The sequence below is a fragment of the Caballeronia udeis genome (assembly GCF_001544555.2).
GTDB lineage: Bacteria > Pseudomonadota > Gammaproteobacteria > Burkholderiales > Burkholderiaceae > Caballeronia > Caballeronia udeis.
In genome coordinates, this window is sequence record NZ_FCOK02000013.1 from 55,648 (window position 1) to 113,318 (window position 57,671).

Annotated in this window: 48 protein-coding genes and 1 pseudogene (1 of these 49 running past the window's edge); 33 read left to right on the forward strand and 16 right to left on the reverse strand. The window is 61.5% G+C overall.

Translation table 11 applies throughout. The features are described 5' to 3' along the window. Positions 1–19: 19 nt before the first annotated feature. A complete protein-coding gene (locus AWB69_RS12160; RefSeq protein WP_062085151.1) occupies positions 20–868 on the forward strand; it encodes a helix-turn-helix transcriptional regulator in 849 nt (282 codons plus the stop codon). 65 nt (positions 869–933) lie between these two features. After that, positions 934–1,734, forward strand: coding sequence for a methyltransferase domain-containing protein (locus tag AWB69_RS12165; RefSeq protein ID WP_062085152.1), 801 nt, complete (start codon positions 934–936; stop codon positions 1,732–1,734). A 63-nt stretch (positions 1,735–1,797) separates the two neighbouring features. Here AWB69_RS12165 and AWB69_RS12170 read toward each other — a convergent pair whose 3' ends face one another. The 3 genes from AWB69_RS12170 to AWB69_RS12180 all read right to left on the reverse strand — a co-directional run bounded on the left by AWB69_RS12170 (position 1,798) and on the right by AWB69_RS12180 (position 3,588). After that, positions 1,798–2,160, reverse strand: coding sequence for a copper resistance CopC family protein (locus AWB69_RS12170; RefSeq protein ID WP_082913365.1), 363 nt, complete (start codon positions 2,158–2,160; stop codon positions 1,798–1,800). Positions 2,161–2,171: 11 nt separating this feature from the next. Beyond that, a complete protein-coding gene (locus AWB69_RS12175) occupies positions 2,172–3,095 on the reverse strand; it encodes a hypothetical protein (RefSeq protein ID WP_062085154.1) in 924 nt (307 codons plus the stop codon). Positions 3,096–3,207: 112 nt separating this feature from the next. Continuing rightward, the gene (locus AWB69_RS12180; protein ID WP_062085155.1) at positions 3,208–3,588 is read right to left on the reverse strand and encodes a DUF2946 domain-containing protein; all 381 of its coding nucleotides are present in this window, start codon (positions 3,586–3,588) and stop codon (positions 3,208–3,210) included. 705 nt (positions 3,589–4,293) lie between these two features. Here AWB69_RS12180 and AWB69_RS12185 point away from each other — a divergent pair. The 18 genes from AWB69_RS12185 to AWB69_RS12270 all read left to right on the forward strand — a co-directional run bounded on the left by AWB69_RS12185 (position 4,294) and on the right by AWB69_RS12270 (position 25,035). Beyond that, positions 4,294–4,389 carry a potassium-transporting ATPase subunit F gene (locus AWB69_RS12185; protein ID WP_035566418.1) on the forward strand — a complete coding sequence of 32 codons (96 nt, stop codon included), beginning with the start codon at positions 4,294–4,296 and terminating at the stop codon, positions 4,387–4,389. Next, positions 4,386–6,194, forward strand: coding sequence for a potassium-transporting ATPase subunit KdpA (gene kdpA / locus AWB69_RS12190; protein ID WP_062085156.1), 1,809 nt, complete (start codon positions 4,386–4,388; stop codon positions 6,192–6,194). The genes AWB69_RS12185 and kdpA overlap by 4 nt, the downstream gene beginning before the upstream one ends. Positions 6,195–6,314: 120 nt before the next feature. Next, on the forward strand, positions 6,315–8,372 hold the full coding sequence (kdpB, locus tag AWB69_RS12195; protein ID WP_062085221.1) for a potassium-transporting ATPase subunit KdpB: 2,058 nt from the start codon (positions 6,315–6,317) through the stop codon (positions 8,370–8,372). A gap of 96 nt (positions 8,373–8,468) precedes the next feature. Then, complete coding sequence (gene kdpC / locus AWB69_RS12200) at positions 8,469–9,050, forward strand: potassium-transporting ATPase subunit KdpC (protein ID WP_062085157.1); 582 nt, start codon at positions 8,469–8,471, stop codon at positions 9,048–9,050. Further along, entirely contained in the window at positions 9,050–11,842 is a 2,793-nt protein-coding gene (locus AWB69_RS12205; protein WP_062085158.1) for a sensor histidine kinase, read from the forward strand. Before kdpC ends, AWB69_RS12205 begins: the two co-directional genes overlap by 1 nt. Then, entirely contained in the window at positions 11,839–12,537 is a 699-nt protein-coding gene (kdpE, locus tag AWB69_RS12210; protein WP_062085159.1) for a two-component system response regulator KdpE, read from the forward strand. Before AWB69_RS12205 ends, kdpE begins: the two co-directional genes overlap by 4 nt. 578 nt (positions 12,538–13,115) lie before the next feature. Beyond that, positions 13,116–13,667, forward strand: a complete 552-nt coding sequence (locus AWB69_RS12215) for a lytic transglycosylase domain-containing protein (RefSeq protein ID WP_156528821.1) — start codon at positions 13,116–13,118, stop codon at positions 13,665–13,667. A 70-nt stretch (positions 13,668–13,737) separates the two neighbouring features. Beyond that, positions 13,738–14,178, forward strand: coding sequence for a universal stress protein (locus AWB69_RS12220; RefSeq protein WP_407923032.1), 441 nt, complete (start codon positions 13,738–13,740; stop codon positions 14,176–14,178). Between the two features lie 58 nt (positions 14,179–14,236). Beyond that, positions 14,237–14,581, forward strand: coding sequence for a hypothetical protein (locus AWB69_RS12225; RefSeq protein ID WP_231937072.1), 345 nt, complete (start codon positions 14,237–14,239; stop codon positions 14,579–14,581). A gap of 357 nt (positions 14,582–14,938) precedes the next feature. Further along, positions 14,939–15,583 carry a GntR family transcriptional regulator gene (locus AWB69_RS12230; RefSeq protein ID WP_062085222.1) on the forward strand — a complete coding sequence of 215 codons (645 nt, stop codon included), beginning with the start codon at positions 14,939–14,941 and terminating at the stop codon, positions 15,581–15,583. 58 nt (positions 15,584–15,641) lie between these two features. Further along, on the forward strand, positions 15,642–16,448 hold the full coding sequence (locus AWB69_RS12235) for an SDR family oxidoreductase (protein WP_062085163.1): 807 nt from the start codon (positions 15,642–15,644) through the stop codon (positions 16,446–16,448). A gap of 31 nt (positions 16,449–16,479) precedes the next feature. Continuing rightward, the gene (locus AWB69_RS12240) at positions 16,480–17,421 is read left to right on the forward strand and encodes a BKACE family enzyme (RefSeq protein WP_062085164.1); all 942 of its coding nucleotides are present in this window, start codon (positions 16,480–16,482) and stop codon (positions 17,419–17,421) included. A gap of 80 nt (positions 17,422–17,501) precedes the next feature. Further along, positions 17,502–18,248 carry an N-acyl homoserine lactonase family protein gene (locus tag AWB69_RS12245; RefSeq protein WP_062085223.1) on the forward strand — a complete coding sequence of 249 codons (747 nt, stop codon included), beginning with the start codon at positions 17,502–17,504 and terminating at the stop codon, positions 18,246–18,248. Positions 18,249–18,306: 58 nt separating this feature from the next. Further along, a complete protein-coding gene (locus AWB69_RS12250) occupies positions 18,307–19,434 on the forward strand; it encodes a sugar ABC transporter substrate-binding protein (protein ID WP_062085165.1) in 1,128 nt (375 codons plus the stop codon). Between the two features lie 17 nt (positions 19,435–19,451). Further along, positions 19,452–21,008, forward strand: a complete 1,557-nt coding sequence (locus tag AWB69_RS12255) for a sugar ABC transporter ATP-binding protein (RefSeq protein ID WP_082913367.1) — start codon at positions 19,452–19,454, stop codon at positions 21,006–21,008. Positions 21,009–21,047: 39 nt separating this feature from the next. Further along, positions 21,048–23,147, forward strand: a complete 2,100-nt coding sequence (locus tag AWB69_RS12260; RefSeq protein WP_062085166.1) for an ABC transporter permease subunit — start codon at positions 21,048–21,050, stop codon at positions 23,145–23,147. Positions 23,148–23,166: 19 nt separating this feature from the next. Continuing rightward, complete coding sequence (locus AWB69_RS12265; protein ID WP_062085167.1) at positions 23,167–24,117, forward strand: 3-hydroxyacyl-CoA dehydrogenase; 951 nt, start codon at positions 23,167–23,169, stop codon at positions 24,115–24,117. Between the two features lie 15 nt (positions 24,118–24,132). Beyond that, positions 24,133–25,035 carry an SMP-30/gluconolactonase/LRE family protein gene (locus AWB69_RS12270; protein WP_062085168.1) on the forward strand — a complete coding sequence of 301 codons (903 nt, stop codon included), beginning with the start codon at positions 24,133–24,135 and terminating at the stop codon, positions 25,033–25,035. Positions 25,036–25,083: 48 nt separating this feature from the next. Here the strand turns inward: AWB69_RS12270 and AWB69_RS45685 are convergent, their stop codons facing one another. The 7 genes from AWB69_RS45685 to AWB69_RS12300 all read right to left on the reverse strand — a co-directional run bounded on the left by AWB69_RS45685 (position 25,084) and on the right by AWB69_RS12300 (position 30,087). Continuing rightward, the gene (locus AWB69_RS45685) at positions 25,084–25,284 is read right to left on the reverse strand and encodes a YXWGXW repeat-containing protein (protein ID WP_407923033.1); all 201 of its coding nucleotides are present in this window, start codon (positions 25,282–25,284) and stop codon (positions 25,084–25,086) included. Between the two features lie 56 nt (positions 25,285–25,340). Further along, positions 25,341–26,489: a DUF1501 domain-containing protein gene (locus tag AWB69_RS12275; RefSeq protein ID WP_062085169.1), complete on the reverse strand. Its 1,149-nt coding sequence runs from the start codon at positions 26,487–26,489 to the stop codon at positions 25,341–25,343. Positions 26,490–26,493: 4 nt separating this feature from the next. After that, entirely contained in the window at positions 26,494–27,930 is a 1,437-nt protein-coding gene (locus AWB69_RS12280; RefSeq protein WP_062085170.1) for a DUF1800 domain-containing protein, read from the reverse strand. 74 nt (positions 27,931–28,004) lie between these two features. After that, the gene (locus tag AWB69_RS12285; RefSeq protein ID WP_156528822.1) at positions 28,005–28,478 is read right to left on the reverse strand and encodes a periplasmic heavy metal sensor; all 474 of its coding nucleotides are present in this window, start codon (positions 28,476–28,478) and stop codon (positions 28,005–28,007) included. Beyond that, a complete protein-coding gene (locus AWB69_RS12290) occupies positions 28,475–28,918 on the reverse strand; it encodes a hypothetical protein (protein WP_062085171.1) in 444 nt (147 codons plus the stop codon). The genes AWB69_RS12285 and AWB69_RS12290 overlap by 4 nt, the downstream gene beginning before the upstream one ends. Next, entirely contained in the window at positions 28,915–29,490 is a 576-nt protein-coding gene (locus AWB69_RS12295) for an RNA polymerase sigma factor (RefSeq protein WP_062085172.1), read from the reverse strand. Before AWB69_RS12295 ends, AWB69_RS12290 begins: the two co-directional genes overlap by 4 nt. 264 nt (positions 29,491–29,754) lie before the next feature. After that, positions 29,755–30,087, reverse strand: a complete 333-nt coding sequence (locus AWB69_RS12300) for a YXWGXW repeat-containing protein (RefSeq protein WP_062085173.1) — start codon at positions 30,085–30,087, stop codon at positions 29,755–29,757. Positions 30,088–30,332: 245 nt separating this feature from the next. Here AWB69_RS12300 and fliD point away from each other — a divergent pair, with 245 nt between their 5' ends. Beyond that, positions 30,333–31,478 carry a flagellar filament capping protein FliD gene (gene fliD, locus AWB69_RS12305; protein ID WP_062085174.1) on the forward strand — a complete coding sequence of 382 codons (1,146 nt, stop codon included), beginning with the start codon at positions 30,333–30,335 and terminating at the stop codon, positions 31,476–31,478. Positions 31,479–31,590: 112 nt separating this feature from the next. On the opposite strand, the gene AWB69_RS12310 is transcribed toward fliD, so the two are convergent. Further along, positions 31,591–32,781, reverse strand: a complete 1,191-nt coding sequence (locus AWB69_RS12310) for an SDR family oxidoreductase (RefSeq protein WP_062085175.1) — start codon at positions 32,779–32,781, stop codon at positions 31,591–31,593. 100 nt (positions 32,782–32,881) lie between these two features. Then, positions 32,882–33,598 (reverse strand): MipA/OmpV family protein, encoded by a 717-nt coding sequence (locus AWB69_RS12315; protein WP_062085176.1) that lies wholly within the window; start codon positions 33,596–33,598, stop codon positions 32,882–32,884. A 240-nt stretch (positions 33,599–33,838) separates the two neighbouring features. On the opposite strand from AWB69_RS12315, the gene AWB69_RS12320 reads away from it, so the two are divergent. Further along, entirely contained in the window at positions 33,839–34,567 is a 729-nt protein-coding gene (locus tag AWB69_RS12320; protein ID WP_062085177.1) for a response regulator transcription factor, read from the forward strand. Further along, the gene (locus tag AWB69_RS12325) at positions 34,568–35,935 is read left to right on the forward strand and encodes an ATP-binding protein (RefSeq protein WP_082913368.1); all 1,368 of its coding nucleotides are present in this window, start codon (positions 34,568–34,570) and stop codon (positions 35,933–35,935) included. Between the two features lie 416 nt (positions 35,936–36,351). Here AWB69_RS12325 and AWB69_RS12330 read toward each other — a convergent pair whose 3' ends face one another. From AWB69_RS12330 to AWB69_RS12340, 3 genes are all read right to left on the reverse strand, one after another. Then, positions 36,352–37,257 carry a LysR family transcriptional regulator gene (locus AWB69_RS12330; RefSeq protein ID WP_062085178.1) on the reverse strand — a complete coding sequence of 302 codons (906 nt, stop codon included), beginning with the start codon at positions 37,255–37,257 and terminating at the stop codon, positions 36,352–36,354. A 237-nt stretch (positions 37,258–37,494) separates the two neighbouring features. Continuing rightward, positions 37,495–38,784, reverse strand: a complete 1,290-nt coding sequence (locus tag AWB69_RS12335) for an MFS transporter (RefSeq protein WP_082913369.1) — start codon at positions 38,782–38,784, stop codon at positions 37,495–37,497. Between the two features lie 260 nt (positions 38,785–39,044). Beyond that, entirely contained in the window at positions 39,045–39,476 is a 432-nt protein-coding gene (locus tag AWB69_RS12340) for a MarR family winged helix-turn-helix transcriptional regulator (RefSeq protein ID WP_197500217.1), read from the reverse strand. Positions 39,477–39,839: 363 nt separating this feature from the next. On the opposite strand from AWB69_RS12340, the gene AWB69_RS12345 reads away from it, so the two are divergent. From AWB69_RS12345 to AWB69_RS12360, 4 genes are all read left to right on the forward strand, one after another. Continuing rightward, entirely contained in the window at positions 39,840–41,405 is a 1,566-nt protein-coding gene (locus tag AWB69_RS12345; RefSeq protein ID WP_082913374.1) for an efflux transporter outer membrane subunit, read from the forward strand. Between the two features lie 194 nt (positions 41,406–41,599). Continuing rightward, positions 41,600–42,802 (forward strand): efflux RND transporter periplasmic adaptor subunit, encoded by a 1,203-nt coding sequence (locus AWB69_RS12350; RefSeq protein WP_062085179.1) that lies wholly within the window; start codon positions 41,600–41,602, stop codon positions 42,800–42,802. 12 nt (positions 42,803–42,814) lie between these two features. Then, positions 42,815–46,075 (forward strand): efflux RND transporter permease subunit, encoded by a 3,261-nt coding sequence (locus AWB69_RS12355; protein ID WP_062085180.1) that lies wholly within the window; start codon positions 42,815–42,817, stop codon positions 46,073–46,075. Positions 46,076–46,093: 18 nt separating this feature from the next. Then, entirely contained in the window at positions 46,094–46,345 is a 252-nt protein-coding gene (locus tag AWB69_RS12360) for a cytochrome C oxidase subunit IV family protein (RefSeq protein WP_062085181.1), read from the forward strand. A 20-nt stretch (positions 46,346–46,365) separates the two neighbouring features. Here the strand turns inward: AWB69_RS12360 and AWB69_RS12365 are convergent. Beyond that, positions 46,366–46,554: pseudogene (locus AWB69_RS12365) on the reverse strand (type II toxin-antitoxin system RelE/ParE family toxin); the annotation flags it as partial. A gap of 568 nt (positions 46,555–47,122) precedes the next feature. On the opposite strand from AWB69_RS12365, the gene AWB69_RS12370 reads away from it, so the two are divergent. From AWB69_RS12370 to AWB69_RS12395, 6 genes are all read left to right on the forward strand, one after another. Continuing rightward, complete coding sequence (locus AWB69_RS12370; protein WP_082913372.1) at positions 47,123–49,150, forward strand: TonB-dependent receptor plug domain-containing protein; 2,028 nt, start codon at positions 47,123–47,125, stop codon at positions 49,148–49,150. 97 nt (positions 49,151–49,247) lie between these two features. Next, positions 49,248–49,667, forward strand: a complete 420-nt coding sequence (locus tag AWB69_RS12375; protein WP_197500218.1) for a YfiR family protein — start codon at positions 49,248–49,250, stop codon at positions 49,665–49,667. Next, a complete protein-coding gene (locus tag AWB69_RS12380) occupies positions 49,664–51,634 on the forward strand; it encodes a putative bifunctional diguanylate cyclase/phosphodiesterase (protein WP_062085185.1) in 1,971 nt (656 codons plus the stop codon). Before AWB69_RS12375 ends, AWB69_RS12380 begins: the two co-directional genes overlap by 4 nt. Positions 51,635–51,842: 208 nt before the next feature. Then, entirely contained in the window at positions 51,843–53,309 is a 1,467-nt protein-coding gene (locus AWB69_RS12385) for an alkaline phosphatase family protein (protein ID WP_062085186.1), read from the forward strand. Positions 53,310–54,015: 706 nt separating this feature from the next. After that, on the forward strand, positions 54,016–55,149 hold the full coding sequence (locus tag AWB69_RS12390) for a substrate-binding domain-containing protein (RefSeq protein WP_062085187.1): 1,134 nt from the start codon (positions 54,016–54,018) through the stop codon (positions 55,147–55,149). Next, positions 55,146–57,671, forward strand: partial view of an ATP-binding protein gene (locus AWB69_RS12395; protein ID WP_062085188.1) — the 5' portion only. 297 nt of this gene lie beyond the right edge of the window; only the first 2,526 of its 2,823 coding nucleotides appear in the window; the start codon lies at positions 55,146–55,148; its stop codon lies beyond the right edge, outside the window. The genes AWB69_RS12390 and AWB69_RS12395 overlap by 4 nt, the downstream gene beginning before the upstream one ends.

Genomic DNA, 57,671 nt, shown 5'->3' on the forward strand with positions numbered 1-57,671 from the left:
TTGCGATAGTCTTTTGGACATGAAGACAACTCCGGATCACTGCTGTCGGGTTTTCGGTTCGCCCTGGGCGGATGTCTATTGCACGGACATTGAGAGTGCTCGCCATTACGGCAAACACTGGCACGCAACCTTCGGTCTCGGGTTGCTGGAAAGCGGCGCGCAAAGCTCCGCTAGCGGACTGGGGCAGGTCGAGGCTTACGCGGGCAACCTGATTACGACCAACCCAGGTGAAGTGCATGACGGCCGCCCGTTAGGCGGCGCGTCGCGTCGCTGGCGCATGGTGTACCTGGAGCCTCGCGTAATAGCTTCCATGCAGGGCGACCCTCAGTCTTGCGCGGCCCCGGATGTAGCGCTTACCCGCCCTGTCATAGAAGACGAGAGGCTTCGTGCTGCGCTGCAGGAATTGTTTCGTCGCGTCGAATGCAGTAGCCCCGGACAGCAGCCGACGCGCACCCATATTCTTGCCTGTGAAGAATCCCTGGTCCAGACCTGTGCGCTTCTATTGAATGTCCATTCCACCACGCCAACCGCCCGCGAGATTGGGGGCGATATAAGGCGAGTTCGCGAGCGGCTTGGCGATGACCTGCTTGATCCGCCAACGCTCACCGAACTGGCCGTCATGTCCGGCCTGAGTAAATACCAGGTGCTGCGCCGCTTCGAAAAGACTTATGGCGTGCCGCCGCATGCGTGGTTGTTGCAACAACGCGCCGAGCACGCGCGAGGTTTGATTCGCAAGGGGCTCAGCCTCGCGCAAGCGGCCGCGTCTTGCGGTTTCGCGGATCAGAGCCACATGACGCGGCTTTTTATCCGTTACTTTGGATTCACGCCCGGTGCGTGGCAGAAAGCTACCGCGCGTGCGCTGCAATAACGTTCAAGACGCACCCTGGGTTCAATCGTGACACTGGACCACCTACTTGAAGGAGGTCTGGATTCATGGATGCATATGTACACGGTTATCACCCGGACGAGAACGAGCGCCTGAAAAACCAGGCGCAAACGCTAACCGGGTTGCTGCACTTCGACACGGTTTATCCTGCCGGGCACACGGTGCTGGAGGCGGGATGTGGCGTTGGCGCGCAGACAGTGGCGCTGGCTGCGCGCAGTCCGGACGCACGATTTACCTCCATCGACATCCGTTCGGAGTCCATTGACGCCGCGCGGCAAAGGACCCGCGCGGCGGGACTGACGAATGTCACGTTCGAGCAAGCCGATATTTTTTCGCTACCGTTCGAAGCCGAGTCTTTCGATCACGTTTTTGTCTGTTTCGTGCTGGAACATCTCGAGCAGCCAATGGAAGCGCTTGAGCGGCTTAAACGCTTGCTCAAGCCGGGCGGCACCATCACGATCATAGAAGGGGACCACGGCTCGACGTATTTTCATCCGGACAGCCCGGCGGCTCGTGCGGCCATTCAGTGCCAAATCACATTGCAAGAGCAGGCGGGCGGCAATGCGCTTATTGGCAGGCAGTTATATCCGCTGATGAACGCGGCCGGTTTTAGCCAGGTTCGCGTGTCGCCGCGCATGGTGTACGCGGACTCGAGCCGGCCCGATCTGGTGGATGGATTCACACGGAAAACCTTCACCGCAATGATCGAGGGCGTGCGCGCACCAGCGGTATCTGCCGGCCTGATCGAACCGGACGATTTCGATAAGGGCATCATGGATCTTCATCGGACCACGCTGGACGATGGCGTGTTTTGCTACACGTTCTTTAAGGGCGTGGGGAAGAGGTGAAATCGGTTGGGGGCAATGCAAGGCTGCCACCGGGTTTGGTGCTTCGATGGCCGCCTGGATTACCTACTTGACCGTGAAGCTGTAATGCCCCTGGGTGCGGTGCCCGTCGTCGGCGACTGCAATCCAGGCAACCGAATAAACGCCGGGCGTCAATGCATTCAGTGTGACCGACATGTGTTTCTTGTCCGCTGGATCGACCACGGACTTGGCGCTGGTGACCGGTTTGCCCTGGGCATCGGTGACCGTGATCGAACTGAACGCGGGCTCGAGTCCATCGTCGAATTCAATCGCCACTTCCTTTTGCGAAGTCGATACGGTGGCTCCCGCGCCCGGCTCCTGGTGTTGTGGATACGCATGCGCGTGAGCAAGGGGCGCACTTGCAAGAGCGGCGGCAGCGATCAACGTGCGCACGATGATGGAGTTCATAAGAGTGATTTTCATGGATTGAAGAGCGGCTTGCCGACAGAGTCAGGGAAGATATCGTCGAAATACAGATGTGCTTGAAGCAGGATGCCGACGTGGTTGCCGGTCGCTCGATTGACCGGAATCTGCGCTTCTATACCTAGCTGGCCATAGCGGTTGAGCCAGATGAAACCGGGATTGATGGTTCCCGTTGTATGGCCGGAGCACGGACCGGCGGTGCACGTATTCATCGGGAATTCGACCACCGGAATCAGGTTGGCGAATGGCTGCGGCAAGCCAAGGTCTTTCACTTGCTGCTGCAGATACGGAATGCTGTACTGGATCGTCGTGCCCCAGTCGAGCGAGTTCGGTGACGATCGCGACGTTGTCAGGTTCGGTCCGATTTCACCCGTGATCGCGAATGGTTTCAGGAAACCGAGACTGGCGGGAAGGTCGCCGAACCCCTTGCCGAAATAGACCGTCGGCGTGATGGTGGAAGACGAATCGCCAATCGCGCGGGCACCCGTTCCACCCAGGTCCGCGAGCACGCCTACCGAGGCCATGAACTCATGGCGAGGGTTCGAGTACGCCAGATACTTCAGGCCAAGCGTGACGTTGTCGAAGCCCTTTGCCGAGCCGCCGTTGGGCGCGTTCTGCGTCACGTAGGCACTGGCAATGCTGAACGCCAGGTTCGATGTAATCAGCTTGTCCCATTCGAACGAGGCCGTGTTGACGTTCATGTTGTCGCCGTCGTCGGTCGGGCTTTTGATGTGGCCGTACTGGAAGTCGAATTCATCGCCGACACCGGGATCGTCTACGGCCATCGTCGCCGGGAAGACCCGGTCGCCGACAACCGCGTGCGCCCAGGCGCCGGATGAACCCGCAAGGCAGGCGGCGCCGGCCGCCCACATAAGAGCGGCGCGTGCAGGCGCCACGTGCCGCTTGAGAAGCGTACGCATCGTGTTTTTCCTTTGTCATGGTCATTGTGAGCGCGCTATTGAACGCCGTCGCGTTGGGTACGCGACGGCGTCGTGCCGCTGTCTGCGGCACGAGCGATAGGCACGAAATGGCTCAGGAAACGACAGGAGGCGCGCGAGGCTGGGCGGCAATGAAAAGCGGCAACGCGCGAACGGCTGCGCGTACCACGGGAAGCGGAGCAGCAGTCACCGACACGGCGGCGGCAAAGGCCACCGTCGAACCGGTCAGGACAGGAAAGTGAGCGAGCAGGCCGCAATAAGCGCAAGCCTGCCAGTGCAGCGCACCGGAATGCGAGGAAGAGTCGCTGTTGCCCGCTTCACTGAAGGCCGGGTCAGCGGAGCAATACGTGCTGAGCGCCTGGCCCAGCCGGTCATGCGAGGCTAGCGCATGCGAGACCGTCGGCGCGATCGAAGTCATCAGGATTGCAAGCAATCCCAGGATACTTCCGATCTTCAGTAAGCGACGGCGGAACATGCTGTGATGAGCACCGGACGGTCGATGATATTGGGCCGATTATGCCACGCGTCATGGCTGCAACTTCGGTGTTTTTCTGGCCTGGCTGGATGGCCGGTTAAGCCGTCTGCGAACAACTGAAACTCCTGGGCGAAGTATCAACGCCGCTGAAAAGCAGCGGTCATGTTAACGGCTAAGGGAGCGTCGAAACTGCCAGCAATTTTTACTTTTTCCTTTCGAACTTTCGACATGACACGGATTCCGGTCAAGCAGGAAAGATGCGTCCTGGGCGTCGTGAATATTGACGCTTTGCATATTTCCTTTTGACGGACTGGCGCCTTGGTAATTCGCCGCCCTCCGCGCGTTAGCTACCACACCAGTCTTATTCCTCTGTTGCGGCTTACCCGCTAACGCCTCGCCTGACGAGGCGGCACAACAGGCCGGCTGCCCAGCTCGGCTCCCCGCACGGATAAATCCGCAAGCCTTCCGAACACCCCCGCGCCCCGCCTGGCTTTCCTCGCGTCTTTACGCTTTATTTATATCCTCGCCAGCTCTCTTGTCCGGCCGTTTACGCGCGATCAACTAACCTTCAGCACGTCCAAATCCGCTACGGGAGATCAAAACAATGGACCTGCTATATATCGCCGGCATCATCGCCTTCTGGGCATTGTGCGCGGCCCTGACCATCGGTTGCGACAAATTGCGTCGCGCTCCGGGAGGTCGCCCATGACCACCTGGATGCTGTTACTGGCAGGTGCTTCGACTCTGCTCTTGTTCGTGTACCTCGTGTATGCACTATTGCGTGCGGAGGATCTGGAATGAACGCCAATACCACATTTCAAATGGGTTTTTATATCGTCGTGCTGATCGCGCTTGCGATTCCGCTCGGCCGATACATGACCTCCGTGCTCGACGGCTCGTCAGTCGTTGTCCGACGCATCGGCCGCCCGGTCGAAGCGCTGCTGTACAAGCTTGCAGGCGTGGACGAAAAGTCCGAAATGTCGTGGAAGCACTACGCATTCGCCGTGCTGGCGTTCAACGCACTCGGCGTGCTCGTCGTGTTCGGATTCATGCGCTTGCAACAGTGGCTGCCGTCCAACCCGCAGGCTTTCGGTCCCATGACCCCGGACGCCGCGTTCAACACGGCAGTCAGCTTCGTGACCAACACGAACTGGCAAGACTACACGCCTGAGTCCACTGCAAGCTACCTGTCGCAGATGGTCGGCCTGACCGTGCAGAACTTCTTCTCGGCCGCGACCGGCATTGCTGTTGTCGTCGCGCTGATCCGCGGCTTCGCACGTCATACCGCAACGACCATCGGCAACTTCTGGGTCGACATCACGCGCATCACGCTGTACATCCTTGCGCCGATTGCGACGGTCATCGCGCTGGTGTTCGTGAGCCAGGGTGCGATCCAGAACTTCGAGTCGTACCAGGATGTCGCCACGCTGCAAGTGACGACTTACCAAACGCCGAAGACCGACGCGCAGGGCAATGCGGTCAAGGATGCCAAGGGCAATCCGGTGATGGTGGACAACAAGGCCGACAAGCAGACGATCGCCATGGGCCCGGTTGCCTCGCAGGAAGCCATCAAGATGCTCGGCACGAATGGAGGCGGATTCTTTAACGCCAACTCCGCGCATCCGTACGAAAACCCGACGCCGTTCTCCAACTTCGTCCAGATGATCGTGATGCTCGTCATTCCGGCGGCGTTGTGCGTGGTGTTCGGACGCATGGTGGGCGACAAGCGGCAGGGCTACGCAATCCTCGCTGCAATGACGATTGCATTCGGTATCGCGTGTTGGGGTGAGATCTCGTTCGAGCAGGCCGGCAATCCGCTGTTCACGTCGCTGCATGTCGATCAAAGCGCATCCGCAATGCAGTCAGGCGGCAACACCGAAGGCAAGGAAACACGCTTTGGTATTGCGCAGTCGGGCATCTTCACGGTCGCCACCACGGCTGCATCGTGCGGTGCCGTGAACAACGCGCATGACTCGCTGACGCCTATGGGCGGCTTCGTACCGCTGTTGTTGATCCAGCTGGGTGAAGTGATCTTCGGCGGCGTAGGGTCCGGCTTATACGGGATGCTCGTCTTCGCCATGCTCGCGGTGTTCGTCGCCGGCCTGATGATCGGCCGCACGCCTGAATACATCGGCAAGAAGATCGAGTCGTACGAGATGAAGATGGTGGCGATCGTCGTGTTGCTGACGCCGTTCCTGGTCCTGCTCGGTGCGTCGATTGGCGTGCTGACGACCGCGGGCACAGCGGGCATAGCCAACCCCGGGCCGCACGGATTCTCCGAGATTCTCTACGCCTATAGCTCTGCTGCCAACAACAACGGCAGCGCCTTCGCGGGCCTCACGGTCAGCACGCCGTTCTACAACATCACGACCGGCATTGCCATGTGGTTTGGCCGCTTTGGTTCGATTATCCCGGTGCTGGCCATTGCCGGTGCGCTTGCCGCTAAAAAGCGTATTGCCACCACGGCCGGCAGCTTGCCGACCCACGGTCCGCTGTTCGTCGTGTTGCTGCTCGGCACAGTCGTGCTGGTGGGCGCACTGACGTATGTACCCGCGCTTGCGCTGGGTCCCGTGGTCGAGCATCTGATGATGCTCTCGGGCAAATAAGCGGTCACTGATACAGAGGAAAGTATGAACACAATTGTCAAACCGCCAGTGAAAACGCCGAACAAGACACCGGAGAAAACGCCGGAGCCGAGTGGCCATTCACGCTCGGCAGCCCGTTCGATGTTCGACCCCGCCATCGTCGTACCGGCGATTGCGGACTCGTTCAGGAAACTGAGCCCGCGTACGCAACTGCGTAACCCGGTGATGTTCTGCGTCTACATCGGCAGTATCCTGACCACGGTGTTGTGGGTCGCGGCACTCTCGGGGCAGGCTGAAGCCCCGGCAGGCTTTATTCTCGCGGTCTCGCTGTGGCTGTGGTTCACGGTGCTGTTCGCGAACTTCGCTGAAGCACTGGCCGAGGGTCGCTCGAAAGCGCAGGCAGCGTCGCTGCGCAGCGCCAAGCGCGACGTGATGGCGAAGAAGCTGGAGTCGGCGAACCCGAAGTCGGCGCTGCGCATCACGACGGCAACGGAGCTGCGCAAGGGCGATATCGTCCTCGTGGAAACGGGCGACGTGATCCCGGCGGACGGTGAAGTAGTCGATGGCGTAGCGTCAGTCGACGAGTCCGCGATCACAGGTGAATCCGCACCGGTGATCCGCGAATCAGGCGGTGACTTTACCGCGGTGACCGGCGGTACCCGTGTGCTGTCGGACTGGATCGTGGTGCGGGTGACGGTCAATCCGGGCGAGGCGTTTCTCGACCGCATGATCGCGATGGTGGAAGGCGCCAAGCGTCAAAAAACGCCTAACGAAATCGCGTTGACCATCTTGCTCGTGGCACTGAGCCTGGTGCTGTTGTTCGCGACTGCCACGCTGCTGCCGTTCTCCATCTTCTCGGTCGCCGCAGTGAAGGCCGGCCACGTGGTGACGATCACCGCGCTGGCCGCCCTGCTGGTCTGCCTGATCCCGACCACTATCGGCGGACTGTTGTCTGCCATCGGTGTGGCCGGTATGAGCCGGATGATGCAGGCGAACGTGATTGCGACTTCCGGCCGTGCAGTGGAAGCCGCGGGTGACGTCGACGTGCTGTTGCTCGACAAGACCGGCACGATCACGCTGGGCAATCGTCAGGCATCCAGCTTCGTACCGGCTCCGGGTCTCTCGGAGCAGGACCTGGCCGACGCTGCGCAGCTCGCGTCCCTCGCGGACGAAACGCCTGAAGGGCGCAGTATTGTCGTGCTCGCGAAGCAGCGCTTCAATATTCGCCAGCGCGAGATGGCTTCGCTCCATGCGACCTTCCTGAGCTTCACGGCACAGACGCGCATGAGCGGCGTCGACTTGCCCGATCGCGAGATTCGCAAGGGTGCGGCGGACGCGGTCAAGACGTACGTTGAACGTCATGGCGGCCGTTATCCGCAGGAAGTATCCAATGCGGTCGATGAAATCGCGCGTCGCGGCAGCACGCCGCTGGTGGTGGCCGACCGGCGCGAAGAAGGTGCGCGCGTGCTGGGCGTGATCGAGTTGAAGGACATCGTCAAGGGCGGCATCAAGGAGCGTTTCGCCGAGCTGCGCAAGATGGGTATCAAGACCGTGATGGTGACGGGCGACAACCGCCTGACCGCTGCGGCGATTGCGGCTGAAGCCGGGGTTGACGACTTCCTCGCGGAAGCCACGCCTGAAGCGAAGCTCGCGACCATCCGCTCGTATCAGGCGGAAGGCAGGCTGGTCGCGATGACCGGCGACGGTACCAACGACGCACCGGCGCTGGCGCAGGCCGACGTCGCGGTGGCGATGAACACCGGCACGCAGGCGGCGAAGGAAGCCGGCAACATGGTCGACCTCGATTCGAACCCGACCAAGCTGATCGAGATTGTCGAGATCGGCAAGCAGATGCTGATGACGCGCGGCTCGCTGACGACGTTCTCGATCGCCAACGACGTGGCCAAGTACTTCGCCATCATCCCGGCCGCGTTTGCATCGACGTACCCGCAATTGCGCGTGCTCGACATCATGCACCTGACGTCGCCGTCGTCCGCCATCTTGTCCGCCGTGATCTTCAACGCGTTGATCATTGTGGTGCTGATCCCGCTGGCGCTGAAGGGCGTGAAGTACCGGCCGCTCGGCGCCGCTGCATTGCTGCGCCGCAATCTGCTGGTGTACGGCCTCGGCGGGATCTTGCTGCCGTTCCCGTTCATCAAGCTGATCGACATGATTCTGACGGCGTTTGGCTGGGCCTGAACGTCAGCCGGCGTGAGCCGGGTGTGGTGCTGAACACCACGCCCGGCAACTGCTGACACCCTGGCTCTTATCACAATCTAATTGGGTTGAATCATCATGAAAAACATCCTTCGTCCTGCGCTCGTGCTGTTCGCGGCATTGACCGTGGTGACCGGGCTGGTGTATCCGATCGTGGTCACCGCGGTCGCGCATGCCGCCTTTCCGAGCCAGGCAAACGGCAGCCTGATCGAGAAGAACGGCAAGCCGGTCGGCTCGGAGCTGCTCGGCCAGCAATTCGATGCACCGGGCTATTTCTGGGGCCGCTTGTCGGCCACGTCGCCGAATCCGTATAACCCGCAAGGCTCGAGCGCTTCGAATCTTGGCCCGACGAATCCGGCGCTGGCGGATGAAGTGAAAGGACGCATCAGTGCGTTGCACGACGCGGACCCGACGAATACCGCGCCGATCCCGGTCGACCTCGTGACGTCGTCAGGCAGCGGACTGGACCCCGAGATCAGCCCGGCTGCTGCTGCGTACCAGATCGATCGCGTTGCCAAGGCACGCAAGCTGTCGCACAACGACGTCGATGCGCTGGTTCAACGCGCAACGAAGGGCCGTCAGTTCGGCATTCTTGGCGAAGCGCGCGTGAACGTGCTGGAGCTGAACCTGGCGCTTGACGAACTCAAGCCCGCAAGCTGATGGACCGTCCCGATCCCGACGAGCTGCTCGACAAGATCCAGCGTGACGAAGAGAAAAAGCAGCGTGGCAAGCTGAAGATTTTCTTCGGCGCATCGGCTGGTGTCGGGAAGACCTATGCCATGTTGCAAGCCGGGCACCGTCGCCGTGAGGAGGGTGTCGACACGGTTGTCGGGATTGTCGAGACCCATGGCCGCAAGGAGACGCTTGCGCTGCTCGAGGGGCTGGACTCCATACCGCTGACGCTTTACGAATACCGTAACCGCAAGCTGCCCGAGTTCGATCTCGACGCCGCGCTTGCGCGCAAGCCGCAACTGATTCTCGTCGACGAACTGGCGCACTCGAATGTGCAGGGCGCCCGTCACCTGAAACGGTGGCAGGACGTGTACGAACTGCTCGACGCCGGGATTGACGTGTACACCACCGTCAACGTTCAGCATCTCGAGAGCCTGAACGATATCGTCGGGCAGATCACGGGTATCCGCATATGGGAGACCGTACCGGACCGCGTGTTCGATCTCGCCGATGAAGTCACGCTCGTGGACCTGCCGGCCGAAGAATTGCTCGACCGGTTGAGGGACGGAAAAGTTTATATGCCGCAGCAAGCGGCGAATGCGGTCAAGAATTTTTTCCGCAAGGGCAACCTGATTGCGTTGCGCGAACTCGCGCTGCGTCGAACGGCCGACCGCGTGGATGCGCAGATGCGCGAGTATCGCGCCGATCAGTCGATCAGCAGGATCTGGCAAGCCCGTGAGCGGCTGATCGCGTGTATTGGGCCGGGGCCCGAAAGCGCCACGCTGGTTCGTTCGGCCGCGCGACTTGCTGCCAGCCTAAAGGCGGATTGGCTGGCGGTCTATGTTGAAACGCCGAAGCTGCAGCGTCTGCCCGACGCATGGCGCAAGCGCACGCTGGATGCGCTCAAGCTGGCGTCCGAGCTGGGCGCCGAGACCGTGACGCTTGACGGCGCGGATGCCGCCGCCACGCTGGTCGCGTACGCGCGCATGCGCAATGTGTCCAAGATCGTGGCGGGGGCGTCGGATGCCCCCGGCTGGCGGCGCCTCTTTGACCGGTCCGTCGCCGAAGCACTGGTGCACCATTCACACGATATCGATGTGACGCTGGTGGGCGTTAGAGCGGCAAAGGAAGGCCGGGAGCGCGATGCAAGCAACCCGGTGTTCGCCGCTGTCCGCAACGAAGCACGCTCCTCGCCCAACGCCTACTTTTACGCGACTGCAATTGGCGTCGCGATCACGGCGCTGGCGAGCCTGCTGTCGCGCCATATTGATCTCACGAATCTCGTGATGCTGTATCTGCTGGGCGTGGTCTTTGCCGCGGTTCGACTCGGACGCGGTCCCGGCGTACTGCTTTCGTTCGTGAGCGTCGCGGCGTTTGATTTCTTCTTTGTTCCGCCACAACTTTCCTTTTCCGTTTCGGACACGCAGTACCTGCTGACTTTCTTCGTGATGCTGCTGACCTCGCTCACGATCAGTCACCTGACATCGAACCTTCGGCGTCAGGCACAGGTAGCCTCGTTGCGCGAGCGGCGCACGGGCGCCATGTACGCGATGACGCGCGAACTGGGCGGCGCGCTGATGACCGAACAGATCATCGAAATCGGCACGCGCCATGTAGGTGAGATCTTTCAGTCGAAGGTCGCCATCCTGCTGCCCGACAGTGGTGAGAAGATCCGGCAGAAAGTCGACGATCCCAACCCGCAGTTCACGCTCGATGCCACCGATCTAGACCTCGATATCGCGCAATGGGTGTACGACCAGCAAAAACCTGCGGGGCGTGGCACGGACACACTGCCGGCCAGCAACGCGCTGTATCTGCCGCTCAAGGCGCCCATGCGCACACGTGGTGTCCTGGCGCTCATCACGGCTCACGCAGCCGAGCTGGCGATCCCGGAACAGCAGCGCATGATCGACACGTTTGCTTCACAGATCGCGCTCGCGCTTGAGCGGGTCCACTACGTCGAGATTGCGCAGGATGCGTTGGTCAACATGGAGTCGGAGCGCATGCGCAACTCGCTCCTCTCGGCCATCTCGCACGACTTGCGCACGCCGTTGACATCTATTGTCGGATTCGCTTCGGTGCTGGAAGAGCAGCAGCGTGTTCACAACGGCACGACCGACAGCGCCCGAGAGCTGATTCACGCGATCCACGAGGAAGCACTGCGCATGAGCGGGCTTGTGACGAATCTGCTCGACATGGCCCGGCTCCAGGCGGGCAGCATCCGCCTGAACCGGCAATGGCTGATGCTGGAGGAAGTGGTCGGCGCGGCGCTGGCCGTCTGCCGCCGAACACTTGCAGGGCACACGGTGCAGGTCCGGGTTCCACCCGATCTGCCGCTGATACAACTCGACGCAGTACTAATGGAACGACTGCTCGCCAACCTGTTCGAGAACGCGGCCAAATACACACCGCGCGATTCGACGCTGTCCATTCACGCAGCGGTTGAACAGCAGTCGGGCGAACGCTACGTGAGGGTCTGTGTGGACGATAACGGCCCAGGCCTCGCGCCGGGAATACAACAAACGCTCTTCGATAAATTCACGCGTGGGGAGAAGGAGTCCGCCAAGCCGGGGATCGGCCTTGGGCTGGCGATCTGCCGGGCGATCGTGGAGGCGCATGGCGGGAAGATTGGCGCCGAGAACCGGGTGGACGGTCAGGGAAAGGTGCTGGGTGCGAGGTTCTGGTTCACGTTGCCGGCCGATCAGTCGCCGCCTTTCGAGGCGCTTCCCGACGAGAATGGCGACGGACCGGACGCTGCCGCGCATACGGATACGCCATGAGCGAGCCTACGTTGACCATTGTCGTCATAGAAGACGACAAGCAGATCCGCCGTTTTGTACGAAGCACGCTGGAAGCGCAGGGCATGACCGTGTTCGAAGCGGAAACCGGGCAGCAGGGTCTGCGTGAAGCGGCGTTTCGCCTGCCCGATCTCATTGTCATTGACCTTGGCTTGCCGGACACCGACGGTATCGATGTGATTCGTGAACTGCGTACCTGGACCGAACAACCCTTGATCGTGCTTTCGGCGCGTACTCACGAAGATGCCAAGGTTGCAGCGCTGGATGCAGGGGCGGACGACTATCTGACGAAGCCCTTTGGTGTGTCGGAGTTGCTCGCGCGCATTCGTGCGCAGCTACGGCGGCGCAACCGCGGCGGGCAGCAGGAAACACCGCAGGTACGGTTTGGCCCGGTCTCGGTGGATCTGTCGGAGAGGCGCGTGACCCGTGACGGTGAGGTGATTCATCTCACGCCCATCGAATACAGGCTGCTGACAACGCTGGTGCGCCACGCCGGGCGAGTCATCACGCATCAGCAATTGCTGCGCGAGGTCTGGGGGCCGGCTTATGTGGAGAACCAGCATTACCTGCGGGTTTATATGGGTCACCTTCGGCACAAGCTGGAACTTGATCCGGCTCAGCCGGTGCATATCCTGACCGAGACCGGAGTGGGGTACAGGCTTGTGGGTACGCAGTAGCCCTGGGTTCTATGGGTTGTTACCGTGAGCGTCTGATGGCAAGCGATGTAAATACCGCTTAAGGGAACAGCGCAAAGGGCAGTGTAGCCGCGATATAAACCGCGAGGCCAGTCCTAGGCAGACCTAACGTTATTGCGACTGCGGCAATCACGGTCCCGCCCAGCGATAACGCCAGCAGCGTTCGATGACGTGCCTGCCGTCCGGCAATGCTCGGGCGGGTGCTTTCGTGGTCCGGCTCATTTTGTCTGGGAGTGCGCTTCCAGAACGTCAGGGCGTGCATGTTTTCGACTCTCTTTATATAGACCTGAAGTGTCGTTCGTATCGCGCAACAACGGCGTTTAAATAGCCCGGGAGCGCGTATAGCTTTCATCAATTCGACGCTGGACGCTCACGTCTTGACGGGTTCTTGATACGCCACGGCCGGCTTTTATCCCGATCGATACGCCGGGCGGCGTAGCCTTCCAGGACGCTAACAACAAAGGACCGTGATGCATGAGAATCAGGCACCGACGGCAGGCTCACCCGGTCAATTCAGATGGCGGTCGTGCGCGAAACTCGCTGTCTGCGTATTGTCTTTCATGGCGGCAAATGCAGCCTATGCGACCGACGACGCCTCCGCGCCCAATGGTCGGCTAACCGCGGTCATCCAGTCTGCATCCGGCGAATCACCCGAGGTGGCGAACGTAGCGGCAGTGTTGTGGCAGCAGTTTCGAGTGGCTCGCTGGGAGGCAACGTTGATCGCGCAAGCAGTAATCAGCGCGGCTAACGAATATGCGATGTCACCCGCGCTGTTGCTCGCGGTGATTGCGACTGAGTCAGGGTTTGACCGGCAGGCGGTCAGTGTTGCCGGCGCGCAGGGGCTGATGCAGATCCTCCCGGCTGCGCATCCGCAGGTGATTGCATCGGGCAACGACCTGACTGAGCCCGCTGAGAACGTGCGCATAGGGTCTTCGATCCTGCGCGAGTATCTCGATGCGTCGGGTGGCGACCTGGGTGTCGCGCTCAAACGATACAGCGGCGGCGGCAAGGGATACGCCCAACGTGTGGCGTTTCGCATGCGGCAGTTCTCGGCCAGCCTGCACACGCCGCCGGACGATACGGTCAAGCCCGCGCTGGTCAGGGCGCCTTGACACAATTTTTACGCGGCGGGCTTGAAACTCTGCGCGCGTTTGACACGGCGTCTGCTGTAATGAAATGGTAGTGAATACTGAAACGGGGACGCTCATGTTACGGGTACTCATACCGGTGATAAACAAGGAAGGCGCGCTTCAGGCCGCACGGCATGCCGCATTTCTTTATGCGGAGAACTGCGTGTCGGAAGTCGAGCTGATGGAAGTGCTCGAACCTCCGGACCAGGGAAGGGCCAGTGCGTTTCATTCCCGCGGCACGCTGCGCTTGCAGGAAAAACGTGCCATGCTGAGTGCGCTTGTTCAGACCCGGGCCATCCTGGACGATGCGGGAGTTCCGTATCACTGGTCGCGGGTGTACGGGCCCGTTGCCGGAACCATTGCAGCGCGCGCGGCTGAAAAACGCTCTGACGTTGTTCTGGTCGATGCCAGTCACCTGGGCTTTCTTACCCGATGGTGGGTGATGAACAGGTTGTGGCGAAGCATGCAAACACCGGTGACGATGGTTCACTAGATAAGCACGGCAATCAACGAGCTAACATTTACCAGCGTTCAGTCAAGAGTACACAATCGTGTTAAAGCTTCATACGGCCATGCGGATCAGGGGCGTGGCAAAGGTGGTGTGCGTCGCCATCGTGGCGAACCAGGTGCTTACTACTGCGTTTGCTTATGCGGTGCAGCAGCTGGACCCAGGCGCGCCAGGCATTATCACGACTATCTTCAGTTTCCTCACATGCGGTCTGGTGAGCATCTGGCTGCAGTCAGATGCGCGGCGGGCGTATTTGCTGGCGCGTGAGAAGGGCTGCATTACCCCCGTGGACAAGACCAACCCCGCGCTCAAGATTGCGCCCGATTGCCCGAAGTTGTGGCTGGTGGTTTTGCACATCGAGATGAATCCGGCCGCGGTGGGGCTTTAAGCGGCTTGCCTAACAGAACCTGCTCCGGGCAAGCGCAAATCATCTTCCAGGCGGCAACTCGAATCCGACCTTGACCCGCGACATGACGAGTCGTCCGCGCAGACCTGAACCGGTCATTGACTCCTGGCGCGCTTGGCAAAATAGCTTGCCGGCGAGTCGCCCAATACGCTCGCCCGGACTCCCTTCAGACAGTCGCGTTTTCCCCTAGTACTTGAAGGTTGACTAAGAACCGCGAGGGCACCAAACTTCTTCTTATTGTGTGATCACAGGTCACATATATCGTAAGGAGTTGTTTAATTGACGACACGTGAAACAAGCGCGGATGCGCTGCCGCTCGAGCTGGTGGCGCGCGAGACCATGGCGGGCCGCGTCTACGCCCAGTTGCGCGAGGCGATCATGACGGGGCGTTTTGCGCCCGGGCAGGCGCTGAGTTTGCGCGGGGTGGCCGAAGCAGTGGGTTCATCGACCATGCCGGTGCGCGCTGCGCTGACAAGGCTGCAGGCCGAGGGTGCGTTGATCGACGGGCCGGGCCGCGCGCTGATGGTGCCGCCCATGACGCTGGACCTGCTCGAAGAACTGCGCGACGTGCGAATCGCGCTTGAAGGCTGCGTCGCGAAACGGGCGGCCTCGCGGATGACGAAGGACCACTTGAACGCGCTGCAAGCTGTGTTCGACACCATGGATGCCCACGTGGAAGCCGGCGATGTACCCGCGTACCTGCGCAGTAATTTCGAATTCCACATAGCAATCTACACGCATGGCGCGAGCGACCTGACGCTCGCCACGATCCAGAATCTGTGGATGCGCATTGGTCCGTTCCTGAACCTCGTGGCGCCGGACATCCCGCATATGAGGTTGTCCATGGCGGCGCATCGAAAGATTGTCGATGCTCTCTGGAAGGGAGACGGTGAAGGCGCGCGGGCGGGCATTGAGGAGGATATCGGCGGCGCCGCTGCGGACCTGCGCGAACGCTTGCAGAGCAGGGAAGCGGCCAGGGCCTGAGCTTGACCTGGATCCTGTAAGCCGCACCAGCCGCACCAGAAAAACGATGGAGACAAGCATGGCCGTTCTGCAGATGTTGAAACCGCGCGCGGGGTTGCGTGTGCTGGTCACGGGGGGCGCGTCGGGTATTGGTCTGGTAATCGCGCGCGCTTTCGTGGACGCCGGGTCGCGCGTGCATGTCTGCGACTCGAGTCAGCAAGCCATCGACGCGCTCAACGAAGCCGAGCAAAGCGCCGAGATGAACGCGATCACCTCGACGCTCGCGGACGTGTCGGACCGCGCGGCGGTCGACCGCGTTTTCGTCGATGTGAACGAGCAGCTTGGCGGCCTCGACGTGTTGATCAATAACGCGGGCATCGCGGGTCCGACGGGTGGTATCGACGAAATGGAGACGGGTGACTGGGAACAGACCATTGATGTGAATCTCAATGCTCAGTTCTACTTCGCACGTCGTGCGGTGCCGCTGCTGCGCCAGGCGCGCGACGGCGGGTCGATCATTGCGTTGTCATCGGTGGCGGGGCGGCTTGGATACGCGTACCGCACGCCGTATTCAGCTACCAAATGGGCGGTTGTTGGCCTGACGAAGAGCCTCGCCATTGAGCTGGGACCGGACAACATTCGCGTCAATGCGATCCAGCCGGGGATTGTGAAGGGGCCGCGGATTGAACGGGTGATTGCCGCCCGCGCGGAACAGTTGGGTCTTTCCTACGAGCAGATGGAGAAAGAGTATCTCTCGAAAATTTCTCTGCGGCACATGACCACGCCGGAAGAAGTCGCGGCGACCGCGCTGTTCCTGTGCTCGCCGGGAGGCAGCGGCATCTCGGGGCAGGCGATCTCGGTGTGCGGCAATGTGGAAGTGCTCTGAACGCTTTTCTTTCCCGACGAGGGCTTGAAGCATGGCAACCAGTCGTAACAAACGTAAAGTCATTATTACCTGTGCACCGACCGGTGCGATCCATACTCCGTCGATGTCGCCGTATCTGCCGGTCACGCCGCAGGAGATAGGCGACGCGGCGCTTGCCGCCGCCCGGGAAGGCGCGGCAATCCTGCACCTCCATGCACGTGATCCCAACGACGGCCGGCCCACGCAAGACCCCGCCGTGTTCCAGCAATTCCTGCCGCGTATCAAGGCGGAAACCGATGCGGTGATCAACATCACGACCGGCGGCAGTCCGCACATGACGGTGGAGGAGCGGTTAAAGCCCGCTCACCATTTCAAGCCGGAAGTGGCGTCGCTGAACATGGGCTCCATGAATTTCGGCCTTTATCCCATGCTCGACCGCTTCAAGGAGTTCAAGCACGACTGGGAGCGCCAGCATCTGGCGAACAGCCGCGACTTGATCTTCAAGAACACGTTCAAGGACATTGAATACATCCTCACGTCATGCGGCGCGAACGGTACGCGTTTCGAGTATGAGTGTTATGACATTTCGCACTTATACAACCTGGCGCATTTCGTTGACCGCGGACTCGCGAAACCGCCGTTCTTCGTGCAAAGCGTGTTCGGCCTGCTTGGAGGCATCGGGCCGCATCCGGAAGACCTGATGCACATGCGCCGTACCGCCGACCGCCTGTTCGGAAGCGACTATGTCTGGTCGATCCTTGGGGCCGGGCGCAACCAGATTCCGCTCGCGACGCTTGGCGTGGCGCAGGGATCGAACGCGCGGGTCGGGCTGGAGGATTCACTGTGGATCGAAGCGGGCAAGCTGGCTGAATCGAGCGCTGCTCAGGTCGTGAAGATTCGCCAGGTAATAGAAGGCCTTTCGCTCGATATTGCGACCCCGGACGAAGCGCGCGCCCTGCTCGGACTCAAGGGTGCGGCCAACACGAACTTTTAATACCGCTGCCTCGGGCGCACGTTCTTCAACTCTTGACGATGGAGACTATCGTGGCTGTGTCGAAACTCAAAGTCGTCGCGATGCCTACAGGCTGGCTGACCGTTGACCGTTCATCGCAGGTCTATGGCCGCTACTACGGCCAGCAGATCAAGGTCCCGGTGTGGTCCACGGCGATCGTAGGCGGTGACAAGAAGATTGTGGTGGATACCGGGATTCACGATCCGGGCTGGGTGTCGAGCTTCGTCTGCCCCTGTGAGCAGGCACCGGAAGAGCGGCTGGAACGTGCGCTGAAAGAGTATGTGGGCTGGAATGCGGACGACGTGGATATTGTCATCAACACCCACTTGCACTACGACCATTCCGGCGGCAACACGCTCTTCAAGAACGCGCGGTTTGTGGTCCAGGCAAGCGAGTGGGAATACGCCGGCCGGCCCTTGCCTACGCAGTCCACGTTTTATCAGGAGTTTCTGATCGGCCGGGAACCGCTGGCGTATTTTCGCTGGCAATTCGTGCATGGCGTAGCCGACATAGCGCCCGGCGTGCGGGTGGTGCCAACACCGGGACATACGCCCGGGCATCAATCGGTTGCGGTCGATACAGCCGACGGCGTGGTCCTGATTGCCGGCGACTGCGCAAGCTGCATGGAGAACATTGTGGATCTGGTGCCGGTCGGCATTGTCCATGAGACGGCTGCCGAGCTGGCTTCGCTCAGGCGTGTCCGGCAGATCGCGGACTTCGTGATTCCCGGTCACGACCCGAATGTCGTGGCCGGTTCAGCCGGCATTCAGTTGCCCGCCAGTGCACGACTGAAGCACGTTGAAGATTAGTACTACGAGTGTTTGAACGAAGCAAATCAAATAACCATACGCAGGATCGGAGGAAGACATGAACGCACTGACGAACACCATCCGTCGGGGGGCTCGGCTCGCGCTGGGCACCGCGCTTCTCGCGACGCTGGCCGTCTCGGGACAGGCCTCGGCGGCGGGCAAATACAAGATTTTCCTGTCGATGAGTTATGTCGGCAACGACTGGCAAACAGAAGCTGCCAACATGGTCAAGGCCATGGCCGCTACGCCGGGACTCAAGGACAAGGTCGACCTGGAAGTACAGGTCGCCGGCACCGACGCGCAGAAACAGATCCAGCAGATCAACTCGATGGTCCAGGCCGGCGCCAAGGCGATCGTGATCTATCCCATCTCGCCGACCGCATTGAATCGCGCCATCAAGAACGCCTGTTCGAAGGGCGTGGTGGTCGCGGCGTATGACGGCGAGGTGACCGAGCCGTGCGCCCATAACGTGACGATCGACCAGAAGCAGGCGGGTACTGTCACCGCCGAATGGCTCGCGAAGACCATTAACGGCAAGGGCAACATCGTGCTGATCAACGGCGTGCCCGGCACCTCGGTGGATCGCGCGCGCACCGAGGCCGCGAAGGCCGTGTTCGCCAAGTATCCGGGGATCAAGATCGTGGCGGAAGGCACGGGCATGTGGAGCCAGGCGACGGCCAAGACGGAATTGTCGAAGATCCTGGCCACCAATAGCTGGGACAAGATCGACGGCCTGTGGATGCAGGTGGGCTGCTTCACGGCGGCGTCCATGCAGCTCGAAGCCGGCATAGCGGACGACAAGATCAAGCCGTGCGCGGGTGAATCGTCGAACGGTCACCGCGTGCAGATGTTGCCGCCCGGCACGGTGAAGGGCGACGGTGGCTATCGCTCGATCGGCTACCGGTCCATCTCGTATGGCTCGCCGCCGTACTCCGGTGCACTCGCGCTGAAGCTGGCCGTGGACAAGCTCGACGGCAAGGACTTCCCGGCGCATGTGACGCTCAAACTGCCGCTTGTGGAGACATCGCAATCGAAGCTGTGCACGACCGGTTCCATCGATGAACTGAAGGGCGGATGCACCGCGTTCATGCCGGACAAGGTGCCGCCGGGCTGGTTTGCGGATATCTATTCGGCAGAGACCAGTGAGGTCGGTTTCAACGCGGCGCTGACCGGCAAGCCGGACTAAAGGTAGAGGAGTACGCCATGTCGAGTGCAGGGACAGACGCAGGGGCAGACGCTGGTATCACGGGCAGCGGCAATGAATGGGCGCTTGATCTGTCGAAGGTCACCAAGCGGTTCGGCGCTACTGTCGCGCTCGACAACGCGTCGTTCCGCGTCAAACGCGGCGCCGTTCATGCGCTGCTCGGCGAGAACGGCGCGGGCAAGTCAACCACCGTCAAGTTGTTGTCCGGCCTCATGCAGCCGGACGCGGGCAGCATCTCCATCATGGGCCGCAACGTGAGCATGCGCGGTCCGAAGGACGCGCATCGAGCGGGCGTGCAGACAGCGTTCCAGGAGATGACGCTGGTGCGGGACTTGACTGTCGCTCAGAACCTGCTGATGGCGTATGAACCGACCGGCTGGTTCGGCCGCATCAGGAAGCGGGAATCACAGAAGCAGGCGGCGCAATGGCTGGAACGCCTTGAACTGGGCGATATACGCCCGGGCGCTTATATCCGCGATCTCGCGTTACCGGTGCGCCAGAAGATCGAGATTGCGAAGGCGCTGGTCCGCCAGCCTGAAGTGCTGCTGCTCGATGAACCCACATCCGCGCTGTCCGGGCGCGACGTTGCGTGGTTGGCGCGACGGATCGAGGAGTTGAAGGCTCGCGGCGTGACCTTCGTGTTCATCACGCACCGCATGCAGGAGGTACGTGAGTTCTGCGACAGCCTCACCGTGTATAGAAACGGCCGTGACGTAGGCGCTTTCGATACCGATTCAATCTCGGACGACGAAGTCATTCGTCTGGTGATCGGCCGTGCGATGGACGCCAAATATCCGCCGAAGGTAGCCACGCCGGCAACGCTTCAAACCCCGGCGATGGAAGCACGCGGCATCAAGGTGGACGGCGTGGTCAACGACTTCGACCTGACACTCAAGGCGGGTGAAGTGCACGGCATCGCGGCGCTGCAGGGCATGGGGCAGCGTGAGATCTTCGAAGCATTGTTCGGTGCCGAGTTTATCGACGCGGGCCAGATCCTGATTGATGGAAAACCGGTCACGCTGACCTCGACTGCTGATTCGCTGAAGGCCGGGGTATCAACGAGTTTTCTACCCGAAGACCGCAAGACCGAGGGTTTGTTCCTGCGTCTGCCGGGTGGGGAGAACGTCTCGCTGCCTATCATCAAGCGCTTCTCGCGCTTCGGCCTGATCGACAGGAAACGCGAGCAGGCCGCGATCAAACGCGCGCTCGCACAAATGGAAGTCAATCCGCGGGCAGTCTACAAGCCGTGCCTTTCTTTCTCGGGCGGCAATCAGCAAAAGATAGCCATGGCGAAATGGTTGCTGACGCAAAGCCGGGTGTGGCTGATGTTCGACCCCACGCGCGGGATTGACGTGGGGACCAAGCACCAGATCTTCGTGCTGATGCGCGCGTTCGCGGCGGCGGGTGGTTCCGTGCTGTTCTATTCCACCGACGTACCGGAACTGGTCAATGTATGCGACCGGGTGTCGGTGGTGTATCGCGGGCGCAATGTCGCCGAGCTGGCCGGCGAGGCGCTCACCGAAGAGAACGTGATGCGCAAGATGCTTTCAAGTTGACGGGCTCTTGAAGCCCGCTCAGGCAATAAGAGGACGATCATGAAAATTGCAATTGCGTCGCCCGACAGCGAGGTCGTACGGCCTGGTGCGCACGTCGGTTTGTGGGCGCGCGTGGATCACTACCGTGGCTTGATCATCGCGATCGGCGCGCTGCTCGCGATGATGATCGCGTGGGTGTCGCTGTCCGCCACGCCGGTCGGACTCTACGACGTCGGCTCCGTGATCTCCAGCAGCGCGACGCTCGCGCTCGCCGCGATCGGGCAGACCATCGTTGTTTTGAGCGGGGGTTTCGACCTGTCGGCATCCGCCGTGGTGTCGTTGTCCAACGTGCTTGCGGTGCGCTTCGTGCAGGGCACGCCGATCGAACAATGGGGGGGCGTCGCGCTGATTCTTGCGATTGGCGGGGGCATTGGACTCATCAACGGTGCGTTGATTGCGTGGTTCCGGCTCCAGTCGATCGTGGTCACGCTCGCCACCATGTTCATGGTGCAGGGCTTGACGCTGTTGATCCAGAACAAACCGGGCGGTAGCATCGGCGATCAGTTTGGCGCGTTCATCACCTCTGATCTCGTGCCCGATAAAGTCCCCATGTCGGCGGCCGTGCTGGTTGTCGCGCTGCTCGTGTGGGCCTTCGTCAAGCGGACACGCTTTGGCGTGGGCCTGTATGCGCTTGGCAGCGATCCCGACGGCGCGTATGCGAACGGTATGCCTGTCCGAGGTTATCGAATTGCTACCTATGCGCTTGCCGGCATGTTCTACGCTGCAGCGGGCTTGTACGTATCGGCACAGACCGGGTCCGCCGATCCGCTGGTAGGCCGGCCGTTGCTGCTCTCCATGTTCACGGCGGTCGTGCTGGGCGGCACGTGGTTAGGCGGTGGCCGAGGTGGTTGTGTGGGCACGGTGTTCGCCGCGATGACCCTGATGATCACGGTCAATATCCTGCTGGTGCTCAACGTGTCCGCGTTCTTTACGACTATTGCCGAAGCCGTGATCCTGATCCTGGCGGTGCTCGGGTCGTCAGTAGGCAAGCAGTCGGCGGCGCATCATTGCGCGCGCTACGCCGGACGATGGTTCACCGCGTGGCGCACCGGGACGCGCGCACGCAACGACCAGGGCGCGCGGCGCGTGAAGTTCGAAGTGGAGAACTTCCGCCCGATAGAAAACACGGAGCTCAAGGGCCGCCTGCTGGGCGACTGGATCGAACGCAATCGCGAATGGGTGAAGTACGTCGTGCCGGCGTACCTGCTGTTCTTCGCGGTGATTGCAATCACGGGCGTGGTCTACGGGCCCGGTGTCCTCGTGAGCGCCAACTTCTATACGAGCTTGCTGACACTGACCTTGTTCCTGGCGGTGTTAGGGCTGGGACAAGGCGCCGTGATCCTGACCGGCGGGCTCGATCTGTCCGTGCCCTGGCTCATCACGCTATCCGGCGTATTGCTGACGGGGCTAACCCATGGCGTCAACGAAGCCGCGGCGTGGGCCGTGCCGCTCGTGCTGTGCGCGGGCTTGGCTGTTGGCATATTCAACGGCGTGGGCGTGGTGGTGCTGGGCTTGCCCCCCATCGTGGTCACGCTTGCCGCCAACGGCTTGTTGCAAGGCATCACGCTTATTTATTGCAATGGCTCGCCGCAAGGCTGGGCGCCGACTGCGATCAGCGATTTCACGAACGGGCGCGTGGGTCCCCTGTCGCTCGCCGCGTGGTGTGTACCACTGTTCCTTGCATTGGCGTTGCTGTTGCTGCATCGCACGGCCTTTGGACGACGCATCTATGCCGTCGGCAATTCGCCGGTTGCGGCGAAGCTGTCGGGCGTGCGGGTGGGCGCCACCCTGATCGCGGTGTATTGCCTCTCGGGTTTATGTTCCGCCGTGGTGGGTCTGCTGCTTGCCGGCTTCAGCAGCCAGGCTTTCCTCGGCATGGGAGACCCGTATCTGCTGCCGTCCATTGCGGTGGTGGTCGTGGGTGGCGCGTTGATCACCGGCGGCCGGGGGCATTATCTCGGTGTGTTCGGCGGTGCGTTGCTGCTGACCGCGCTGGGTACGCTGCTCGCCGGCACCACCGTGCCGCCTGCCGTGCGCGACATCATCAACGGCCTGGTCGTACTGGCCGCCGTGATTACGTTGCGCGATAAAAAAGCTTGATCGCCTATGGAGCCGCACAATGAGCAGACGCATTGCAGTGATTGGATCGGGGCGGATAGGCCGCGCGTGGGCGATCGTATTCGCGCGCGCGGGGTTCGAGGTCAGGCTTCACGATGCCGACCGCGCGATGCTCGACGGCGCGATTCCGTCCATCCGCAGCAGTGTGTCGGATCTCGCCGGATACGGACTCATCGACGAACCGGAAGAGCGGATCGTGTCACGTGTCACGGCATGCGAGCAGCTCGCCGACGCGGTGAACAATGTCGATCTGGTGCAGGAGAACATTGCGGAGATCGTGGGGGTCAAGCGCGCGTTGTTCGCCGAACTGGACAAGCTGACTCGCCCCCACACGCTGCTGGCCAGTTCGACCTCAGGCCTGCCTGCCTCCACGTTCACCGAAGCGCTGGAGGGCCGCGCACGGTGCCTTGTGGCGCACCCGGTGAATCCGCCTTCGCTCGTGCCGCTGGTCGAGTTATGCGGTGCGCCGTGGACGTCGCCGGACACATTGACCCGTGCGCGTGCGCTGTACGAGGAGGCCGGTCAGGAGCCGGTGACCGTTGCACGCGAGATTCCGGGTTTCCTGCTGAACCGCCTGCAAGGCGTGCTTCTCGACGAAGCATTGAGCCTCTATGCACGGGGATATGCAAGCGCAGCCGATCTCGACACCGTGATGCGCGACGGCCTGGGTCTGCGCTGGTCGTTCATGGGCCCGTTCGAAACCATTGACCTGAACGCGCCCGGTGGCGTGGCAGATTACGCGGCGCGTTATGGCGCGATGTACCGCTCCTTCGCGAAGGACAGCGTGCCGTTCGACTGGTCGCCCGACAGTATCGCGAGGCTCGATGCCGAGCGCCGCGAGGTGTTGCCGCTCGACGAAATAGAAAGCCGCAGCCGCTGGCGCGACCGGCGGCTGATGGCCTTGCTGGCGCATCGCCGCGCGACATTGAAGTCCGATGACGACAACAATTGATAACCGGAGACAACCATGATTGAAACCCGCTTGATTGTCGATGCCAACAACCATCTTGGCGAAGGGCCGCTGTGGGATGTGAAGGAGCAGCGCCTCTACTGGATTGACAGCACTGCCGCCGAGATCAGCAGTTGCCGCGCCGACGGCAGCGACATACGGCGTTATTTCGTGCCGCGCCACATTGGTTCGATGGCGCTGCGCGAGCGCGGCGGCGCGGTGGTCTCGCTGGCGAACGGCCTGCATTTCTACGACTTCGAGACGCAGACGGTCAAGTTCATTGCCGACCCGGAAAGCGACGACCCCGAGACGCGTTTCAACGACGGCAAGGTGGACCGGCGAGGGCGGTTTATCGCGGGCACGATGGCGTATGACTTCGACCGTTACGACGCCGATCGCGGCCAGCGTTCGAACCGCAGCGGGGCATTGTATCGGCTGGATACGAATGGCTCCGTGACGCGTCTGGACGGCGGCATCAGTTGTTCGAACGGTCCTTGCTGGAGCCCGGACAACCGCACCTTCTATTTCACCGATTCCTACGACAGGCAGATGTACGCGTACGACTACGACATCGAGACAGGCGCGGTGGCGAACCGGCGGGTGTTTGCATCGGCGCGAGATCTGGCCGGCACGTTCGACGGCGCGACGGTCGATGCCGAAGGTTATCTCTGGTCGGCGCTTGTGTTTGGTGGACGGATACTGCGGTTCGCGCCGGACGGCAAGCTTGATCGGGTAGTGGAGTTTCCTGTACGGAACCTGACGAGCGTGATGTTCGGCGGTCCCGACCTGGACATCCTGTTCGTCACGACCATGGGCCGGCCGATGTGGGGCATCCCGCAGAAGGAGCGCGACAAGGGCGGGTTGTTCGCGATCACCGGGCTGGGCGTAAAAGGCTTGCCGGAGCCGCGATTTGCCGGGTAGGGGAGGCTGTGCACGTTCAAGCTTGCACAACAACCGTCCCAGGCGAGATCAGTAAGCTGCCCAATGCCCGCGTACCCATACCCACTGGTTACCCTCCCATTTGTAGTGCCCTTTCACCCAGCGGTAACCCGGCGCCGGTTGCGCCGGGACAACTTCAACAAGCGGTTCGGGGCGCGGTGGACGGGCGGGTTCGACTACACAGGCGGTGAGCATGATGCTAAGTAGTACGAGACTTGATATATGTTTCATTTTTATCTCTTCCCTGATGAAGTCAGATACGTGGCTGCTTGTCAACCGTTGCGCTGTTACGTCCGCAGCAACCTGCCGGACATGGGGCTGGCGGTCTTCTGCGTAAAGAGCGTCGCCCTGACTTGAGCCGGATCAAGACCGAAGGTTTCCGCGGCTGCGGCCGCAATCAGGCTGTCCAGCCCGAGCGTGGGCCGCAAATCCCGTCCCTGATACAACGCCGACGGCGCGAGCCCCGGCCAGTCCGCCAGGACCCGGCCGCCTTTCACCGCTCCTCCCAGCAGCATCGCGGCTGACGCCGTGCCGTGATCCGTGCCGCCCGTGCCGTTCGCCGCCGCCATGCGCCCGAACTCGGTCGCAACCAGAACGGTCGTTTTCGTCCAATGTTCGCCGAGACCATCGCGCATGGACGCCATCATCGTGTCGAGCGCCTTCAGTTGCGCACTCAGCCGCGGGTTCTGCGCGCTGTGCGTGTCCCATCCGCCGGTCTCGATCATCGCAATGCGCGGACCGTCGCTGCGGCCGAGGAAGCTCGCGGCAAGCTTGCCGATGCTCGCCGGGTCCTGACGCGCGCCGGCATCGGCGGCGAGCCCGCGGGCGTCCATCGCTGAACTCCAGAGCGCATGAAGCTGCGGGTCACCGGAATAGAGTTGCGAGACGCGAACAAGCAGATCGTCGGGTGCCTGCGGCAGCCCGGACGGTGCGTACGACGTCACCTCGGCACGGCCGCGCAGCGCCAGCGGTACGGTGGGCGCGAGCGCTATTGCGTTGGCCTTGGAGGTGGGCAACATGGACACCAGCCGGTTCAGCCAGCCATCCTTGACCTGGTAGGGCGATGTACCGCCGGTTTCGAGCACGTTCTGGCCGTCGAAGTGAGAGCGATCGCGATACGGCGATGCCACCGCGTGCACGAACAGCGCCTGCTGCGCGGCGTACATCTTCGCCGTCTCGACAAGCGAGGGGTGCAGCGCGAACGTCCCGTCAAGCTTCGTTGCTGTCGATGGATCGATAGCCAGCGCCCCGCGCAGGCTTGCGTAAGCGGGATCGGCGTAGGGCACCACGATGTTGAGTCCATCGGCGGCGCCACGCTGGATCACAAAGACAAACCGCTGGTCCGACTCCACCGAGGCGAACGCCATGCGCGATCCAATCAACATTGCACCGACGCCAGCGCCGGCACACAACAAGAAATTCCGACGCGTGGTCATCGTGTCATCTCCTTTGGAAATCGGGTGAAACAAGCAGCAGCGCGAGCGCGGTCGGTGCGCTTTCCGCACGCGATAATTCGGATGCCGTAGCATCGCTCAGCGAACCCGCGAGCAACTGGTCACCGAGTGTGCGCGCGTCGAGCGTATCGCCGATGCGTGATGCGAAACGCTGCGCCAGCTCCACCCGGCGCACGAGCGCGTCGGGTGCGGCCCAGCTTGCGGCTATGTCGTCATAGCCCGCCGGCGACCCCGGCCGCCACACGGGCTGGCCAAGCTGTGTCAGCAAAGGCGCGATCTGCATGTTGCCGAGATCATTGAGACCCAGCCCCCGTAGCGACGACACCGTCCAGTCCCACGGCGTCTTGAACTTGGCATCCACCGGCGACCATGCTTCATGTGAATCGATCAATACCTGGTACACGCTGGGCAAGTCACCGTTCGTCGCGCTGAACACGCCGGCCAGGCGATCGACCAGCGCGGGCGGCGGGGTATCGGCGACAAAATGCCGGGCGAGCTTGCTCGCAATGTGCTGCGCAGTCGCGGGCGAGGCAGCCAGATCGTGCAGTACGGCAAGCGCTTGCTGCTGACCGGGCTGGTCGTATTGCCGGTTCATGATCGTGCGTGTTCCAGGCTCGTGCAGCGGCTGGCGAAACACGAATTGCCCCGGCGCGGCGGCGTCATTTCGCCGACCGGCTGCACCCATGCCGCCACCCATCGCACCAATGCTCCAGCCCGTCAGCGCGCGGGCGAACTCTGTCACGTCGTTTTGGTCGTAGCCGCTGCGCACGCCAAGCGTATGCAGCTCCATGATTTCGCGCGCCAGGTTCTCGTTCAGGCCGGGCTTGCGGTCAGGATGCTTTGCTGCGGCGCGTTCAGCCGCCGGGCTGTCGGGGCCGACCGAGCGGGCCTGATCGAGGAAAATCTGCATGGCCGGATGACGTTCGACCGCGACCAGCATGTCTTCGAAACGGCCCAGTACATGAGGGCGGATGGCTTCCGCCTCGAATGATCCGGCAAGCATGGCCACCGGCGGTTTTTCTACGGAAACCGCGAAATGGTTCGACCAGAAAGCCACCAGCCGCTCTGCAAACGGTGTGGGCGTTTGCAGCGCGCTCACGAACCGCGCGTTGACGGCTGAGCGATAGATATCGCGGAGTTTCTCGTTATAGGACTTGCGCACCGCTTGTTTGTCGTCGGCGCCGGCGTTGCGGATCGCGTTCTGGCGATCGGCGAATTCGGCGGCGAGCGCGGTGCTTGCGGGTTGGTCTCCTAACGCTTGCGGCATTGCCTGATAGCTTGCGCCCGAGAGCTGGCTCTTGAGCCAGCCCTTCGGATCGGACGGCGCCGCCTCACCTGCGCGGGCGCCCAGTCCGAAGCGATTCAGCGCGATCGCGGCGGGGGTCACGGATGTAACGGAGGTACCGGGTGTCACGTCAGCCATGGCTGTTCCCACGAATCGAATTGCTATGCAGCTTTAACGGTGGGGCCGCGTGAATCCGTCGGTGTGCCCCAAATTTATTTCTTGGGCGCCGGCCCGACATGCAGCGGGCCGTGGCGCTCCAGCGCATCGACGAGCTTGAGCCGTTCATCGGGCGTCAGCGTGCCGGCGAAGTCAGCCACTGTTGCTTCGACCCGCGCACGCACCGCAACATCGGCCTCGCGCGTACGGGCGAGCGCTGCGTCGAGCGCGGCGCGATCGAATTGCGGCGCAGCAAGCGCCTGCACGACATCGAGTCGGCCCGAGCGCGCACCGACGACCAGGGGCAGGCTCTCACGGCGTGTCTGCCGCAGCGCCTCGCGCAACTGGTCCTGACGTTCCTGCGGTAGTTCATCCGCGGCGAAACGCAGGCCGCGTTGCTGCGCGAGCACTTCGGCTTTCTGCTTCGCCACCCATCGATACGTCCCGCCCGCGATCGCCCCGAGCAGGAAGATGTTGAGTACGAGCGACACGATCAGCAGTGTCTTGAGCCGGGTTGTCGGCATGGTCATTGGTCGCTCCAGTCGGCCGTCGAGCTGCTGAATACGGTGCTTTCACCGGTTTGATCGAAGAGACTCGGCGGATTCGCCGACGTGTAGTAGAAAGACCCGGTCAACGATATGGCCAGCACGCCCGCGGCAATTCCCGCCACGCCCACGCCCACGAGACCGGCGCCCGATAGCCACCATTGCGGCCGTTTCCAGGCGGGTTTCTGACGTGGCGACGCCAGCGGCGCCGAGACCAGGATGCACCGGACCAGATCCGATTCCGGCGCGGCGACGTTATGCCTCGACAGCACGAGATCGAGCGACCGGGCTTCGGCCAGTGCAGCGAGTACGGCCGGGTCACGTTGAGTGAGCAGCGCTTTGGCTTCGGCGCGCTCGGCTGCGGGCCAGTGTTCCGGCATGGCGCCATAAGCCTCGGTGAGGCGGCGAAAACGTTCGGGGGTCATCGGCGTTCCTTTCCAAAGACATGCTCGCCGCGCTCGCCGGCAAGACGGCTGCGCAGCGTGCGGCGTGCGCGAGCGAGCAGGCTTTCAAGCGCTTCGACGGTGATACCCATCAAAGCCGCGGCCTCGACGTTCGGCAGTTCCTGGTAGTACTGCAGGACCAGTGCCTCGCGCTGGCGTGCCGGCAACGCGGCGAGCGCGGCGGCAATGCGCTCGCTGCGCGCGGACTCGTCGAGTTGATCTTCCGGCAGCGGCGCCTGGTCGACGGGTTCCGGCGCGTCGTCGTCGGAGATGACATCCTGACGGCGGCGCAAGCGGTCATAACACAGGTTGAGCGCGACGCGGTGCAGCCAGGTGTCAAAGCGAGCCTGGCCGCGCTGCCAGCGCGACGCCTGCTTCCAGATCCGTACGAACGCTTCCTGTGCCACGTCGCTCGCCTCGTCACGGTCTCCCAGCAACCGGGTCGCGAGCGCGAGCAGCCGCGGCAGTTTGCGCGCGACCATCTCGCGAACCGCTCCGGGTTCCCTGCCATCGATACGGGCTAGCAACTCCGCGTCCGGGTCTTCTTGGTTCAATGTGTTTGATCTCGTAGCACATGTTCAACAGCCTGCGCCGGGTTGGCCTGCGACCCGGTGCGCCAGCGTGGGGACTGCTCAGTACACGACGACCGCGGGTCGATAATAAGCCGGCCGCGCGGGATAAACGACGCACGCGGAAAGCGCCGCGGCCGCCAATGCAATGGCGACTAGAGTTTTAAGCATGACTGCCCGCCTTAGCCTGAAGAGGGTGACATGCGGGTACCCCGAGGGTCACCCGCGATGAACGCGCCTGTGCCCGGTCTAGCGAGCCCAGTGACCCTCGATCCAGCGCCAGTTCGGTCCTCGCTGCACCCAGTGGCCCGGCACCCAATGCGCGCCGACCCGTACCGGCCGCCAGTGACCCGGCACCCAGGCGTAGCCCCGGCCGGCCCAGCGCCAGTGACCGCCGTCCCACACATAGCCGGGGCGCGCCGCGGGAACGACTTCGGTGCGCATCGGCGGCGGCGCCGACGGGGCGATGATCACTTCCTGGGCGAATGCGGACACGCTGGCCAGCGTGGTCAAGGCGGTGACCACGGCCAAAACGGCCTTTACCGCGAAGTTGGGCGAAGCCCATTCTTTTAGTGCTTTCATAACGGTTCCCTGGAGGTGGAAAAGACGCTCGATGCAGGTGTCTGTCGAGTGCTTAAACGCGTGCCCTCAAGAAATCCGTCGCAAGATTTGAGATTTATTTATGCGGGCTGAAACCGGTGGCGATGCTGCGATACGTCCGTCACCGGATAAGCGGGTGAGCGCGCGGCTTCCCCTTATCCATCACCGATCTGCTCAGATTCGACATGCCCTCAAGTCATGAAATCAGGAAATCTTCTTACAAATAAATGAAAACTTCCCTAAAGTATTTAGTCGGCGCCGGCACGCTGAAACTCTCGGTAGGCGGTTCGGACGTTTCGATCAAGATCGATTCGTCGAACAACACGCTGAGCGGCATTGCGGCCGCGATCAATTCCGCGTCCGGCAATCCCGGCGTGAGCGCGACGGTGATCACCGGCACGGACGGCGCGCATCTCGTGCTGCACTCGTCCACCACGGGCGTGGCGAACAGTATCTCGGTGGAGGTCACGCCGAGCGGCACCGGCAACAACACCGGGTTATCGAAGCTCAACGCCAGCTCGTCCACGTCGACCGTCGATCCCTCGGACCCGGCCAAGACCGTGGCGCCGTACACGACCATCGGGACATCGGCGAACTGGAAGCAAACCGCGGCCGGCAAGGACGCGTTGCTGACCGTGGCGGGCACGGAGGTCAGCAGCCCGAGCAACAGCGTGACGTCGGCTATTGCGGGCTTGTCGATCAACCTGACCTCGGAGTCAGTGGGAACGACCCAGACGCTGACCGTCGCCGCCGACACAAGCACCCAGACGACGTCGATCAAGGCCTTCGTCACCGCGTATAACAACTTCGTCAACATGGCTGTGTCGCTGACGTCTTTCGACAAGTCGCAACCCAAGGGCTCGCAAGGCGGTCCGTTGCTCGGCGACTCGATGATGAACACGGTCAGGAACGCGCTTGCAACCGTGATCAGCAAGGGCGTGCCGACGGCGTCGGGCTCGACCAAGGCAATGGCGAACCTGGGAACCATCGGTATCACGCTGCAGCAGGACGGCACGCTGAAGATCGACGACACCGCGCTGAACTCGGCGCTGACCAACAAGCCCGGCACGGTCAACGCGTTGTTCAACCCGACCTCCGGCCTCGGCGCGGAGATGAACAAAACGCTCACGACCTTTCTCAAGAAAGACGGCCTGCTCGATACAAGGACAATGTCGCTCAACAAGGACCTCGACAACATCAAGGTCCAGGGCACGAAACTGGATGCATTCGCCACGCAACTGACGAACAGCTACAACGCGCAGTTCGCTGCGCTCAACACGCTGATGGCGCATATGGCGAGCAATACGAGCTACCTCACTGCGTTGTTCGGCGGGGCCAACAGTGCGGGCGCACTGGCCGGAAACAAGGGTTGATCAGGAACGCGCCGCGCGGTGAATGGCGGTAAAAACGAACCGGGGCGTCCTGACAGGACGCCCCGGTTCGTTGTGCGGCAAAGAAGGCGCGTGCGCTTTTTACTTGCGCTCTCTATTTGAAATCCCAGCGCATCTGCTCGACGATCCCCACCCCGCGCGAGGTCCGCACGCATTCGCTCACGTAGTCGACAAACGGCAAGGGCTCGAAACCGATCTCTTCGCGGAGGCGGCTGTTGTCGAACTGATAGTCCAGGTTGGCGAACCCCGCATAGAGACCCAGCGCATGTTCGATCACGCGGGCCACGCCTGAGTCCTGACGCCCGGCCACCTCGCGCGCGATCCTGCGGAAATCCCGCGGCGCGCAGATGGAGTAGCGTTTCCCCGATATGCCCGTGGCCTCATCCATCGCGCCGATAATCTGCCCGATGGTCGGCGCCTCCGATCCGGCCGATACGTGGTACGTATCGAAGGCAAGCTTCGGCTTGACGGCGAGCAAGGCCAGTGCGCGGGCGCAATCGTCGACTGAAACCACATCCAGCCGGGTCATTGCTTTTGCGCTGAAACGCCGCGCGCCATGCACCACGCGAAACACCCAGAAGATGCTCGCCGAAGGCAACGTGCCCAGCACCGTATGCCCGACGACAATCGATGGCCGCACCACGACCACGGGCAATGACGGGTAGTAGACGCGCAGGAGCCGCTCAATGTCGCGTTTGCTTTGCGTATAGGGAACGAGATGGTTCGTTTCGCTCTCGTTCCCGGTATGGGCGAACGTGGATTCCGGCACGACCGGACTGCACTGCGTGCCGCATGCCATGGCCGTGCTGACGTGCAGGAAACGCCGCAGCGTTTTGCTGCCGGCAAAGTGCGATGCAAAACGCAACGTGTCGCGCACGTTGATTTCGAGTACTTGCGGGCTCGTGGAGAACGACGCCATGGCTGCGCAGTTGATCACATGGGACGCCTCCGTCAGGCGGGCGAGATCTGTTTCCGTAAAATCGCCGCCCAGGTCGCCCACGATCACGTTCGCCTCGGTCAGCCGTTGCGCGCGGACGTGGGGCAGGCCGCAACGGATGGCGGATACGCGCAGGCGGGTCAGCGCCTCGGCCTTGTTCGCCGCGCGCACGAGGCACACGAGGCGTTCGATCAGCCCGGCATTCATGAGCGTTACCAGCACCGTGCCGCCGATAAACCCGGTGGCGCCGGTCAGCACCAGCCGGTCGATGCCCACCACATGCATGCGTGTGGACGACGTGAGGCTGTCTTGCCAGGCGGTGGACAGAGGGGTTTGCCATGCAAACATAGCGTTCTCCGTTCAGAAGCAAAATAAGTAGTGGCTAAGCGCGGCTGACAGCGGATGGCTGCCTCGCCGATGCCCCGCCTGATGCCTGATAGCGCGGCGCCTAATATCGATAGGTCACGGCTGTCGTTGCGAAATAAGCGTTCTTCTTTTGCACGAGCGGGCTATCGGCGGACGAGCCGAGAATTCGTGTCAGGCCGCCCGATGTGCGCAGCGACCATTTCGGCGTAAAGGAATAGGTCCATGCGGCCGAGACCGTTGCGTTGTCGAAACCGGCCTTGACCGAGTAGGGCCGGAAGCCGCTGCTTGCGGACTGCGCTTCGGTGACGCCGAAGAAGGTCTGCGTATAGCGGCCGCTGCCGGCATGCAGGCTGCCTGTGATGCTGATGTCGTTGGTGGCGGTGTGCAGGACAGGCGTGGTGATGTCGAGGTGCCCGCTGACGCCGCGCGTGGTGTGGGTGAGCGGCTGGTCGAGCGTCACGCTGATGGTGGTATCGCCGAACACCGTGGCGCCGATCTGGAACGACATCATCAGCGAGCCGGGAATGCGGCCCATGCCCTTCAGGTAGTTCGAGCCGGGCAGGTCCGCGCGGTTGCTGTCGCTGCGGCCGAAGTCATAGTCGAGCGCGGTCGAGACGAACATGCCGTTGGCGAAGGTCTTTTTATAGCCGGCGCCTTGGAACGGGCTGATGAAAAAGCCGTTGGAAAATTCAGCGGAGAAGACCGGTGCGACCAGGCCACGGTAGTCCTTGCTGCCGAGGTAACGCGGCGCGACTCCGGTTCCCAGTCCAAAGGTATAGAAATTCTCGGCGTGTGCCATGGAGGAACACGTCAGGCCAAGCAGGGGGAGGCAAAGATAGGAGAGGCGTTTGCGCACGGTCAGGTCTTTTTTTAGGAGAGAAGCCGCAGTCTAGGTACGCGGCTGACCGGTGTCTGTTTTGAAGTTGAGCGAATTTGTGCTGAATTGTGTTCAAGTGTCCTTGAGTGTTGCGGACGGCCCTGCCATACGCGCGCGAGGATAGAATCGACGGCTGCTAGTGTGCAAGTGCGGAGAAGAAAGATGAACGAGGTCTCGCCCAAGTACAACGTGTTGCTGATCGAGGACGATGACCGTCTCGCGCAACTGGTCGCGGAGTATCTGGATAGCTATGAATTTGCGGTGACCATCGTGCGGCGCGGCGATATTGCCGTGGCTGCCGTACGCGAGCATAAACCGGCGCTGGTGATTCTCGACCTGATGCTGCCCAACATGGACGGCATGGAAGTGTGCCGGCGCATTCGCGGTTTTTCGAGCGTGCCGGTGTTGATCCTGACCGCTCGCGTCGATGTCTTCGACCAGGTTGCAGGACTTGAAACCGGCGCGGACGACTATGTCGTCAAGCCGATCGAACCGCGTGTGCTGGTGGCGCGCGCACGCGCGCTGCTCAGGCGCTCGCAGCCGGCGGAGGAAGTCATCATGCCGGCCGTGGATGCCGGCACGCTCACGTTTGGCGAACTGGTGATCTCGCCGCCTAACCGCACCGTGACATGGCGCGGCCAGGACATCGACCTGAAGACCGCCGAGTTCAACCTGCTCGTGATCCTCGCGCGCGCCGCCGGTACCGTGCTGAGCCGTGACGATATCCTCAAGCAATTGCGCGGCATCGAATTCGACGGGCTGGACCGCACCGTCGACTCCGGTATCTCGCGGCTGCGGCGCCGCTTCGAGGACGCATCACCGGAGCCGCACAAGATCAAGACGGTCTGGGGCCGCGGTTATCTCTTCAGCCCGTCTGCGTGGGAGGATTGAATGCTGCGTTCCCTGATCCGCCTGTATCTGATCGTGTTGCTGGGCGGCGGCCTGGCTATCGTGTTCGTCGATCAATCGTTCTCGCAACTGTTTCATCATCGGGTCACCCAGAACGTGCGCGACAGCGTCAAAGCGTATGCATTCGTGCTGACCGATTACCTTGAACGGCACCCCGGTGAGCAGCGGGCGGCGGCACTGGCTGAACTGCAAAGACATGGTGAAGAGGGTTTCAGCCTGCTCACGATGAAAGACGTGATCCCTGTTCTCGACACCGAGCAGTTGCGCGACCTTCGTGACGGCAAGCTGGTGCTCAGCATGGATGCCAAGGATTACTACCTGCCGTTGCCCGACGGCACGATCGTCCATGCCCATCCCGATGAGCCGGGCAACCTGGACATCAAGGCGCTGGCGTATGGCCTGGTCGCGCTCGCAACGCTGTTGTCCGTGGTCCTGTGGATTCACTATCACTGGCGCGACTTGAGGAAGCTCGAGGCTGCCGCCCGCGCGTTCGGCAGAGGCCAATTGTCGACCCGCGCCGATCTGTCGAAGAAATCGAATATCTACGACCTTTCAAAGCAGTTCAACGAAATGGCGCGGCAGATTGAAGCGTCGATCCTGCATCAGCGCGACATGATGCACGGCATCTCGCATGAGCTGAAAACGCCTCTTGCACGCCTCGAATTCGGCCTTGCGCTGTTGCAGTCGCCTGAATCCCCGGAGCGGCAGCGCGAACGTCAGCTTGCGCTGCGCCGCGATGTGCGTGGACTCGATGAGCTCGTCACCGAACTGCTGACGTTGAGCCGGCTTGAACAAGGCGCGGCACATATGGTGCTGATGCAGGTGTCGGTGAGCGAATTGCTGGACAGCGTGGCGGCGAGCATGGCTCATGATGTCGCTGACCGGGCGCTGTCTCTGTCGGTCATCATGTCCGGCGCGCCCGTGAGTCATGTCTGCGATCCGAAGCTGGTTGCGCGGGCATTGTTGAACCTGATCCGCAACAGCACCCGCTACGCGCAGCACGCCATTTCGCTCAGTGCTTGCCTCGGGCCGGCGGACGCGCTCGTGCTTATCGTGGACGATGACGGCCCCGGTATCCCCATCGCGGAGCGCTCGCGTATCTTCGAACCGTTTCATCGGCTCGATGCAAGCCGCGACCGGCACACCGGCGGCTTCGGGCTTGGTCTGGCGATTGTGCGCCGGGTGGCCCTGGTCCACGGCGGCGAGGTACGGCTCGAAGAGTCCGCTTCGGGTGGCGCGCGTTTCCTGATCACGTTGCCATCCGTGCCCTTGCCTGCAGCGGGAGGCACCCCGGGCGGCGCGACGGCCAGGCAGGACAAGAGAGGGTTTGCGACCAAGCTCATGGTCTGATGGATGGTCAGTCCTCGTGACCCTGTCGCCTGTCCGCAAAATAACGGGCGGGGGGCTTGTGTTTACACATGCCCCATGACGAGGATTTCGCGGCATACCACGCGGCGCATTTAATCGTGTCCTTGCGCGGCCCTTGTCCGTTAGTAAGTGCTTGCCTGCTTAGTCACGCTAAGCGCACCGTTGCGCGTTAGCGGACTCTGCGCTAGCGGCACACGGAACTCAAGACACCATCCACCACCAGCAAAACCCACCCCCAATCGTTAAATGTTGTCAGATCGAGGCCGACGTTATTTTCTTTCGGCGCGAATGCGGAGACACTAGCTTCACCCTTCCGAGGGTGTGTCCCGCGACGAAATCATCCTCGTCGCGCTTCAAGTCCCATCCCGCCCGGGTGGGACTTTTTTTTAATGCGTCGACTAGCGGTTCGAAAAAGCCTGGCGACGGCGGAACAGGTCACGCGCGATGGAACAGAAGAGGGCGGTGGTCTGGCCTTCGTCCTGAAGGCGGCGGCTCATGATGATCGGCGAGGTGGGGCCGGGTTCGGGCAGGTGCCGGTAGACTACCCCATGCACTCTTAAACCGTCGACGCTCTCCGGTACAAGCGACACACCCACTCGCGCCGCAACGAGTCCAAGCGCCGTCTGCAACTCCCGTACTTCGTGTACTGCAGAAGGTTCCAGCGCATGGTCACGTAGCGCCGATAACTGCTGGTCCGCGTAACTCGGGCGCGGCGAACTCGGATAGACAATCAGCGTCTCGCGGGCCATATCCTCCAGCGTCAATTCCACCGAAGCGTCCGCTAACGGATGATCTTCCGGCAGCGCGGCAATCATCCGTTCCTCGACCAGTACCTCGCGCGTGAGTTGCACGTCATCGAAACGCAATCGTCCAAAACCGACGTCGATCCGTCCGCCCTTCAATGCACCGAGTTGTTCGAGCGTGAACATCTCGATCAACGACAATTCGATCTGTGGAGCAGCCTCGCGAAATGCGCGGATTACCTGTGGAAGCGCCCCATAAAGCGTGGACGGCACGAAGCCGATCACAATGCGTTCGGCCAGTTGCGCAAGCCGGCGCGTGAGCGGAACGAGTTCGTCGCTTTCATCGACCAGGCGCTTTGCCTGCGCGTAGAAAACGCGGCCCGCTTCGGTCAGGCGCAAAGGCCGCGAGCCGTGCTCGAACAGCGGCAACCCGACGCTTTCTTCAATCTGCTGGATCTGCCGGCTGAGCGGCGGCTGCGTCATGTGCAGGCGACCGGCCGCACGTGTGATGTTCATTTCTTCGGCTACCGCGATGAAATAGCGGAGTTGTCGCAGCTCCATGCAGGCCTCAAATGGTTAAAGATCCAGCGGGTTTGCCAACACGTCCGAATTGCTCCGAAGGACGGGCACAGGACATTGCATGAGGAGGTGTCCGGCGCCCGCATTTCATGGAGGCGCCGGGCGTGATTGTGACATGGGGAATGAGCGAGCCGGCAAACAAGGGCGCTTGCCGGCATGGCACCGTTTCTCCAGCGCCCAGCGTATTCGGCATCCGGAGCGCGGGAAAAACGCTGCTTTTCAACGGTCCTTGGCGACTTGCTCGACCGCACCGCTTAGCGTTGCCTTAGCAGTTTTATCGACATTGGCTGCCCTAAGGATCCAGTTATAAATGGCGCCCGCGATCATCAGGGCCGAGGTGCCGAAAAACACTTCCCGCATGCCGAAATGCCCGCCGACAAAACCGCCTGCAAGCGGTCCGGCAACCTGCCCGGTATATTGCGCAGACGTCGAATAACCCAGCATATTTCCTGCAACGGAGGCCGGCACGTTGTGCCGGATCACGCTGGCAACGCAAGGCAGCAGTCCGCCGAGCGCCAGGCCCATCAGGAAGCGCAGCACGACCAATTGCCAGCCCCGCGTGACGAACGCCTGCGGGATCAGCAGGATGCCCGCCACCGCGAGGCAGCCGATAATGACGTTCCAATGCCCGACCCGATCAGCGAGCTTGCCCAGGTACGAGGCCGAGAGAATGCTGCCCAATGCCGCGGCCGACATCACCAGTCCCGCGACAAACGTGACCTGATGCACATCGACCACCTGCGCCACGTAGACGGTGATAATCGGCTCGATCGACATGTTTGCCAGCATCAGGAGCATGCCGGTCACCAGCATGGCGACCGTCGGCCGCTTGTCGCCGATCTCAGCCCAACTGCCACGCCGCTTCCCCTTCTTGCTCACGCCCGGGTGACGCTCGTTCTTGACGAAGAATACGGTCGCCAGGAATGTAATAAAAATAAGGGCGCCCGAAGCGAGAAAGGTCGACCGGATTCCGATCAGCGGCGGCAGTGAGCCACCAATGATCGGGCCAACCAGATTGCCGGCCATGATGCCGGAAGACAGGACGCCAAGCGCCCAGCCGCATCGATCCTTCGGTGTCTGGGTGGCGACCAGCACGGTGGAACCCGACGCAAATCCGCCGAGCAGGCCCGCAAGAAGTCTAAGGCCGACGAGTTGCCAGACGTTATGCGCCATCCCCATCAACGACATGATGACGGCCATGCCGAGGCTGGCGCGGATCAGCATCGGCTTGCGGCCGTAGAGGTCGGCAAGCCGGCCCCACAGTGGCGCGGTCAGCGCGGCAGTGAAAAACGTCGCACCGTAAGCGACGCCGGACCACTGGACGATCGCGGCATGATCCTTGACGCCCAGCTGTTCCACGTAAAGCGGCAGGAATGGCAGCATGAGTGTCATGGCCACGATGGTCGTGAACGATCCAAATACGCAGACGATGAGATTGCGCCGCCAGTGGGTGAATTCCTCCGCAGCCGGGGAATCATCTTGAAGGGCGCTTGCCGTTTGTTTGTTCATCATTCTGTCCGGGTCAGCGCGGGAGGGTGAGTGTTGTCCGGCGACTTCCTGAGGGCCGGAACAACCGCCCCGCGCAAAGTGAGGAAGCGAGCGGGCTTCAACCCGGATCGTAAGGCGTGAACGGTGGCGCAACCAGTCCGCTGTCTATACCGGTATGGCGACTACCCGGCAGGGTTCTGTCACATGACAGAAGACGTGACCGAAGGCTCGACCTAAGCCGTCACCTAAGACGTCACCTAAGACGTCACCTAAGACGTCATCTAAGCCGGCGCCTCAACACCGCGGGCCTGTAATGAAGTAAGCAGCTTCATCATAAGCCGGATGAGGTCCTTCCTGTCTCGCGGGGTCAGATCTTCGAACAGCTCCGCTATTGCCAGTTGCGATGGCAGAAGCGTTTTTTCCACGACTCGTTTTCCGTCCTCGGTGATCTCGATGAGCGTGGCGCGGCGATCGCGCTCGTGAGGCACACGTCGCACCAGATTCTCTTTTTCGAGGCCATCAACCAGGACTGTCACATTACGGGGCGACATCTCGAGAAACTCCGCAAGCTCTCCCATGCTGACGCGCTCCGCCTTTGTCGCCAGACCCAGCAGCATGGTGGCGCGAGGCACGGTTAAACCGGCGTCGACCGGCAGGTGTGAACGCGCCCACCGATGATAGGCCAAGCCGAATTTACCAAAGACAGCAAGCAACTGACTGCTCTCCGGAGAGACAGGAACGGTAACGGACAATTCTCTCGGAACACTTTTTCTTGACATCTAATTTAGTATCAATTGATAATTTATTAGATGATATCTAATCGCGGTTTGTTACTCAACCTTTCGAAAAGATACGCGCCGTACGAGGTGTCATGCCCACATCTGCGGGAAACTCCTACTGAGATTATGCTATGCGCTAGCGCTCAGGATGACGTGTTGTCTGTGGGTGGTGCGAGATAAAAGAGGTGGTCAGGTGATCGATGTCTTCCGGGATATTTCTTTCTAAATACTTCGGATTCCTTTCAATTGTTTTGCAAGGTAACGCTCGCGAATATTTCCGTTGGCGGACAGAAGAATATGACACTGAATGAGTTCCCGATGCACAACGCTGGTGGGGTTCTATCCCATATCCTGGAAAGCGCGTGGCGGCGTTGCGGGGTCGGACTGGTTGCGCTGAGCGTCGCAGGCTGCGCGGTCGGCCCGGATTATAAGAAACCAACCGTCGAGATTCCCGCCACTTTCAAGGAGGGAGTCGACTGGCAGCGGGCGCAGGCGAATCCCCAGGCGTCGCTGACAAGTAACTGGTGGCTCGCGTATCAGGACGATCAGCTCACGGACCTGATTGGCAAGGCGCTCAAGGCCAATCAGTCGATCGCACAGGCAGAGGCCGCATATCGCCTTGCGCAGGCGACGGTCGAGGCCAACCGGGCGAGCCTGTTCCCTACGGTCACCGCGGGCTTGTCCGGCTCGCGAACCGGTGTAGGGGCGGGTGCTGTCGGCAATAACACGACCACCAGCAGAGCGGGCGTGTCCAATTCCGTCAACGCAAACGTGGCGGCGAGCTGGGAGCTTGACCTGTGGGGCGAAATCCGGCGTGAAGTCGAATCGAGCAAAGCCAGCGCTCAGGCAAGCGACGCCCAACTGGCGGGAGAGCGCCTGTCGATTTCGGCTACGCTGGCGATCGATTATTTTCTGCTGCGGCAAGACGATTTCGACATCGAATCGCTCAAACAGCAGCAGCATATTGACGAGCGCATCCTCGACATGACGCGGGCGGGCTTTATCCAGGGCTCCCAGTCGAACGACGAAGTGCTGGTGGCACAGGACTCGCTGGAACTGGTGATCGCCGACCTGCAGACCACGCAGACGGCGCGTGAGCAATCTGAACACGCGATTGCCGTGCTGATCGGTGTGCCGCCAGGCAGCTTTACCCTGGCGCCGCGGTCGGATTACGCCTTCGTGACGCCGGTGGTGCCGCTTGCCCTGCCTTCGCAGCTGCTCGAACGACGCTACGACGTGGTCAGCGCCGAGCGCACGGCAGCGGCGGCGAACGCAAAGATAGGCGCCGCCGAAGCGGCGTTCTATCCGACGCTCGATCTGTCGGCTCAAGGCGAGTTCCAGCACAACACGCTTGCCCACCTGTTCTCGCTGCCCAACCGCATCTGGACCCTGGGCCCCGATCTGGCCGCGACGATCTTCGACGGCGGTGCGCGCACGGCGGCGGTGCGGGAAGCGCGGGCGACCTACGACGGAGACGTGGCCGCCTATCGCGGGACCGTTCTGAGCGCATTCGAGAGCGTGGAGGATGGTCTGTCGAACTGGAATCACCTGCAGCAGCAGGAGCAGGCGTTCGCCAATATCTATCAGCGTAACCAGCAGCTCTTCTCGAGCGAGCATGCCCAGTTTCAGGTCGGCAGCGCGAGCGAGCAGAGCCTGCTGACGCAGCAGCTCACGCTGCTGCAGGCGCAACAGAACCTGAAAGATACCCAGTCCTCGCTGACGCAGGCCAGCGTCACGATGATCAAGGACCTGGGCGGCGGCTGGCAATGGGACGAGGCGCACGGGGGAGCGGTGAGTACCGGTGCGCCGTCGGCAAGCGGGCCGAAAGCCGATCCATCAGTAACGGAAGCCTCGGCGCATTAAGGTGCGGCTTCCGAATGTGTGGCTGCATGAGTCCGCCATGCCCGGTTCGATCCCGTTTTGTGTTGTAACCGGGATTGGCCGCGCCAGTCATCTCAAGATGAACATTTCATTTCCGTTTGCGCCCACCACGGCGAAAACGACGCAAGACGTGTCCCGACCGGCTGCTATCGAGCTCAAGCATGAATGGAGTTTCAATGAATAAGCTATCAACACTGCGTGTACCCCTGCTTTGCCTGGGCGTGATTGCTGTTGCCGCTTGCAGCAAGAGCGGCCCGCCTCCTGCGCCCCCACCGCCGCAGGTCGGCGTGGTGACAGTCGCGCCGCAAAGCACACCGCTCACCAAAAATCTGGTCGGCCGGTTGTCGTCCTACATGAGCGCCAACGTGACTGCTCGTGTGTCGGGTGTGCTGCTCAGGCGTGCCTATAAGGAAGGCGGTGCGGTCAAGAAAGGGCAGTTGCTGTTCGAGATTGATCCGACCTTCTACCAGACCGTGCTTAGCAACAGTCTCGCCACGCTTGCCGGCGACGAGGCCACGTATGCCAATGACCGCGTGACGGCGGAGCGCAACCATAAGTTGCTGCCGGTTGGCTCGGTGTCGCAACAAACCGTGGACAATTCCGATGCGACCGTGCGCACCGACGCCGCCAAGGTCAAGGCTGACCAGGCGTCGGTTCAAAGCGCGCGGATCAATCTCGGCTATACGAAGGTCGTTTCGCCGATCGACGGCATTGCCAGCCAGCAACAGGTGACCGAGGGCGCTGTCGTTGGCAGCAGCACCAGCGATGCCGGCTCCAGCGGCACCTCGCTCACCACCGTCGATCAGATCGATTCCCTGTACGTAAACTTCTCGATGAGCGCGGCGGATCTGGTGACGCTGCGGCAGGCGCAGGGACTGGGCAACGTCGCCCTGTCTGCCCAGGACGAGACCAAGGTCCAGATCGTATTGCCCAACGGCAGCGCCTATGACCAGCCAGGCACGCTGGACTTCTCCGATGTCGCCGTGAATTCGGCTACGGGCGCCGTCAGCTTGCGCGCGCTCGTGCCGAATCCCCAGCACCAGCTGCTGCCCGGCATGTATGTGACGCTGAGCGTCAACCTCGGCCAGCAGCACAACGTCTTCCTGGTCCCGCAGCAGGCTTTGCAGCGCGACACCGGCGGCGCCTATGTGTTCGTCGTGGGGCCGGACGGAAAGGTGCAGCGAAAGACTGTCGACACGAAAGACAGTTATCGCAACAACTGGATCGTCACGAACGGCCTGGATAACGGCGATCAGGTCGTCGTGACGGGTCTGCAGGCCGTGCAGGTCGGCGGGCAGGCCAAGCCGGTGCCCTGGCAGTCACCAAGCGCGGCTTCGAACGGAAGCAATGCCCCCCAGGCATCCGCTGACCACGCTTAAGGAGTCTGCCTCATGCCACGTTTCTTTATCGACCGTCCCGTCTTTGCCTGGGTGATTCCGATCCTGATCTGCCTGATCGGTATCATTCTGATGCAGCGCATGGGCGTGGATTCCTATCCCGACGTTGCACCGCCACAGGTCACGGTCACGGCGACCTATCCCGGCGCGAACGCGACGACCATGGAGTCGACGGTCACCCAGGTGATCGAGCAGCAACTCACCGGGATCGACAACCTGTTGTACTTCAGTTCGTCATCCGGCAGTAACGGCACCGCGACCATTACGCTGAGCTTTGCGACGGGCACCAACCCGGATATTGCCGAGGTTCAGGTGCAGAACCGCGTCACGCTGGCGAACCCCCTGCTGCCGGCCGCGGTGATCCAGCAGGGCGTGACGGTCGCCAAGGCCAGCCCGGACATCCTGCTGTTCATCGGGCTGCAGTCTTCCGATCGGTCTATTGACGCGTCACGGCTGAGCGACATCATCGCCTCGCAGATCCAGCCGGTCATCGCGCGTCTGAATGGCGTCGGCAACACGTTCATGCTGGGTTCGGAGTACGCGCTGCGGATCTGGCTGGACCCCGACAAGCTGCAGGGTTATGGGCTGTCGACCACCCAGGTGCTCAATGCAGTCACCGCGCAGAATGCCCAGTTCGCAACCGGCGCATTGGGCTCGGATCCCGCGGTCAAGGGACAGGTCTTTACCGCGACCGTGTCGGGCGACAGCCTGTTTTCGTCGCTGCAGCAGTTTCGCGACATCATCCTGCTGACCAACAACGACGGTACCGTGGTCCACCTCAGCGACGTGGCCCGGATTGATTTTGGGGCGCAATCGTACGGGTCGGCTGCGGCGTACAACGGCAAGGCTGCGGGCGGGATGGGCGTGTATCTGCTGCCTGGCGCCAATGCGCTGGCGGTCGCCAAGTCGGTCAAGGAGGAGATGGCGACGCTGGCAAAAGATCTGCCGCCGGGCGTGACCTGGAGCGTGCCGTACGACACCACGCCATTCATCACGGCGTCGATCACCGACGTGGTGCGCACGCTTGCTGAAGCGATCGGGCTGGTGTTCATCGTGATGCTGATCTTCCTGCAGAACATTCGCGCCACCATCATTCCGACGCTGGTTATTCCGGTGGCCCTGCTTGGCACGTTCATCGGGCTGTCGATACTGCATTACACGATCAACCAGCTCACGCTGTTCGGCATGGTGCTCGCAATCGGCATTGTGGTTGACGACGCGATCGTCGTCATCGAGAACGTCGAGCGGATCATGAGCGAAGAGCGGCTCCACCCCAAGGCCGCCACGCGCAAGGCAATGGGACAGATCACCGGTGCGATTATCGCAATCACGGTGGTGCTGACAGCGGTGTTCGTGCCGTCCGCGCTGCAGCCGGGCGCGACCGGCATCATCTATGCGCAGTTTGCGCTGACCATCGCGATCTCGATGGCCATGTCCGCGTTCCTGGCGATGTCGTTTACGCCGGCCCTATGCGCCGCCATCCTGAAAGCGAACCATGATGAGCACAAGAACGTCGTCTTCCGCTGGTTCAATCAGGGGTTCGACCGGCTCACTCACGGCTATCACGGCCAGGTCGGGCGCGCGGTACGCCACGCGCCGCGCTGGATGATCCTGTTCGTGCTGCTCGCCGCGCTTGCAGGGTTCATGTATACGCGGTTGCCGACGAGCTTCGTCCCGGACGAGGATCAGGGTTTCATGCTGGCGATCGTCAACCTGCCGTCGGGGGCGACGCTTGAACGCACGAGCACGGTGATGGATGAAATCAGCGACAAGCTGAGTCATAGCGCGATAGCGAAAGACATCGACGGCATGTTCGCGGTCAAGGGCTTCAGCTTCGTAGGCAACAGCGAAAACAGCGGCATGGCCTTTATCAAGCTGAAGGACTGGGGCCAGCGCGATCAAACAGCCATGCAGTTGATCGGGCAGGCCAACATGATCCTGCACGGCATTCCGGACGCGCAGATCTTCGTGGTGAACCTGCCGACCATTCGCGGTCTGAGCCAGTTTGGCGGTATCGACATGTACCTGCAGGCACGCTCGGGCCAGACGCGTGCACAGCTCGCCCAGGCTCAAGGCATGTTGCTGGGAGCGGCCGCCAAGAGTTCGGTGCTGTACGGCATTCGACCCAACTCGCTGCCGGCGGCGACCCAGTTGAATGTGGCGGTGGACCGGGTGCAGGCTCAGTCGATGGGGCTCTCGCTGACCGACGTCTATGACGCGCTCCAGATGCAACTGGCGCCTTTCTTCGTGAATCAGTTCACGTACGGCGGCCGTGTCAAACGCGTTTATCTCGAAGCGGACGCACCGTTCCGGATGGGGTTGGATGCATTGCAGCATTCCTATACGCCGAGCGGCATTGCCAACGCCGCATCGGGCACGGCCAGCACCACCGGGACGGCGACCAATACCGTCAGCAATCTGACGACGGTCAATCCGTCGGCGAGCAACACGTCGATCAGCCCGTACAACATGGTGCCGCTCTCGAGCGTCGTGAAAACGGACTGGGGGGTGGGACCGCAGGCGCTGCCGCGCTACAACGGTTATTCGGCCGTGGAGATCGTGGGCAATTCGGCGCCCGGCTATTCCACCGGGCAGGCTATGGACGTGCTGCAGGGCATCGTCGACAAATCGTTGCCGGCGGGCTTCGCGGCGAACTGGACGGGGCAGTCATACCAGGAAGTATTGGCCGGCAATTCGGCGACGCAGTTGATGGTGCTGTCGATCGTGATTGTTTTCTTGTGTCTTGCGGCGCTTTACGAGAGCTGGTCGATTCCGGTCTCGGTGTTGCTGGTGGTGCCGTTGGGCCTGCTGGGCATGGCGGTCTTCTGCATGACGCGTGGCATACCGAACGATATCTACTTCAAGATCGGCATGGTGACCGTGATCGGGCTCGCCGCAAAGAATGCAATCCTGATCGTGGAGTTCGCCGTGGAGGGGCAAAACGAGGGCAAGACCTTGTTCGACGCGGTGCTCCATGCGGCGAGGTTGCGGCTGCGCCCGATCCTGATGACGTCGATGGCGTTCATCCTGGGTGTCGTGCCCCTGGTGCTGTCGACCGGTGCGGGCGCGTCCTCGCGTCACGAGATCGGTACCGGCGTCATTGGCGGCATGCTGTTCGCCACGGTTTTTGGCTTGCTGCTGATCCCGGTGTTCTACGTGGCGGTTCGACGGGTGCTTGGCGACAAACTCGATGAAGTGTCGCCTAAGCTTCATCGTCATGATGAAACGCCCGACGAGGCGGAGGGCAGTGCGTGACCTTGAATTGCAGGCTTCGTGCTGTCGGTCATTCTCACGGCGGCGTCGTTTCTTGTTGTCATGGAACACGCGTTGCCGGCCAGTACCGCGATTCCTGTGATTGCGGCGCTGGCGCTCGTTCAGGTCGTCGTGCATCTTGGCGGCGGCAAACGCGCCGGCCATCGCGGAATGCAAGCGTGCGCAAAGGTCCGAATCTTGAGCGCACCCCTGGTTACGATTCCGGAGGCACCCAGGAGGCTTTCAGGCACGCACACATCTCGGCGAGGCTGATTGTCCTGGGCAGTTTCCGGTCACGGCCACTGCTGACGCGCATGTTTTACACGCAGGATGGTCACCACTTCATTGCTCGCACTGTAGAACACGATGTAGTTGCGGTGAACGATCATTTCACGGGTGCCGCGGATGCGGCCGGCACGGTACAGCGTCGGGCGCTCACGCAGACCGTCAACCTTGGTGCGGATCATCTGGCTGATCCTTATCTTGACGGGGGCCGAGAAGATAAACTACTGTATTTTTATACAGTAGTTTATCTTCTGATGTATGTACATATCGAGGCGAATTCCAGCGCTCCAGGGGGCTCCTGATTTCGTTGCATTTTACGGGGATAGCAGCGCCTAGGCGCCATGTGGCTTTGCGGCCTTATTAAAAAATCCCATTAGATCAAGTGCTTCCTGTCTGGTCTCTTTCCGGCAGCAGGAACGCCTTCATGGCCACGACTCGAAGCTAGGGGTATGGCGAGTAACGGAACACAAAATCCGTTCAAGCATTTCAGCGCAGTTCACCTGATCGGTCAGTCTCTTCAAGCCAACGAATGGCGGCCCGTTGCACGCAGCACGCAGAGGCATTCCGGGCGCCTCGAAGCCGAGACATTGCTCCCTGATAAACCGTTGCCAGCAGTTCGGGAAACGCTTTGGGGGAGTCCTGCCAACGGGCCGTTCGCATCCGCGCCGAGTCAAGTTTGCAAGAAAAATGCCGTTATTGGGCAGGTAGGCGCTGTGGCGCTGTCAGAAAAATAATGATATGGCTCGCGCTTTCATAAAAATTGGAATGTTGGCATTTGCCCTGCCTGCGGTCGCCTTACTTGCAGTGTCCCCGGTCACTCATGCGTCGGAGACGCTCGGGCCGGTCGACCCGAAACCTGGAGCGGTGGCCTCCGAGTCGGACAGCGCGGATTTGGCATCCCTCCCGCTTGAACAGTTGATGGACGTATCCGTGATAACGACCGCGTCCAAGTTTGAGCAATCGATCAGCGAAGCACCGTCGGCTGTGGTCGTCTTGACGGCGCAGGACATCAAGGAATTCGGCTGGCGAACGCTGGCCGATGCGTTAGCGTCGCTGCCGGGTCTGTATGTCAGCAACGATCGAAATTACTCTTACCTGGGAGCACGTGGGTTTTTACGTCCGGGCGACTACGACAGCCGGTTTCTCTTGATGATCGACGGATACCGGACCAACGACGCCGTGTACGACGAAGCGACCATTGGGACCGAAGGGTTGATCGACATGGATCTGGTCGAGCGTATCGAGTACGTGCCGGGCCCTGGGTCCGCCGTTTACGGCTCCAACGCTTTTTTCGGCGTGGTCAATGTCATTACAAAAAAAGGCAGCGCTATCAATGGCGCCCAGACTGCGGTGGCGGCAGGAAGTTACGGGGAGAAAAAGGCGCGCGCCACGTATGGCTGGCATGGGCAAAACGGGGCTGACATCGTGTTGTCTGCGACGTCCTACATTCGAGACGGTCAAGACCTGTTCTACCCTGAATTCAATACTCCGCAACAAAATAACGGCGTCGCGCACGACCTTGATTACGACCGGGCACAAAACTTCTTCGCCAAAGTAACCTACGGCGACTTCACGGTCTCCGCAGCTCACAGCAACAGAGCCAAGGGAGTTCCCACAGGGTCTTTTGGAGCGATCTTCAACACCCCCAATTCAACGAATGACGCGCAAAGTTTCATCAACGCCGTTTTCGCGCATCAGATCAATTCCGGATTGGCCGTCTCGACGCAGGCTTATTGGGGACGATATGACTATCAGGGCGTCGCGATCGACCCTGGTGAAGTCCCAACGACGAATGTCGACGGAGATCACGCCCTTTGGTACGGCGGTGACGCGCATGTCATCGTCACCAGCATATCGAACCAAAAAATCGTCGCGGGATTTGATTTCCAGCGTGACGCGCGGCGCGACCAGTACAACTACAATCTGAACCCTTACGTCTCTCTGCTCGACGACAAGCGCTCCAGCAATCGGACAGGTGCCTACTTTGAAGATGAGATTCAACTACCCGCGAACTTCGCCCTCAATGCGGGGTTGCGGTACGACTGGGATAGCGTCACAGCCAGTAACGTAAATCCGCGCCTGGCGCTCATCTACAAACTGACTTCAAGGGATACCGTCAAACTCATTTATGGTACGGCGTACCGCGCGCCCAACGCATATGAGTTGTACTACGCGGTGCCTGGAAGCGGCGGACAATTGCCGAACCCCGATCTCAATCCCGAACACATCACGACGACCGAACTCGTGTTGGACCACGCCTTCTCCGATTCGGGACGCGCGACGCTGTCCCTGTTCAGATACTCGGTGAAAAACCTGATCTCCCTTGAAACCGATCCCGCCAGCGGATTGCTCATTTATCAGAATCTGGATCAAGCAAAGGCCACGGGGGTGGAACTCGCGACAGAACAGTTGTTTGGCGATGGTTACCGCGTGCGAGCGAGTTATTCCTGGCAGTTGGCGAAGGACGGCCAAACGGGCGCGATACTCCAAAACTCGCCACGCCACCTTGTCAAGCTCAATGCAGTTGCCCCGTTATTTCATAACGCGGTTCGATTCGGCACGGAGCTGCAATGCGTGTCGTCCCGGCTCAGCGAAAGTTCGACATCGGGAGGTTATTGCCTTGCGAACCTTACGGTCACTTCGTCCCGCGTGATTCCGCGGGCTATCGTTTCCCTCAGCGTGTACAACGCGTTCAACAAGCGTTATTCAGACCCTGCAGGGCCCGCCTTTGTCCAACAGGCAATTGAGCAGCAGAGCCGCACGCTCTACGCGAAATTGGTCTACGGATTTTGAGATGTGCGTGTCCACCCGCTCCCGCTTCCACGTCTCTCTAGGGGGGGTGTGCCTGCTCGTATCTGTCTTATGCCACGGGCAGGTCCAGGACGCCGCCTTGAAGGCTGCGTTCATCTATAACTTCGCGCTCTTCACCAACTGGCCTCAATCACCCTCAGGCTCGTCTACCTTCAATGTATGTGTCGTTCACCGCAGCCCAATGTGGGACAGCTTGCAGAAGCTGAATGGGAAGCTGATCGGTGGCAGGCCGTGGACGGTCCGGGATGCGCCCTCCGCTGGCCAAAAGGTGGACTGCGACATCGCCGTGTTAAGCGACGCATCGCAGTCCTTCGTGCCTGCATCGTCGAGCGCGACATTGGTCGTGCGCGACGGCGGGATCTCTGGAACGGACGGTGCGGCGATCACTCTAGTCACTGAAGACGATCACATCCATTTTGATATCGACACGGTGGTGGCGCAACGAAATGGATTGCGATTTAGTTCGAAGCTCCTGGCGCTTGCGAGGAACGTCCTATGACAACGAAACACGCGAGCGACACAAAACCGTTGGCCGACACATTCGGTCTGGGACAACTTGTCGCCGCCGCTACCGCCCTTTTCGTGGCCGGATGCATTTTAGCGGCATTCCAATTTATATCGCTTCGGCAGTCGCTTACCGACGATGTCGAGGTGCAAGCAGCGCTCGTTGCGGACAATCTCGCGGCTGCCATGATGTTTCGGGACAAGCAAACGGCGACGGAGTCTTTGCGTACGTTCAGGCCACCTCCCTATCTTCTCTCAATTTCGGCCTATGACCGGGATGGAAACCTGTTCGCGGGATTCGCTAAACTTGGGATTGTTCCCGACAAGAAGGAGGTGCTGCGACTTCTTGTGTCGGGCGGCGACAGCACCTTGCTGCAGATATCCGTCGTAAAGCGGGTCGAATACAGACAGACGGAACTTGGCTATGTGGTTGTGGTTGCGAGTACTGCCCGCGTGCAGTCGGGTTTGCTCCGATACGTAGGTTTATTTGCGGTGGCCGCGTTCGGAGCATTGTTTGTGGCCGTACTCGTCGTTCTCAAGACGAAAGCACGCATGGCGAAAGCTGAGGAGCGACTGGACTACCTCGCGTACACAGACCCTGTCACGGAGCTCGCTAACCGTCGGGCAACTTACGACACTTTGGCCACGCAGATAAACATGCAGGGCAAGGATGGAAGACAAGTTGCGCTCCTGATTGTTGATTTGGATAATTTCAAAGCGGTGAACGACACCGCCGGGCATAGTGCCGGGGATGCGCTGCTCCGAATGGTGGGAGAGGTATTGCGGGACGCTGTTCGAGAATCAGATGTCGTCGGACGGATTGGCGGAGATGAATTCGCGGTCATCGCATCCCCGGTGCGCAATCGCATGGAAGCGGCCAACATCGCAGGGAGAATGGCCGACGCACTTGGTCGACCGTTCGACTTGGACGGGCAAAAGGTCTTCGCAACAGCAAGCATCGGCGTGAGCATCTTCCCAGACGATGCACAAACACTTTCTGAATTGATCAGTAATGCAGACGTCGCGCTTTATCATGCCAAGGCCGCGGGCAAGAACCGGTTCGCTGAATTCAAGCGCGAAATGACGTTGGAAACGCAGCGACGAGTACGCATCGAGCGTGATCTGCGCAAGGCGATGGAGGGCGGTGAGCTCGAAGTGCACTATCAGCCTCAGTTCGACTGTGCTTCGCAACTGATTGTCGGCGTGGAGGCTCTACTCAGATGGCCGCATCCCGAAGACGGATTTATTTCGCCCAACGACTTCATTCCGATCGCGGAAGAGTGCGGTCTGATAAACGAAATCGGGCGTTGGGTGCTCCTGCGTGCATGCTCCGACGCAACCGGATGGCGCAGCGCGAGCGGAGCGCCCCTAAGCGTGGCAGTCAACGTTTCGGCACGCCAACTCAGGGAGAAGGATTTTATTGACCAGGTCCGCACGGCGCTGCATGAGAGCGGCCTGCCGTCGGCGCAACTGGAACTCGAACTGACCGAGAGTCTGTTAATGGACGACGTCGATGCGGCGCTAGACTTCATGCAAGCGGTGAGAGCGATGGGCGTCCGACTGTCAATCGATGACTTCGGCACTGGCTACTCTTCACTCGCGTACCTGCAGTCGTTTCCTATCAATTGTCTAAAAATCGACCGCAGCTTCGTCCACCTCTTGCCGGAGGCCGGCTATACCATCGCGAGCGCGGTCATTGCGCTCGCGCGCGGCTTTAATCTCTCGGTAGTTGCTGAAGGCGTGGAGACTCGCGCTCAACTGACATGGCTGCAAGAAGCGGGATGCGATATCGTCCAAGGCTTTCTTCTGGGACGGCCGATGAATGCGGCCGCGTTGCGAGCGCTCCTACAGCTCGAAGGTGTCGAATTGGAGCTTGCGGCGGTAGCTGCTAGCGTAGCGCCGCCAATACCATGCTTATCATCTGAACCCGAATCAAAAGGGGGGGCCGGCGAGGTGGTGTGAACCCGGGGCGGTCGAGCAAATGGGCGGCACCGTCATTCCATCGGCAGATTACTGGCCGTGCAGACGGGTGAAATTATTCGCCCCCGGGGCCGCCGGGAATGATACCTGCTGCGCGCACTTGGTCACTCGCGGTGATCGCGAATGCAAGCATGAAATGCGGGTCGTCGTGTCCACTCTGCCATCCATAAAACACCCAAAGGAGACTGCCATGAGTGATCGTCCCTCCAATCCGCCCGATCCCATCCGTCGTCAGATTCTCGCTGCGCTGGCTAGCTCCGTCGCGTTATCCGCGTGCGGCGGCGGGAGCGGCAGCACGGGGCCGGCAAACCCCGTTATCGGCCAGATTCCTCCCGACCGAGCCAACCTTCCGCGTCCTGTACTGCCCGACCCGACCACGTCCGGTATCGATCACATCGTCCTCGTGACGATGGAAAATCGCTCGTTCGACCACATGCTCGGGTGGGTGCCCAATGCCGAAGGACTGCCTGCGGGGCGGCAGTTCGTCGATGCCTTCGGTCAGACACAGACGCCCTTCGCGCTTGCCGCCAACGCAGCTTTTGGTTTTCAGGCCTGTGGCTACGCAGATCCGGACCACGCCTATGATGCTGGTCGCGTGCACCTCGCCAATGGCGCAATGAACGGTTTCCTGCTCACTCCGAACACGAGCCTGACGCGCGGCGATATCCTGCCGGTCGGCTATTTTCAGCAAGCGGACATGGACTTCTATCGCGGCGCGGTCGGCCAGTACACCGTGTGCGATTACTACATGAGCGGCATCCTCGGTCCCACCTTCCCCAATCGCGTGTATCTCCACAGCGGCGAGACCGACCGGCTGGGCGACACGGACGATACGTCGACACTTCCGACCATCTGGGACCGGCTCGATGCGAAAAACGTCTCGTCTGCGTATTACTTCCACGACGTGCCGTTCACCGCGCTTTACGGAACGCGTTATGTCGGCCGCTCGAAGCTGATGGCCGAGTTTCTTGCCAATGCCTCAGCGGGCACGTTGCCCTCGTTCTGCATGGTCGACCCGAGTTTCGCCGGCGAGGTGAACGGCACGTCCAACGACGATCATCCTCACGCCGATATCCGCAACGGCCAGGTGCTGCTCGACCAGATCTACGACGCGTTGCGCACGGGCCCGGCCTGGAGCCGTACGCTCATGATCATTGTCTACGACGAATGGGGTGGCTTCATGGAGCATGTGGCGCCGCCGGTGAAGCCGGTGTCGGCGGCGGAGCAGGCGCTCGGCAACGACGGACGGCTCGGTTTTCGCGTGCCGTGCATGTTGCTCGGTCCGCGTGTGCGCGCGAATGCGGTATCGCGGTATCCGTTCGATCCTAGTTCTATTCATCAACTGCTCGCGTGGCGCTTCGGCCTCGATCCGCTAGGTGTGCGCGCAAGCGATGCGAGCACGTTCAACGTGGCTTACGCACTCGATCTCGCGGACCCTGCGCGCACCGATGCCCCTGCTATCGCCGTAACGCAAGGCACCTTCGGCACCGCGTGCTCGCTGGCGGGAGCGTTGGGGGTGCCGGGCCTCGGGTCCATTGACAATGGACAGGTGAACGGCGCGCCGTCGGCCAAGTCGATGGTGACCACCGACGAGGGAGGTCGGTTCGCCGATCTGCGTACGAAGGCGACAGCGCTCGGTTTCCCGGCCTCGCCGTAGGAGGGGAACGAGCAGCCGTGTTCCACCGCCGCATCAACGCCTCTGTCCTTCGGGGCGGAGGCGATGGTAACCGGGCGAAAACCGCCTGGCGTCCTGCTCAAGCCAGTGAGCGCTCGATCTTGATCTGAGGATGCTTGAGTCCGGCATAAAGCGCCGGTTGCTGTACCTTCAGAAGAGACGCTCGGGGATACCGTATCGAATCAACGTCTAGCTTCTTGAGGCGCAATATCGCTGCGCCGGATGTCTTGCATCGTACGCGAATGTTTTCTGGACGCCCTCCCGAGCGCGGTCGATGAAGCCAGGACACCGCAAGGCGTTTACGCGTCGGTACATGGATCGCCGGCGAGAGTGATTTCGCTGTATCCACGGTGCTTCTGGCTGTTTTCCAATGTGGATCGCCGGGTGGCTGGTACCCGGAAGCATCTCGGGTCGTTTCCGTCGGTTGACACCGTCACCGCTTGCAGTTGACTCTTTCAATGCGCTACTCTCAACCCAGTGTCCGGGCATCGGGGCTCGACGATTCCTGCGATCTCGCAGGCGGATCGCAATCGGCTCATCACTCGCCGCCGGTCCGCCGTCCGCTGCGCCAGCGCATGACCGCGGACATGCGGCCAGCGGAGAGTAGTATCGTGTTTGCAGGGTCCCCTGCGGGGCATTTGGCTACGTCTTCAGTGGCGCACAATCGACGGGATCCGTGGGGAACAGCATGAGGGGCTTGCTTCTGGCGTGGGCATGCGCGTGTGTGCCGTCGGTTGCTGCGGCGCAGGGGTTGTTGCCTGCCCCCGTGCCTGAGGTCCCGGTTGCCGTGAGGAACTATCTGGACCAGGCGAAGCGCGTCGTCGACGCTGCGGCGCAACCGGCTGCACCTTGGAACGGACCACGTGACGGGCCGCGCGCGCAACGTGCGAAACGCATCGCCGTCGTCGCCGAGGATCTGCGCAACGGCGGAGTCCTCGGTGTGGTCGACGGTGTGCTGGAGGCCGCCAGAGTCGTCGGCTGGAGCACAAAGATATTCGACACCGCGGGCACGCCGGAACTGCGGCTGAAGATGCTGGCGAATGCACTGGAGAGCCGTCCGGACGGTCTGGTTATCGTCGGTGGCGACGCGCGTGCCGTGCTGCCTGGGCTGCGACCCTTTTCCGAGCGAAGCATTCCGATTGTCGGCTGGCACGTCGCGGCCCAGGCTGGTGCGGTGCCTGGTACGCCTGTGGCAATGAACGTCTCGACGGATCCACTTGAGGTCGCACGCGTGACCGCGCTGGCGGCCATCGCGGAGTCCGGCGGACGTGCAAGGGTCATCATCTTCACCGACAGCGGTTACCGGCTTCCACAAGAGAAGGCGGACGCAATGGCCGCCGTCGTGCGTGCGTGTAGCGGCTGCACCTTGCTCGAAATGCGCGACGTACCCATCTCGCGCAGCCAGGAACTGATGCCCGGCATAACGCGCAGCTTGCTCGCGCGTTACGGCAGACGCTGGACGCATGCGTTGGCAATCAACGACATCTACTTTGACTACGCCGCCCCTGTGCTGACCCAGGCTGGATTGCCGAACACCGCCATGGCGATGCTGTCGGCCGGCGACGGGAGCGAGTCCGCCTTCCTGCGCATCCGGGAGCGCACATTCCAGACGGGTACAGTGGCTGAGCCCCTGAATTTGCACGGCTGGCAGCTGGTTGATGAGATGAACAGACTCCTCGCGGGGGAAAGCGTCACGGGTTACGTGTTTCCGGTGCATCTCGTGACGGCGGACAACATCGCCGCGGACGGCGGCGATCGTCTGCTCTACGACCCCGCCAACGGCTATCGCGACATCTATCGCCGCATTTGGGAACGCCCTTGAAACTCACTTTTCCGCACTCGCTTACAGCCCAGTGCGCGCTCGTGGTCTCCTGCCTCGCCGCGTTGGTAGTCGCGGTCGGTGCCACTAGCCTTTACTCATTGGACCGTTCGGCGCACGCGCTTCGCCTGTTGGCCGACGATCGGCTGGCGCGCCTGGAGGATGCACAGGATCTGGCGCAGCACACCCTGATGATCGAGCGTCTCGCGTTGCAGTTGTCCAGTGACGATACGGTCGACGCCGTGCGCGAGACGCATCGGCACGTCCTCGAACAGTTGGCGTCCTTCGATCGTTTGGTGGGGCGTCTCGCCTCGGCGACTGCGCGCGACGACCCCGGCCGCGACACGCTGGCGCTGCATCGATCGAGCCAGCGCTTTCGCAACACGGTCAACATCGAGGCGCAGGTGCGCGAGACCGCGCTGCGCGAGCGTGCCGTCACCTCGTCCACGCCCCGGCCCGGGGCGTCACTCGCCAGCCTCGACGATGATTTGCTCAGCCAGGCCGGCGCCCTGGCCGTCGCGGCACGCCAACAGTCGGGCTACTTGACGCGCGACTATCGCCAAGCGGTTCAAGATCTGGCCGAAAGCTCGGACCGCACGCGCGCATGGGTGGGCGCAGAAGTCGCGCTGAGCCTGCTGCTCACCTGGCTGATAACGCGCGTATTTCTCGGTCATCATGTCGTGGCACGGCTGCGCCGGGTGAGCCACACTCTGCGGCACGGTGACGTGGAGAGCGCGCAGACCGGCCTCCCGGTGCAGGGGGACGACGAGATTGCCGACATGGCGCGCGCAGTCGAGCAGTTCCTTGAAGACCGGCGCCAGCGCGGGAAAGCCGAGGACGAGCTAAAGCAACTCAACGCAGAACTGGAGTCCCGCGTCGCGCAGCGGACGGCCGAACTCAGCAGGGCGCTTGCCGGCCGGACGGCGGAGATCGTCGAACGCAAGCGCGCCGAAGATGCCGCGCGGGCAAGCGAGTGCTTCCTGAGCAGCATCATCGAAAACATCCCGGATACGATCTTTGTCAAGGAGGCGGCGACCCTGCACTTCGTGCGCTTTAACAAGGCGGCAGAACAACTGCTCGGCTACAGGCGCGAGGAACTCATCGGCAGATCCGTCCATGACCTGTTTCCCGCGCATGAAGCTGATTTCTTCGCGCAGGAAGATCGTAGCGTGCTGGATTCGCGGGAAATGGTCGACGTGCCGGAGGAGCAGGTCCATACGCGCCACGGCGTGCGCTTCGTGCACACGATGAAGATCCCGATCCCGGATGCGCGTGGCGAGCCGCAGTTCCTGCTCGGCATCTCGCGCGACATTACCGAGCACAAGCGTGCCAACGAGGAACTGCGGCGCTATCGCGAGCGACTCGAAGAGATGGTCCTCGAACGAACAGCTGAATTGGCCGTCGCAAAGGAACACGCCGATGCGGCCAACCAGGCCAAGAGCGACTTTCTCGCGCACATGAGCCACGAGCTGCGCACGCCGTTGAACGGGATTCTGGGTTACGCGCAGATCCTTGGCCGCGATAAGAGCCTCGACCAACGGCAGATCGACGGGATCCGGGTGATCCAGCGCAGCGGCGAACACCTGCTTACGCTCATCAACGACATCCTGGATATGGCTAAAATCGAGGCCGGGAAGGTGGAGATCAACCTCTCCGACATTGCACTCGACCGGTTCATCCATTTCATCACCGAGACGATCCGGGTGAAGGCTACGGAAAAGGGGCTTGCCTTCGCCTGCGAGATGGCCCCCGATCTGCCCGCGGGCGTGCGCGTCGACGAAAAACGGCTGCGCCAGGTACTACTCAATCTGCTCTCCAATGCAATTACATTTACCGAAGAAGGGAGCGTGCGTCTGCGCGTCAGTTTCCTGCCGCCAGCGCGACTGCTTTTCGAGGTAGAGGACACAGGCATCGGTATAGACGAGGCGCATCTGAAGGCAATCTTCCGGCCTTTCGAACAGGTGAGCGACGCTCGCCACCGGTTGGGAGGCACGGGGCTGGGCCTCGCCATCAGCCAACAGCTCTCGTGTCTGATGGGCGGCGAGATCCATGTCACGAGCCGCCGCGGCGCTGGCAGCACCTTCTCATTCGAGCTGAGCGCGCCGGTGGTGTTGCCTCATGTGGCGATCGCTCCACCAGAGCGGACGATAGGTGGCTATAAGGGCGCGCGCGAGACCGTCCTGGTCGTGGATGACATGGCGGAAAACCGCGCCGTCGCGGTCGATATGCTCAGTCAGCTCGGATTTGACATGGCGGAGGCTGTGAGCGGACTGGACGCTCTCGAGAAAGTCAAATCCCTGCGGCCGGCGCTTGTCCTGATGGACATTGTGATGCCTGGCATGGACGGGCTCGAGACCATACGCCGCCTGCGCCAGATGCCAGAGTTCCGGGATTTGCCCGTCGTCGCAGTCTCCGCCGGCGCCTCCGGGGCCGATGCGGCGCAAAGCCTGGCGGCCGGTGCGAATGCCTTTCTGCCTAAACCGATCGACTTCAATGGGCTGTTATCAAAGGTCGCAGCCCTCCTG

Coding starts and splice junctions, on each gene's coding strand:
- AWB69_RS12160 (WP_062085151.1), top strand. CDS start 20: ATGAAGACAACTCCGGATCACTGCTGTCGGGTTTTCGGTTCGCCCTGG.
- AWB69_RS12165 (WP_062085152.1), top strand. CDS start 934: ATGGATGCATATGTACACGGTTATCACCCGGACGAGAACGAGCGCCTG.
- AWB69_RS12170 (WP_082913365.1), bottom strand. CDS start 2,160: ATGAACTCCATCATCGTGCGCACGTTGATCGCTGCCGCCGCTCTTGCA.
- AWB69_RS12175 (WP_062085154.1), bottom strand. CDS start 3,095: ATGCGTACGCTTCTCAAGCGGCACGTGGCGCCTGCACGCGCCGCTCTT.
- AWB69_RS12180 (WP_062085155.1), bottom strand. CDS start 3,588: ATGTTCCGCCGTCGCTTACTGAAGATCGGAAGTATCCTGGGATTGCTT.
- AWB69_RS12185 (WP_035566418.1), top strand. CDS start 4,294: ATGACCACCTGGATGCTGTTACTGGCAGGTGCTTCGACTCTGCTCTTG.
- kdpA (WP_062085156.1), top strand. CDS start 4,386: ATGAACGCCAATACCACATTTCAAATGGGTTTTTATATCGTCGTGCTG.
- kdpB (WP_062085221.1), top strand. CDS start 6,315: ATGTTCGACCCCGCCATCGTCGTACCGGCGATTGCGGACTCGTTCAGG.
- kdpC (WP_062085157.1), top strand. CDS start 8,469: ATGAAAAACATCCTTCGTCCTGCGCTCGTGCTGTTCGCGGCATTGACC.
- AWB69_RS12205 (WP_062085158.1), top strand. CDS start 9,050: ATGGACCGTCCCGATCCCGACGAGCTGCTCGACAAGATCCAGCGTGAC.
- kdpE (WP_062085159.1), top strand. CDS start 11,839: ATGAGCGAGCCTACGTTGACCATTGTCGTCATAGAAGACGACAAGCAG.
- AWB69_RS12215 (WP_156528821.1), top strand. CDS start 13,116: ATGGCGGCAAATGCAGCCTATGCGACCGACGACGCCTCCGCGCCCAAT.
- AWB69_RS12230 (WP_062085222.1), top strand. CDS start 14,939: ATGGCGGGCCGCGTCTACGCCCAGTTGCGCGAGGCGATCATGACGGGG.
- AWB69_RS12235 (WP_062085163.1), top strand. CDS start 15,642: ATGGCCGTTCTGCAGATGTTGAAACCGCGCGCGGGGTTGCGTGTGCTG.
- AWB69_RS12240 (WP_062085164.1), top strand. CDS start 16,480: ATGGCAACCAGTCGTAACAAACGTAAAGTCATTATTACCTGTGCACCG.
- AWB69_RS12245 (WP_062085223.1), top strand. CDS start 17,502: ATGCCTACAGGCTGGCTGACCGTTGACCGTTCATCGCAGGTCTATGGC.
- AWB69_RS12250 (WP_062085165.1), top strand. CDS start 18,307: ATGAACGCACTGACGAACACCATCCGTCGGGGGGCTCGGCTCGCGCTG.
- AWB69_RS12255 (WP_082913367.1), top strand. CDS start 19,452: ATGTCGAGTGCAGGGACAGACGCAGGGGCAGACGCTGGTATCACGGGC.
- AWB69_RS12260 (WP_062085166.1), top strand. CDS start 21,048: ATGAAAATTGCAATTGCGTCGCCCGACAGCGAGGTCGTACGGCCTGGT.
- AWB69_RS12265 (WP_062085167.1), top strand. CDS start 23,167: ATGAGCAGACGCATTGCAGTGATTGGATCGGGGCGGATAGGCCGCGCG.
- AWB69_RS12270 (WP_062085168.1), top strand. CDS start 24,133: ATGATTGAAACCCGCTTGATTGTCGATGCCAACAACCATCTTGGCGAA.
- AWB69_RS45685 (WP_407923033.1), bottom strand. CDS start 25,284: ATGAAACATATATCAAGTCTCGTACTACTTAGCATCATGCTCACCGCC.
- AWB69_RS12275 (WP_062085169.1), bottom strand. CDS start 26,489: ATGACCACGCGTCGGAATTTCTTGTTGTGTGCCGGCGCTGGCGTCGGT.
- AWB69_RS12280 (WP_062085170.1), bottom strand. CDS start 27,930: ATGGCTGACGTGACACCCGGTACCTCCGTTACATCCGTGACCCCCGCC.
- AWB69_RS12285 (WP_156528822.1), bottom strand. CDS start 28,478: ATGACCATGCCGACAACCCGGCTCAAGACACTGCTGATCGTGTCGCTC.
- AWB69_RS12290 (WP_062085171.1), bottom strand. CDS start 28,918: ATGACCCCCGAACGTTTTCGCCGCCTCACCGAGGCTTATGGCGCCATG.
- AWB69_RS12300 (WP_062085173.1), bottom strand. CDS start 30,087: ATGAAAGCACTAAAAGAATGGGCTTCGCCCAACTTCGCGGTAAAGGCC.
- fliD (WP_062085174.1), top strand. CDS start 30,333: ATGAAAACTTCCCTAAAGTATTTAGTCGGCGCCGGCACGCTGAAACTC.
- AWB69_RS12310 (WP_062085175.1), bottom strand. CDS start 32,781: ATGTTTGCATGGCAAACCCCTCTGTCCACCGCCTGGCAAGACAGCCTC.
- AWB69_RS12315 (WP_062085176.1), bottom strand. CDS start 33,598: ATGGCACACGCCGAGAATTTCTATACCTTTGGACTGGGAACCGGAGTC.
- AWB69_RS12320 (WP_062085177.1), top strand. CDS start 33,839: ATGAACGAGGTCTCGCCCAAGTACAACGTGTTGCTGATCGAGGACGAT.
- AWB69_RS12325 (WP_082913368.1), top strand. CDS start 34,568: ATGCTGCGTTCCCTGATCCGCCTGTATCTGATCGTGTTGCTGGGCGGC.
- AWB69_RS12330 (WP_062085178.1), bottom strand. CDS start 37,257: ATGGAGCTGCGACAACTCCGCTATTTCATCGCGGTAGCCGAAGAAATG.
- AWB69_RS12335 (WP_082913369.1), bottom strand. CDS start 38,784: ATGAACAAACAAACGGCAAGCGCCCTTCAAGATGATTCCCCGGCTGCG.
- AWB69_RS12345 (WP_082913374.1), top strand. CDS start 39,840: ATGACACTGAATGAGTTCCCGATGCACAACGCTGGTGGGGTTCTATCC.
- AWB69_RS12350 (WP_062085179.1), top strand. CDS start 41,600: ATGAATAAGCTATCAACACTGCGTGTACCCCTGCTTTGCCTGGGCGTG.
- AWB69_RS12355 (WP_062085180.1), top strand. CDS start 42,815: ATGCCACGTTTCTTTATCGACCGTCCCGTCTTTGCCTGGGTGATTCCG.
- AWB69_RS12370 (WP_082913372.1), top strand. CDS start 47,123: ATGTTGGCATTTGCCCTGCCTGCGGTCGCCTTACTTGCAGTGTCCCCG.
- AWB69_RS12380 (WP_062085185.1), top strand. CDS start 49,664: ATGACAACGAAACACGCGAGCGACACAAAACCGTTGGCCGACACATTC.
- AWB69_RS12385 (WP_062085186.1), top strand. CDS start 51,843: ATGAGTGATCGTCCCTCCAATCCGCCCGATCCCATCCGTCGTCAGATT.
- AWB69_RS12390 (WP_062085187.1), top strand. CDS start 54,016: ATGAGGGGCTTGCTTCTGGCGTGGGCATGCGCGTGTGTGCCGTCGGTT.